The organism is Streptomyces sp. NPDC048496, from assembly GCF_043200055.1.
GTDB lineage: Bacteria > Actinomycetota > Actinomycetes > Streptomycetales > Streptomycetaceae > Streptomyces.
This window is the reverse complement of record NZ_JBICXB010000014.1, coordinates 57672-113144: the sequence shown is the minus strand read 5'-3', so window position 1 is coordinate 113144 and position 55473 is coordinate 57672. Positions and strand designations below refer to the sequence as shown.

51 protein-coding genes and 4 pseudogenes (1 of these 55 cut by a window edge) are annotated in these 55473 nt (G+C 70.7%); 21 read left to right on the top strand and 34 right to left on the bottom strand.

The window, feature by feature from the left end; all coding sequences use genetic code 11:
• Both ACGFSA_RS16520 and ACGFSA_RS16515 read right to left on the bottom strand, forming a co-directional pair.
• Nucleotides 1-267 carry the 5' portion of a YchJ family protein gene (locus ACGFSA_RS16520; RefSeq protein WP_393304721.1) on the bottom strand. 192 nt of this gene lie to the left of the window's left edge, so the window shows 267 of its 459 coding nt (coding positions 1-267); the start codon lies at nt 265-267; its stop codon lies off the left edge, out of view.
• A gap of 36 nt (nt 268-303) precedes the next feature.
• On the bottom strand, nt 304-597 hold the full coding sequence (locus ACGFSA_RS16515) for a DJ-1/PfpI family protein (RefSeq protein ID WP_393304719.1): 294 nt from the start codon (nt 595-597) through the stop codon (nt 304-306).
• Nucleotides 598-680: 83 nt separating this feature from the next.
• Here ACGFSA_RS16515 and ACGFSA_RS16510 point away from each other — a divergent pair, with 83 nt between their 5' ends.
• Complete coding sequence (locus ACGFSA_RS16510; RefSeq protein WP_393304716.1) at nt 681-1097, top strand: cupin domain-containing protein; 417 nt, start codon at nt 681-683, stop codon at nt 1095-1097.
• Between the two features lie 137 nt (nt 1098-1234).
• Nucleotides 1235-2722 (top strand): membrane-associated oxidoreductase, encoded by a 1488-nt coding sequence (locus ACGFSA_RS16505; RefSeq protein WP_393304714.1) that lies wholly within the window; start codon nt 1235-1237, stop codon nt 2720-2722.
• Between the two features lie 21 nt (nt 2723-2743).
• Here the strand turns inward: ACGFSA_RS16505 and ACGFSA_RS16500 are convergent, their stop codons facing one another.
• The 3 genes from ACGFSA_RS16500 to ACGFSA_RS16490 form a co-directional block, all read right to left on the bottom strand.
• Nucleotides 2744-3547 (bottom strand): SAM-dependent methyltransferase, encoded by an 804-nt coding sequence (locus ACGFSA_RS16500; RefSeq protein ID WP_393304712.1) that lies wholly within the window; start codon nt 3545-3547, stop codon nt 2744-2746.
• 68 nt (nt 3548-3615) lie between these two features.
• Nucleotides 3616-3858 carry a DUF397 domain-containing protein gene (locus ACGFSA_RS16495; protein WP_393304710.1) on the bottom strand — a complete coding sequence of 81 codons (243 nt, stop codon included), beginning with the start codon at nt 3856-3858 and terminating at the stop codon, nt 3616-3618.
• A 3-nt stretch (nt 3859-3861) separates the two neighbouring features.
• The gene (locus tag ACGFSA_RS16490; protein WP_393304708.1) at nt 3862-4722 is read right to left on the bottom strand and encodes a helix-turn-helix domain-containing protein; all 861 of its coding nucleotides are present in this window, start codon (nt 4720-4722) and stop codon (nt 3862-3864) included.
• Between the two features lie 206 nt (nt 4723-4928).
• Between ACGFSA_RS16490 and ACGFSA_RS16485 the strand changes: the two genes are divergently transcribed.
• Nucleotides 4929-5387 carry an ATP-binding protein gene (locus tag ACGFSA_RS16485; protein ID WP_393304706.1) on the top strand — a complete coding sequence of 153 codons (459 nt, stop codon included), beginning with the start codon at nt 4929-4931 and terminating at the stop codon, nt 5385-5387.
• A complete protein-coding gene (locus ACGFSA_RS16480; protein ID WP_393304704.1) occupies nt 5381-5824 on the top strand; it encodes a hypothetical protein in 444 nt (147 codons plus the stop codon). Before ACGFSA_RS16485 ends, ACGFSA_RS16480 begins: the two co-directional genes overlap by 7 nt.
• 131 nt (nt 5825-5955) lie before the next feature.
• On the opposite strand, the gene fusA is transcribed toward ACGFSA_RS16480, so the two are convergent.
• The 7 genes from fusA to ACGFSA_RS16445 form a co-directional block, all read right to left on the bottom strand.
• Complete coding sequence (gene fusA / locus ACGFSA_RS16475) at nt 5956-8061, bottom strand: elongation factor G (RefSeq protein ID WP_393304702.1); 2106 nt, start codon at nt 8059-8061, stop codon at nt 5956-5958.
• 569 nt (nt 8062-8630) lie between these two features.
• Nucleotides 8631-9977 (bottom strand): 6-phospho-beta-glucosidase, encoded by a 1347-nt coding sequence (locus tag ACGFSA_RS16470; RefSeq protein WP_393304700.1) that lies wholly within the window; start codon nt 9975-9977, stop codon nt 8631-8633.
• 134 nt (nt 9978-10111) lie between these two features.
• Nucleotides 10112-11653 (bottom strand): cytochrome P450, encoded by a 1542-nt coding sequence (locus ACGFSA_RS16465; protein WP_393304698.1) that lies wholly within the window; start codon nt 11651-11653, stop codon nt 10112-10114.
• Nucleotides 11654-11721: 68 nt separating this feature from the next.
• Nucleotides 11722-12336, bottom strand: coding sequence for an ATP/GTP-binding protein (locus ACGFSA_RS16460; RefSeq protein ID WP_393304696.1), 615 nt, complete (start codon nt 12334-12336; stop codon nt 11722-11724).
• The gene (locus ACGFSA_RS16455; protein ID WP_393304694.1) at nt 12317-12688 is read right to left on the bottom strand and encodes a DUF742 domain-containing protein; all 372 of its coding nucleotides are present in this window, start codon (nt 12686-12688) and stop codon (nt 12317-12319) included. The genes ACGFSA_RS16460 and ACGFSA_RS16455 overlap by 20 nt, the downstream gene beginning before the upstream one ends.
• Nucleotides 12685-13092, bottom strand: a complete 408-nt coding sequence (locus ACGFSA_RS16450; protein WP_393304692.1) for a roadblock/LC7 domain-containing protein — start codon at nt 13090-13092, stop codon at nt 12685-12687. The genes ACGFSA_RS16455 and ACGFSA_RS16450 overlap by 4 nt, the downstream gene beginning before the upstream one ends.
• Nucleotides 13089-14693 carry a sensor histidine kinase gene (locus ACGFSA_RS16445; RefSeq protein ID WP_393304690.1) on the bottom strand — a complete coding sequence of 535 codons (1605 nt, stop codon included), beginning with the start codon at nt 14691-14693 and terminating at the stop codon, nt 13089-13091. The genes ACGFSA_RS16450 and ACGFSA_RS16445 overlap by 4 nt, the downstream gene beginning before the upstream one ends.
• A 291-nt stretch (nt 14694-14984) precedes the next feature.
• Here ACGFSA_RS16445 and ACGFSA_RS16440 point away from each other — a divergent pair, with 291 nt between their 5' ends.
• Nucleotides 14985-15182 carry an SDR family oxidoreductase gene (locus ACGFSA_RS16440; protein ID WP_393304688.1) on the top strand — a complete coding sequence of 66 codons (198 nt, stop codon included), beginning with the start codon at nt 14985-14987 and terminating at the stop codon, nt 15180-15182.
• Between the two features lie 196 nt (nt 15183-15378).
• Here ACGFSA_RS16440 and ACGFSA_RS16435 read toward each other — a convergent pair whose 3' ends face one another.
• Together ACGFSA_RS16435 and ACGFSA_RS16430 are read right to left on the bottom strand one after the other, a co-directional pair.
• Complete coding sequence (locus tag ACGFSA_RS16435; protein WP_366693897.1) at nt 15379-15885, bottom strand: MarR family transcriptional regulator; 507 nt, start codon at nt 15883-15885, stop codon at nt 15379-15381.
• Nucleotides 15882-17561, bottom strand: a complete 1680-nt coding sequence (locus ACGFSA_RS16430) for an FUSC family protein (RefSeq protein ID WP_393304685.1) — start codon at nt 17559-17561, stop codon at nt 15882-15884. The genes ACGFSA_RS16435 and ACGFSA_RS16430 overlap by 4 nt, the downstream gene beginning before the upstream one ends.
• A gap of 48 nt (nt 17562-17609) precedes the next feature.
• On the opposite strand from ACGFSA_RS16430, the pseudogene ACGFSA_RS16425 reads away from it, so the two are divergent.
• From ACGFSA_RS16425 to pcaB, 3 genes and pseudogenes are all read left to right on the top strand, one after another.
• A pseudogene (locus tag ACGFSA_RS16425) lies at nt 17610-17840 on the top strand (protocatechuate 3,4-dioxygenase subunit beta); the annotation flags it as partial.
• Nucleotides 17840-18409 (top strand): protocatechuate 3,4-dioxygenase subunit alpha, encoded by a 570-nt coding sequence (gene pcaG, locus ACGFSA_RS16420; protein WP_393304683.1) that lies wholly within the window; start codon nt 17840-17842, stop codon nt 18407-18409. The pseudogene ACGFSA_RS16425 and the gene pcaG, both read left to right, overlap by 1 nt.
• Nucleotides 18406-19758, top strand: coding sequence for a 3-carboxy-cis,cis-muconate cycloisomerase (pcaB, locus tag ACGFSA_RS16415; protein WP_393304682.1), 1353 nt, complete (start codon nt 18406-18408; stop codon nt 19756-19758). The genes pcaG and pcaB overlap by 4 nt, the downstream gene beginning before the upstream one ends.
• A gap of 266 nt (nt 19759-20024) precedes the next feature.
• Here pcaB and ACGFSA_RS16410 read toward each other — a convergent pair whose 3' ends face one another.
• Nucleotides 20025-20723: a pyridoxamine 5'-phosphate oxidase family protein gene (locus ACGFSA_RS16410; RefSeq protein WP_393304680.1), complete on the bottom strand. Its 699-nt coding sequence runs from the start codon at nt 20721-20723 to the stop codon at nt 20025-20027.
• 465 nt (nt 20724-21188) lie between these two features.
• Here ACGFSA_RS16410 and ACGFSA_RS16405 point away from each other — a divergent pair, with 465 nt between their 5' ends.
• Nucleotides 21189-21638, top strand: a complete 450-nt coding sequence (locus tag ACGFSA_RS16405) for a hypothetical protein (protein WP_393304678.1) — start codon at nt 21189-21191, stop codon at nt 21636-21638.
• 51 nt (nt 21639-21689) lie between these two features.
• Here ACGFSA_RS16405 and ACGFSA_RS16400 read toward each other — a convergent pair whose 3' ends face one another.
• Nucleotides 21690-22526: an alpha/beta fold hydrolase gene (locus tag ACGFSA_RS16400; RefSeq protein WP_393304676.1), complete on the bottom strand. Its 837-nt coding sequence runs from the start codon at nt 22524-22526 to the stop codon at nt 21690-21692.
• Entirely contained in the window at nt 22523-23116 is a 594-nt protein-coding gene (locus ACGFSA_RS16395) for a TetR/AcrR family transcriptional regulator (RefSeq protein WP_393304674.1), read from the bottom strand. Before ACGFSA_RS16395 ends, ACGFSA_RS16400 begins: the two co-directional genes overlap by 4 nt.
• A 424-nt stretch (nt 23117-23540) precedes the next feature.
• On the opposite strand from ACGFSA_RS16395, the gene ACGFSA_RS16390 reads away from it, so the two are divergent.
• A complete protein-coding gene (locus ACGFSA_RS16390; protein WP_393304672.1) occupies nt 23541-23738 on the top strand; it encodes a hypothetical protein in 198 nt (65 codons plus the stop codon).
• Nucleotides 23739-24188: 450 nt separating this feature from the next.
• Here ACGFSA_RS16390 and ACGFSA_RS16385 read toward each other — a convergent pair.
• Nucleotides 24189-24645, bottom strand: a pseudogene (locus tag ACGFSA_RS16385) (phospholipid scramblase-related protein); the annotation flags it as partial.
• Here ACGFSA_RS16385 and ACGFSA_RS16380 point away from each other — a divergent pair.
• The 4 genes from ACGFSA_RS16380 (at nt 24629) to ACGFSA_RS16365 (ending at nt 27756) form a co-directional block, all read left to right on the top strand.
• Nucleotides 24629-24850, top strand: a complete 222-nt coding sequence (locus ACGFSA_RS16380) for a hypothetical protein (protein ID WP_393304765.1) — start codon at nt 24629-24631, stop codon at nt 24848-24850. The pseudogene ACGFSA_RS16385 and the gene ACGFSA_RS16380 overlap by 17 nt on opposite strands.
• 64 nt (nt 24851-24914) lie before the next feature.
• Entirely contained in the window at nt 24915-25565 is a 651-nt protein-coding gene (locus ACGFSA_RS16375; protein WP_393304670.1) for a DUF3105 domain-containing protein, read from the top strand.
• A gap of 26 nt (nt 25566-25591) precedes the next feature.
• A complete protein-coding gene (locus tag ACGFSA_RS16370; protein WP_393304761.1) occupies nt 25592-26212 on the top strand; it encodes a DUF305 domain-containing protein in 621 nt (206 codons plus the stop codon).
• A 299-nt stretch (nt 26213-26511) separates the two neighbouring features.
• Entirely contained in the window at nt 26512-27756 is a 1245-nt protein-coding gene (locus tag ACGFSA_RS16365; protein ID WP_393304668.1) for an ROK family protein, read from the top strand.
• 193 nt (nt 27757-27949) lie between these two features.
• On the opposite strand, the gene xylA is transcribed toward ACGFSA_RS16365, so the two are convergent.
• Nucleotides 27950-29119 (bottom strand): xylose isomerase, encoded by a 1170-nt coding sequence (gene xylA, locus ACGFSA_RS16360; protein WP_393304666.1) that lies wholly within the window; start codon nt 29117-29119, stop codon nt 27950-27952.
• Between the two features lie 247 nt (nt 29120-29366).
• Here xylA and xylB point away from each other — a divergent pair, with 247 nt between their 5' ends.
• The 6 genes from xylB to ACGFSA_RS16330 all read left to right on the top strand — a co-directional run bounded on the left by xylB (nt 29367) and on the right by ACGFSA_RS16330 (nt 36348).
• Entirely contained in the window at nt 29367-30863 is a 1497-nt protein-coding gene (gene xylB, locus ACGFSA_RS16355; RefSeq protein WP_393304664.1) for a xylulokinase, read from the top strand.
• 130 nt (nt 30864-30993) lie between these two features.
• Nucleotides 30994-32271 (top strand): VWA domain-containing protein, encoded by a 1278-nt coding sequence (locus tag ACGFSA_RS16350; protein ID WP_393304661.1) that lies wholly within the window; start codon nt 30994-30996, stop codon nt 32269-32271.
• Nucleotides 32271-33116: a hypothetical protein gene (locus tag ACGFSA_RS16345; protein WP_393304659.1), complete on the top strand. Its 846-nt coding sequence runs from the start codon at nt 32271-32273 to the stop codon at nt 33114-33116. The genes ACGFSA_RS16350 and ACGFSA_RS16345 overlap by 1 nt, the downstream gene beginning before the upstream one ends.
• Before the next feature lie 336 nt (nt 33117-33452).
• Nucleotides 33453-34820 (top strand): cytochrome P450, encoded by a 1368-nt coding sequence (locus ACGFSA_RS16340; protein WP_393304657.1) that lies wholly within the window; start codon nt 33453-33455, stop codon nt 34818-34820.
• 166 nt (nt 34821-34986) lie between these two features.
• On the top strand, nt 34987-35385 hold the full coding sequence (locus ACGFSA_RS16335) for a DUF6221 family protein (protein WP_393304655.1): 399 nt from the start codon (nt 34987-34989) through the stop codon (nt 35383-35385).
• 411 nt (nt 35386-35796) lie between these two features.
• Complete coding sequence (locus ACGFSA_RS16330; protein ID WP_393304653.1) at nt 35797-36348, top strand: DUF4232 domain-containing protein; 552 nt, start codon at nt 35797-35799, stop codon at nt 36346-36348.
• A 167-nt stretch (nt 36349-36515) separates the two neighbouring features.
• Here ACGFSA_RS16330 and ACGFSA_RS16325 read toward each other — a convergent pair whose 3' ends face one another.
• The 10 genes and pseudogenes from ACGFSA_RS16325 to ACGFSA_RS16280 form a co-directional block, all read right to left on the bottom strand.
• A complete protein-coding gene (locus ACGFSA_RS16325) occupies nt 36516-38336 on the bottom strand; it encodes an aKG-HExxH-type peptide beta-hydroxylase (protein ID WP_393304651.1) in 1821 nt (606 codons plus the stop codon).
• 26 nt (nt 38337-38362) lie between these two features.
• On the bottom strand, nt 38363-38545 hold the full coding sequence (locus ACGFSA_RS16320) for an aldo/keto reductase (protein WP_393304649.1): 183 nt from the start codon (nt 38543-38545) through the stop codon (nt 38363-38365).
• A 101-nt stretch (nt 38546-38646) separates the two neighbouring features.
• Complete coding sequence (locus ACGFSA_RS16315; protein WP_393304647.1) at nt 38647-39759, bottom strand: caspase family protein; 1113 nt, start codon at nt 39757-39759, stop codon at nt 38647-38649.
• A complete protein-coding gene (locus ACGFSA_RS16310; protein ID WP_393304645.1) occupies nt 39756-40925 on the bottom strand; it encodes a hypothetical protein in 1170 nt (389 codons plus the stop codon). The genes ACGFSA_RS16315 and ACGFSA_RS16310 overlap by 4 nt, the downstream gene beginning before the upstream one ends.
• Before the next feature lie 103 nt (nt 40926-41028).
• On the bottom strand, nt 41029-45351 hold the full coding sequence (gene fxsT / locus ACGFSA_RS16305; RefSeq protein WP_393304643.1) for an FxSxx-COOH system tetratricopeptide repeat protein: 4323 nt from the start codon (nt 45349-45351) through the stop codon (nt 41029-41031).
• Nucleotides 45351-46412 (bottom strand): AAA family ATPase, encoded by a 1062-nt coding sequence (locus ACGFSA_RS16300; RefSeq protein ID WP_393304641.1) that lies wholly within the window; start codon nt 46410-46412, stop codon nt 45351-45353. The genes fxsT and ACGFSA_RS16300 overlap by 1 nt, the downstream gene beginning before the upstream one ends.
• Nucleotides 46409-47902: a hypothetical protein gene (locus ACGFSA_RS16295; protein ID WP_393304639.1), complete on the bottom strand. Its 1494-nt coding sequence runs from the start codon at nt 47900-47902 to the stop codon at nt 46409-46411. The genes ACGFSA_RS16300 and ACGFSA_RS16295 overlap by 4 nt, the downstream gene beginning before the upstream one ends.
• A 243-nt stretch (nt 47903-48145) precedes the next feature.
• Nucleotides 48146-48253 (bottom strand): annotated as a pseudogene (locus ACGFSA_RS16290) (pectin esterase); the annotation flags it as partial.
• Nucleotides 48254-48342: 89 nt separating this feature from the next.
• Nucleotides 48343-49596, bottom strand: a complete 1254-nt coding sequence (locus tag ACGFSA_RS16285; protein WP_393304637.1) for a cytochrome P450 — start codon at nt 49594-49596, stop codon at nt 48343-48345.
• Nucleotides 49593-50897, bottom strand: coding sequence for a cytochrome P450 (locus tag ACGFSA_RS16280; RefSeq protein ID WP_393304635.1), 1305 nt, complete (start codon nt 50895-50897; stop codon nt 49593-49595). The genes ACGFSA_RS16285 and ACGFSA_RS16280 overlap by 4 nt, the downstream gene beginning before the upstream one ends.
• 328 nt (nt 50898-51225) lie before the next feature.
• Here ACGFSA_RS16280 and ACGFSA_RS16275 point away from each other — a divergent pair, with 328 nt between their 5' ends.
• Nucleotides 51226-51576, top strand: a complete 351-nt coding sequence (locus ACGFSA_RS16275; protein WP_393304633.1) for a hypothetical protein — start codon at nt 51226-51228, stop codon at nt 51574-51576.
• Nucleotides 51577-51621: 45 nt separating this feature from the next.
• Here the strand turns inward: ACGFSA_RS16275 and ACGFSA_RS16270 are convergent, their stop codons facing one another.
• The 5 genes and pseudogenes from ACGFSA_RS16270 to ACGFSA_RS16250 all read right to left on the bottom strand — a co-directional run bounded on the left by ACGFSA_RS16270 (nt 51622) and on the right by ACGFSA_RS16250 (nt 55344).
• A complete protein-coding gene (locus ACGFSA_RS16270; RefSeq protein ID WP_393304631.1) occupies nt 51622-52389 on the bottom strand; it encodes an amino acid ABC transporter ATP-binding protein in 768 nt (255 codons plus the stop codon).
• Between the two features lie 7 nt (nt 52390-52396).
• Entirely contained in the window at nt 52397-53185 is a 789-nt protein-coding gene (locus tag ACGFSA_RS16265) for an amino acid ABC transporter permease (RefSeq protein WP_393304759.1), read from the bottom strand.
• A 50-nt stretch (nt 53186-53235) separates the two neighbouring features.
• Nucleotides 53236-54066 (bottom strand): ABC transporter substrate-binding protein, encoded by an 831-nt coding sequence (locus ACGFSA_RS16260; RefSeq protein WP_393304628.1) that lies wholly within the window; start codon nt 54064-54066, stop codon nt 53236-53238.
• Nucleotides 54067-54251: 185 nt separating this feature from the next.
• Nucleotides 54252-54816, bottom strand: a pseudogene (locus ACGFSA_RS16255) (AAA family ATPase); the annotation flags it as partial.
• Between the two features lie 195 nt (nt 54817-55011).
• Nucleotides 55012-55344, bottom strand: a complete 333-nt coding sequence (locus tag ACGFSA_RS16250; RefSeq protein WP_393304626.1) for a hypothetical protein — start codon at nt 55342-55344, stop codon at nt 55012-55014.
• Nucleotides 55345-55473: the final 129 nt, after the last annotated feature.

Sequence of the window (55473 nt, the reverse complement as noted above, 5' to 3'; positions counted from 1 at the left end):
GAAGTCGACGACGGGCGGCCGGGTGTCGGGATGCCAGGTGCGGATGAGATACGCCGCGTCCTGGACGACGAAGGCGGCGTACCGCGAACGCATCAGCGCCTCGCAGGTCGGCGCGGCGGCGGTCCCGGCGTGCAGTCGTCCGCAGCAGTCCGCGTACGTGGCAGGCAGGCCGCACGGGCACGGCGAAGCCGGAGTGATCGTGGTCACCGGGGCGTTCCGGGTGCTCGCGGCGAAGGGCTGCCGGGGGCGTGAGCTGCGTCGGGACATGCGTCCATTGTGACCTGTGGCGGGCGGGTCAGTGCGTCAGGGTGAACCTGCGTCGGCACTCGGTGGGGGTGAGCCCGGTACGGCGGCGCAGGTGGGCGCGCAGGTTCGTCGCCGTACCGAGTCCGTCGGCGCGGGCGACCGCTCGAAGTCGAGTCGGACCTGCGGGAAGCGGGCGGTGAAGGATTCGGGCCAGCCCCAGTGGGTGGTGACCCGGCACCCGTCCAGCACACCGGCGGCAGCGAGCGTGAACGTGCCCGTACAGAAGCTGACCAGCCGGGCGCCCAGCTCGGCGGCGCGTCGGATCGTGTCGAGGACGGCCGAGACGATCATCACGATCCGGTACGAGGATTCTTGCGCCCTATTCCGTTCATAGCACTCCCCTTTCGTGGGGCCCAGCGCCGAGGATGGGGATCATGAGCGATGACACGACGAAGGCCGGCCTGGAGCCCATCCTGCTGAGCGAGGCCCTCACGACGTTCGAGACCCTGTGGAGCCCGCGGATCGTGACCCGCGTCAACGACTACGACGTACGGGTCGCCAAGGTCCGCGGCGAGCATGTCTGGCACGTCCATGACGACACCGACGAATTCTTCCTCGTCCTCGACGGCACGCTGGCCATCGCTCTGCGCGAGGACGGCGGCGAGCGCACGGTCACGCTCGACCGGGGCGCGGTGTTCGTCGTCCCGTGCTCCACCTGGCACAAGCCGTTCTCGGCGGACGGCGCCTCGCTGCTGCTGTTCGAGCCGTCCGGTACGTCGACGGTGGGCGACCGGCACGACGACGTACCCGGGCATGTCGACGCGACGACCGGGCACGCCCTGGGCGGCTGAACGCGGCGCGGAACAGACCCAGCGCATCCAACACCGTTCGGGATGCGCCCAGTACACAGCAGTGGGTCCAGGACTCACTCATGCGCACTGGATAGGAACGGTTGACACTCTGTCGGACACGGGTCAGAGTCCCGCCGATGGACATCACCGAGTTGACCCCCGCCGAGCGCCGTGTCCGGGACGCCTTCCCGCGCGGTGTCGCCGTCGATTTCCGTACCGGAGTGGAGGCCGAGGACGACCCGGAGACCGGGGAGGGCTGGGGTCCTGAGCGCACCGTGCGCGCCGAGTTGCTGAGGGCGCTGCTGGTCGGCGGCCTGCGGGAGGACGGCCAGGTGTCCGCGCTGCGCATCCTGGGCGCGCGGATCACGGGCACGCTGAATGTGCGGTATGCGATCGCCGAGTGCGCGGTGTTGCTGGCCGGATGTCATTTCGAGCAGGCACCCAACCTGTACGGCTCACAGCTTCGGCAGCTCAATCTGAGCAATTCCGTGCTGCCTGGCCTGATCGCCGCGACCGTCCGGATCGACGGCGTGCTGCGGCTCACCGACTGCCGGATCTCCGGCCCGGTGCGGCTCGGCGGTTCGAAGATCGCCCAGGCCCTGTTCTTCGACCGGACCCGCATCGGAGTGAACGCGGACGGTACGACCGCGCCCAACGGCGAGGCGGTGCTGCAGCTGAATCACGCGGTCGTCGAGGACGACTTGTGGTGGCCCGGTCTCGTCGTGCACGGCGAGACCCGGCTCGGCGGCGCCGCCGTCACCGGGCAGATCCGGCTCGACGACGCCCACCTGCGCAATCCCGGGGCGACCGCACTGCATGCCGAGAATCTCGGCGTCGGCTCCGACCTGCACGGGATGCGGATCCGGGTCCAGGGGCGGGTCGATCTGCGAGGCGCCCGGATACCGGGGCAGCTCAACCTCGCGTACGCCCGGCTGTCCAACCCGGGTGGCGTGGCGCTCCGCGCCAGCAGTAGCACGATCGGCGAACTCTGGCTCCGGGAGGCCGCCCCGATCGACGGCAGAGTGAATCTGCGCCGGGCGAAGGCCGACCTCATCCATGCCACCCCGTCGGTCTGGCCGGAGCTGGTCCGGCTCGACGGGCTGACGTACACCACGCTTCTCCCCCATCTGCCGGCCGAGCGGCGGCTGCCGCTGCTCGAACGGGAGGAGGAGGGCTATGTGCCGCACGCGTACGAGCAGCTGACGGAGGCGTACCGGCGGATCGGCGACGACGACGCCGCGCGCACGGTGCTCCTCGCCAAGCAGCGCAGACACCGCGCCACCCTGCCCGCCTACGCACGGCTGTGGGGGCATCTCCAGGATGTCACCGTCGGGTACGGCTTCCGGCCGGTGCGGGCCGCCGCCTGGCTCTTCTCGCTGCTGCTGGCCGGGTCGCTGGTGTACGCGCTGCATCATCCGAGCCCGCTGAAGGCGGACGAGGCTCCGCCGTTCAGTCCGTTCGTCTACACACTGGACCTGCTTCTGCCGATTGTGGACTTCGGGCAGGAACGGGCGTTCAACCCGCAGGGCTGGTACCAGTGGCTGTCGTACCTCCTCATCGCGACCGGGTGGCTGCTCGCGACGACGATCGCCGCGGGCATCACCCGGTCGGTCAGCAGGCAGTGAGCATGCAGGTGACGACCCGGGTCAGGGCTTGCGGGCCACCCCCGCGTAGCCGGGAATCGGCTCGTCGCCTGGTACGTCGATGACCTCGCCGAGCTCCGGGTGCCAGTCCGCGGAGAGCGAGACGCCCGAGTCCACGAGTTCGAGTCCCGCGAAGAACGCGGTGAGTTCGGCGCGCGAGCGCGGACGCAGCGTCATCCCGCGGGCCTTGTACATGGCCGACGCCTGCGCCGCACCCTCGGGGTTGAAGTCCCCGGTGGTGTGCGAGAGCACCAGATAGCTGCCCGAGGGGAGCTTCTCCACCAGCCGGTCGACGATCTCGGCGGCACCGTCCTCGTCGTCGAGGAAGTGCAGCAGGGCCAGCAGGGACAGCGCGATCGGCTTGCTGAAGTCGAGTACCCTGCCCGCCTGTTCGAGGATGGTCTCCGGCTCGCGGGCATCGACCTGGATGTACTCCGTGGCGCCCTCGGCGGTGGAGCGCAGCAGGGCCGCCGCGTGCGCAAGGACGATCGGGTCGTTGTCGCAGTAGACGATGCGCGCGTCCGGGGCCGTCTGCTGGGCGATCTGGTGGAGGTTCGGCTCGGTGGGAATGCCGGTGCCGATGTCGAGGAACTGGCGTACGCCCTGGTCGGCGAGCCAGCGCGTGGCGCGGTGCATGAACGCCCGGTTGACCCGGGCCATGTCACCGCCGCGGGCGTCGAGGGCCAGGAGCTGCTGCGCCATCTGTTCGTCGACCGGATAGTTGTCCTTGCCACCGAGGAACCAGTCGTACATCCGGGCGGGATGCGGCTTGGTGGTGTCGATCTCAGTGGGCTCGTTCCCGGTCATGGCGCGCTCCCGCGGTCCGTGGATCGGTGAACTGAGACTGAGTGTGGCAAGGACGGACGCCGGACGCGTCAGCTTCCGGTAAGGAGGAAGTCCGCCTGGCCGGCCTTGGCTCCCCGGATGAAGGCGGCGATCTCGCGGTGGGTGTAGATCAGGGCGGGGCCGTCGGGATCCGCGGACTGGCGTACAGCGACTCTGCCGTCGGCCAGCTTCATGGCCTCGACACAGTTGCCGCCGTTTCCACCGCTCCACGGCTTGTACCAGCCTTCGGAGCCGAGCTCGCCGGCGGGCATGCCGTTGTATATGGGGTCCATCGATCACAGCTCCTTGCGGAAGTCCCGGAGGATTTCCTTCGTGCGTTGTGCAGTTGCGGCCTGAGCCGCCATGCGGTCCATGACTTCGAGGTAGGAGGCCACCTCGGGGCGCGCGTCGAAGTAGACGGCGCCGGTCAGGTACTCGCTGTACACCATGTCGGGCAGTTCGGGGACGGCGAAGCGGAAGAGAACGAACGGGCCGTAGGTGCCCGGGTGGTGGCCGGTCGCGAACTCCGCGATCTGCAGTGTCACATGGGGCATCTCGGTGGCGTCCAGCAGCCGGTCGATCTGCGCGCGCATGGCGTCGACGCTGCCGACGGGACGGCGCAGGACCGTCTCGTCCATCACCACCCACAACTTCGGGGCATCCGGCCGCGTCAGCAGGGACTGCCGCTCCATCCGCAGCGCCACATGGCGCTCGATGTCCTCGGGCCGGGTCTGGCCGACGGCGCCGGTACGCATCACCGATCGGGCGTAGTCCTCGGTCTGCAGGAGTCCGGGGACGAAGTGCGGTTCGTACATGCGCAGGAGGTTCGCCGCGCCCTCCAGGCTGACGTACACGCTGAACCAGTCGGGCAGGACATCGTGGAACCGCTGCCACCAGCCGGGCTTGTTGGCCTCCTCGGCCAGCTCGACGAAGGATTCGGTCTCCTCGTCGGCGATCCCGTAGGCCTTCAGGAGCAGTTGCACATAAGGGATCTTGAGCGCGACCTCGGCGGTCTCCATCCTGCGTATCGTCGCGGGAGCGACCCGGAGCACCTTGGCAGCCTGGTCACGGCTCAGGCCGACGCGCTCCCGCAGATCCTGCAGGCGCTTGCCGAGAACGACCTGACCCACGGTCGGGGCGGACCGCGGTTCGCTCACTTCAGACCTCCCGATGCGCTGTTTGCGAGCAGTGTGCCATGCATATGCCACCAAAGACACGGCCACTCTGAAATTTTCAGAGTGGCCCTTGCCAAGTGTTCACGACAGGGGGAGAGTTGGTGAGTGAACCAGTTCACTTAGTCATGCCCGCCCTCATGCCCTGGGATGCGAGTCGTGACGAAGCCCCCCACTGTGAGGAATCGGTCGTGGCACCTGGCAGTGCGCTCATCCCCCGGCTCATCGACCTCAGCCCCGGGACCGAAGCGCTCCGATACTGCTTCGCGCTCCCTGCGCACCCGGAGTCGGTGGCCGGTGCGCGGCGGCTGACACGGACCCGGCTGGACGAGTGGCAGCTGGACACGGAGACGAGCGACGCGGCGATCCTGATCGTGTCGGAACTGGTCACCAACGCGGTGGTGCACACCGCGAGCGAGCGCATCGTGTGCGAGCTGCGCTGTCTCGAGAGACGGCTGCGCATAGCCGTGCAGGACCAGGGGCACCAGCCGGGCGGCCCGAAGCTGTGCCGCACTGCCGACGACGAACACGGTCGCGGCCTGCTGCTCGTCGACGCGCTGAGCAGCGCCTGGGGATCCCGTGACGCGGGCGACGGATCGGGCCGGATCGTCTGGGCAGAACTTCCGCACGGCACGGAGCGGTCATGTTGAGGAACGCGATGTCCCATCTGCTCGGATCGCCTCTCTCCCGCGAGTCCCGGCTGTCGGGCTCCGGGGGTTGCCTCGTGCAGCTGCCGCTGCCTCCCGCGCTGTCGGCGAGCCTGGGCTGCGACGCGGTGGGGGTGCCTGCCGGGTACGGCTTCCGGCTCATGTCCCATCTGCCGCGCACCGGCTGCGTCTTCGCGGACGCCGACCGCTGGTGGTGGATCGTACCGGCGGGCTCGGACCTCGATCTGGACTGGCCGGCGCAGGTCGCGTACGCCAAGGGCGCGTACGTCCCCGCCGTGCGGCCGCGCCTGATCCACGCACCCGACAGCCGCACGCCGTACACCCCGCCCATTCCGCTCTTTCTGATGGTGTGCCAGGTCACGGGTGTGACGCCGTCCTGGGCGGCGGCCGGTGGTTCGCACGCGGTACCCGCCGGCTGATCCGGCCGGTACGGCCGAGGGGGCCGAGGCGTCGCCACCGTCGCCGCGGCCCCGTTACGGCCTGGGAGCCGCACCATGACCACGACGGCCGGGCCGGCCCCGCCCTCGTTCGGGCGGGGCCGGCCGTTGCGTCACCGGGACGGAATCCCGTCGGGCGCCTCGCTGGGCGCCGGGGCGAAGCCGGTGGGACGGGTGGTGAAAGTCCCCCGGCCCTGGGTCCGGCTGCGCAACCGGGTCGCGTAGCCGAACAATTCGGCCAGCGGCACGGTCGCGGTGATCACCGCCGTACCCGCCCGTGCGACCGAACCCGAGACCCGGCCGCGCCGTGCCGCCAGGTCGCCGAGCACCCCGCCCACGGCGGCGTCGGGCACGGTGACTGTGACCTCGACCACCGGTTCCAGCAGCACCATGACGCCGGCGCGCAGGGCCTCCCGAAGTGCGAGCCGGCCGGCCGTCCGGAACGCCATCTCCGAGGAGTCCTTCGCATGGGTCGCTCCGTCGGTCAGCGTGACCCGCAGCCCGGTCACCGGGTGTCCGCCGAGAGGCCCCTCGGCAAGAGCATCCCGGCAGCCGGCCTCCACCGCCCGGACGAACTCCTGCGGCACCCTGCCACCGACGACAGCCGACCGGAACACGAAGTCCGCTGCACTGCCACTGCCGTCCTCACCGGACGTGTCCGGAGCGGACTCCAGCGGCTCCGTGTCGAGGACGACATGGGCGAACTGGCCGGCGCCTCCGTCCTGCTTGACATGCCGGTACACCAGCCCCGACACACCGCGCGCGACGGTCTCCCGGTAGGCCACCCTCGGCCGACCGATGCCGACATCCAGTCCATGGGCGCGCCGGATCTTCTCCACCGCTACCTCCAGATGCAATTCGCCCATCCCCGACAGAACCGTCTGGCCGGTCTCGCGGTCGGTCCTGACCACAAGCGAGGGATCCTCCTCGACCAGCCGCGCCAGCGCCGAGACCAACCGGTCCGTATCGGTGCGGCTTCGGGCCTCGACCGCCACGGAGACCACCGGGTCGGCGACGGCCGGCGGTTCGAGGAGCAGAGGAGCCGCGGGCACACACAGCGTGGCCCCGGCACGGGCCGACTTCAGCCCGACCACCGCGACGATGTCCCCGGCCACCGCCCGGTCCGTCTCCGAGTGATGGTCGGCCTGGACCCGCAGAATCCGGCCGATCCGCTCGGTGCGCCGCGCGCCGACGTCCAGCACCGCATCTCCCCTCTCGATCGTTCCGGAATACACCCGCAGGTACGTCAGCCGCCCCGTGGCGGTCGAATTCACCTTGAACACCAGCGCCGCGAAGGGCGCCGCCGGGTCGGCGGCCCGCTCCTGCACCGCGCCGCCCTGGGTGCCGCGTACCGCCGGCACGTCCAGCGGCGAGGGCAGATAGGCCACGGCGGCCTCCAGCAGCGGCTCGATCCCGCAGTTGCGGTACGCCGAACCGCACAACACCACCACGCCCTCACCGGTACGGGTCAGGTCGCGCAACGCGGAGGCCAGAGTCTGCGCGGAGACCGTCGACTCCGCACAGAACTCCTCCAGCGCGACCGGGTGGAGTTCCGCCACCGCTTCCTCCAGCAGCCGACGACGCCGGTTCGCCTCGTCGCGAAGCGGTTCCGGCACCGGGCCCTCCTCGAACGTGTCGCGGGCCCAGACCAGCGACCGCATACGCAGCAGATCCACCACCCCTCTGAACCCGTCCTCCGCTCCGATCGGCAACTGGACCACCAGCGGGGCCGGATGCAACCGTGCCCGGATCGACTCGACCGCCGTGTCGAGGTCGGCACCGGCCCGGTCCAGCTTGTTGACGAAGGCGATTCGCGGCACCCCGTGGCGATCGGCCTGCCGCCACACCGACTCGCTCTGCGGCTCGACTCCCGCGACAGCGTCGAACACCGCGATCGCGCCGTCCAGCACCCGCAGCGAGCGCTCCACCTCGTCGGAGAAGTCGACGTGGCCCGGGGTATCGATCAGATTGATCCGGTGGCCGTCCCAGGCACAGCTCACCGCAGCGGCGAAGATGGTGATCCCACGATCGCGTTCCTGGGAATCGAAGTCGGTGACGGTGGTCCCGTCATGGACCTCGCCACGCTTGTACGTGGACCCGGTGACGTAGAGGATCCGTTCGGTGATGGTGGTCTTGCCGGCATCGACGTGAGCGAGGATGCCGAGGTTACGCACGCCGGTCAGCCGGCTTGCGAGACGACGGTTCAGGTTGGTGCGCACGGCCCATGGCCTTTCGGGGTGATCCGGAGCGGGCAGCGCGATTCCCGGGACGAATGGGCCCGGTCAGGCCACGTGGGAACCCCTGATGCGGCGCAACCTCATCGGGATGTTCCCGACCGGTTGACTCGACACCGGGCTGACAGGGGTCAGGTGTTCGTCACGGACATCCGGTTCCGGCCGCGCAGCCGGCACCGGGCGCACGAAGACACCAGGATCACCTCATACCGTGACCGGGGAACAACAACAGCGGTGCGATAGCGCACGGCCGGGCTCCCCTCACTCGTCACGGCGCGCGCTGCGTCGGTGTGGCAGCGCGCGATTCCTGGTCAGTGTAGGGAACCGGGCTCGGGCGGGAAACCGACTTTTCCGCAAGGAGTTCGACGCCGTGTGCAGGCTCGTCGCCGTACGCAGCGCGAAGATCGGCGGGGTACGCGGAATCTTCCGGTCCACCGATGCCGGAGCGAGCCGGCCGAGGATCAGCGACGACGCACACCGGCTCCGCCTTCGGGCTCGTACGTACGTACGTACGTACGAGCCCGAAGGCGGGTACCAGGAGGCGGGGCCGGGCCTCAAGGCCGGTTCAGGTACGCGAGTCCGGGATGGGCCTTCGTGTACCCGTCGACCAGCCGACGGGCGACCGAGACCGAGTCGACGAGGGGGTGCAGTGCGAAGGCCTGCACGGCGGTCGCGCGTGAGCCGCTCGCGGCCGCGTCCAGGACGGCGCGTTCGACGGCCTTGACCGCGGTGACCAGTCCGACGGCGTGGTACGGGAGGGGGTCGACGCTGACGGGACGGGCACCGTTCGCGTCGACGAGGCACGGCACTTCGATGACCGCGTCGGCGTCGAGCACGGAGAGCGTGGTGCGGTTACGGACATTGAGGATGAGCGAGGTCCGTTCGTCACGCGCGACGGCCCGCATGAGTGCGAGGGCGACCTGCTCGTACCCACCGGACTCCAGATCGCTCTCGTCGCGCTCGCCGACCCCGGCGACCTCTCTGTTCTCCGACATATAGGTGGCCTCGCGCTCGGCGCGGGTCCGGTCCCAGGCCGGGAAGGCAGGAGCGGCCGGGTCCTTCATCCGGGCGTAGAAGCCCTCCTGCTGGTCGCGGAGGAAGGCGCCACGGGTCTGTTCCGCATCCTGGTAGGCGCGGACGGCTTCCCGGTTGAAGTAGTAGTAGTGCAGGTACTCGTTGGGGATCGCACCGAGTGACTGCAGCCAGTCGGTGCCGAAGAGCCTTCCCTCCTCGAACGAGCCGAGCAGCTGCGGGTCGGCGAGCAGGCGCGGCAGTTCGTCGCGGCCGTCGACGTGCAGCCCGCGGACCCAGCCCAGGTGGTTGAGGCCGGCATAGTCGATCCGGGCCCGCTCGGGGTCGACGCCGAGGGTCCGGGCGATCCGGCGGCCCAGGCCCACCGGGGAGTCGCAGATGCCGATGACCCGGTCGCCGAGGTGCCGGGACATCGCCTCCGTGACCAGACCCGCCGGGTTGGTGAAGTTGATGACCCAGGCGTGCGGGGCGAGCCGGGCGATGCGCCGGGCAAGGTCGACGGCGACGGGGACGGTGCGCAGTCCGTACGCGATGCCGCCCGCGCCCACCGTCTCCTGCCCGAGCACGCCTTCGTCGAGGGCCACCCTTTCGTCGGCGGCACGTCCTTCGAGACCGCCGACCCGGATGGCGGAGAAGATGAAGTCGGCGCCGCGCAGTGCCTCGTCGAGCTCGGTCGTGGCAAGGACGGCGGGTGCGTCCGGCACCCCTTCGGCCTGATCGGCGAGGACGCGGGCAATGGCGGTGAGCCGGCCGGCGTCCGTGTCGTACAGGGTGACGGCGGTGACACGGCCCTCTGCATGGTCGGCGAGCAGCGCCCCGTACACGAGTGGGACCCGGAATCCGCCGCCGCCCAGAATTGTCAGCTTCACGCTTCCGCATGGTACGGGGGACCTTGTGCCCGCGCCGTGCCAGCCACCACGGCGGCATCGCGCAGACCGGTGGCCCGGAGCCAGAGGCCCCGGGCCACCGGACCGTCACGCGTGCCGTCCCGCGGACGGCACGGTCAGTAGCCGCTCCACCACCGTGTCACCGCACGCCACAGCCGTGCCGGTGCGGCCGGCCCGCGCTGCTGCGGGATCCGGCCGACGGACGCGCCATGGGGCGATGCATCGGTCCGCTCCCCGTCGGCGTGGCTCTGCCCGGTCTGCGCAGCCACCCCCGCCGGAACGGACACGGGCGTCGTGTGCGGGACCGGTGACTGCACCTCCCAGTCCTCGCGCGGCGGTGTGCGCCGCCCCGTCGGCGGCGGCTCGTCGTCCTTCGGCGAGCGTGGCGCGAAGTCGGCCGGCAACTCCAGCAGATGCCGGGACAGGATGTTCCCGATCCGATTCAATTCGCTTTCCTCGACGGCGAGTTCGAGGTCGGGAAGACGCATCAGCAGGGCGTCGACGCCGGCATCCGCGATCGCCCGTCCGATGTCCTGCCCGGGGCACTCGTGCGGTCCGCCACTGAACGCCAGGTGTGCACGGTTGCCCTCCATGTCGGCGGCCAGATCGGGACGGACCACCGGGTCCGTATTGGCGGGTGCGATGCCGACGATCAGCGCGTCGCCCGCCTTGATCCGCTGCCCGCCCAGCTCCGTGTCGCCGACCGCCCAGCGGCCGAAGACCGAGGTGAACGGCGGCTCGTCCCACAGCGTCTGTTCGACCGCCTCCGGCACCGTCATGTGGCCGCCGCTGAGCCTGGCCCGGAACCGCGGGTCGGTGAGGACCATCCGCAGCACATTGGCGATGAGGTTGGCGGTCGCCTCGTACGCGGCGATGAGGATCAGTCGCAGATGCTCGGTGACCTCGGTGTCGGTCATGCCCGCGGGATGCTCGACGAGCCAGGTGGCGAAGTCGGCGGCGGGTGCGGTCCGGCGACGCCGGACGAGCCGGTTCAGTGCGGCGACCACGTACGCGTTGCTCGCGACGGCGGTCGCCGTGCCCCGGGTCATGTCGCGGGCGGCCTGCACCATCCGGTCGTTGCACTCCTCGGGCATGCCGAGAATCTCGCACATCACCATCATCGGCAGCCACTCGGCGAACTGACCGACCAGGTCGACACGGCCGTCCTGGCAGAACTCGTTGACGAGCCGGTTGCTGTAGCGGTTGATGTGTCGGCGGACGCCGCGGTGGTCGATGCGCGCGATGCTGTCGGTGACCGCGCCGCGCTGGCGCTCGTGGGTGGCGCCGTCGGCGAAGACGCAGACCGGCTGCCAGGTGAAGATCGGGGCCAGCGGGTGGTCGGGGGCGACGCTGCCGTCCTGCAGGGCCCGCCAGTGCCGGGAGTCGCGGGAGAACTGTGAGGGGGTGCGGGTCATGTGCAGGTTCTCGCTGTGCCCGAGCACCAGCCAGGCGGGTACGTCTCCGTGCAGCAGGATCGGCGCCACCGTGCCGTGTTCGGCGCGCAGCTTGTCGTACAGCCCTGCCGGGTCCCGCTCGGCCTCGGGGCCGTAGAACCGGCGCAGCCCGCCGGGTCCGACGCCGAGTCCATGCGCCGGGCATTCGGGGGGCGGAACCGGCCCCGTGGCCGCTCCGGGCTCGTGAGGGAAAGGGGTTGTCACGATCGCTCCAGGGATCAGGCTTCCAAGGATCAGTGCGAATGATCAGACGGCGTTCGAGCGGGGGGTGGTCAGGCGAGCGGGACGGCCAGGCTGTGCAGATAGCGCATCAGGGTCATCAGCACATCGCGGCTGGAGCCGCGCATTCTGGCGTCGCAGTCGATCACCGGCACCTCGTCCGGCAGGTCCAGTGCGCTGCGCAACACCTCGACGGGGTGCTTCGGGGCGTCCGGGAAGGTGTTGATGGCGACGACGAACGGCACACCGCGTTCTTCCAGGCGTCCGATCACGTCGAAGCTGACCTCGAGACGCCGGGTGTCGATGAGGACGACGGCGCCGAGGGCGCCCTCGAAGAGACCGTTCCACAGGAACCAGAAGCGCTCCTGGCCCGGGGTGCCGAAGAGGTAGAGGATCAGTTGCTCGCTGATGCTGATCCGGCCGAAGTCCATGGCGACCGTGGTGGCGGTCTTGCTCTCCACCCCGAAGTTGTCGTCCACGCCGACCCCGGCCTGGGTCATGGTCTCTTCGGTGGTGAGGGGCCGGATCTCGCTGACGGAACCGACCATGGTCGTCTTGCCGACCCCGAACCCGCCGACGATGACCACCTTCACGGCGGCCGTGGCCGTGGACGGAAGGATGTCCTCGGTCCTGGGGCCGGTGATCGTGTCAGAGTTTCTGAAGTCCATGCATCACCGCTTCGAGAAGGGACCTGTCCGGGAGAGTGGCGCGGACGATGGGCGCGCGCGATTCGATCAGTTCGCTCGCGAGAAGTTCGGTGAGGAGCGAGGTCACCACGCTGAACGGCAGGCCGAGGTAGGCCGAGATCTCGGCGACGGATAACGGTGCCTGGCAGAGCCGCAGGATCACGGCCTGCTCGGGCTGGACCGTCGGCGTCGGCTGCTCCTTCGCAACGACCATCGTGACCAGGTCGAGCGCCGCCCGCTCGCCGCCGTCGGGATCGCCGGTGATGACGTACAGCCGCTCCGGATCGCTCAGCACCGGATCAGCCTCCCGGCGTTCTCGTCGGAGAGAACTCATCCGGTTTGCCCGTCATGGCGCGGCGGGCTCGTGAGATGGGCACCGATCCGGACGACCATGTCGCGCATCCGTGCTCCGACGAGTCCCGCGTCCACCGTCTCTCCGGCGAGGACGGCGAGATACGCACCGGTCCCCGCGGCCATCAAGTAGAAGAATCCGCCGGTGACTTCGATGACGACGAGCCTCATCAGACCGTCGCTGTAAGGGATTTCGGAGGCGACGGCGGCCGCCAGGCTCTGCAGTCCGGCGCAGGCGGCCGCCAGGCGGTCGGCGACATCGGGGTCGCCACCGTGCTGGGCGATGCGCAGGCCGTCCGCGGAGAGCACCACGATCTGATGGATGTCCGGAACGTCGTCGGCCAGTTCCTTGAGCATCCAGTCCATATTTCCCCGCTGCTGGATCACTTCAGGTCTCCCTTGTCCCACGCGTCATCGGTGTCTTCGCCGGTCTTGGGCTCCCGCGGCACGCCGTTGACGGCGTTGGTGAAGGCCTCGAGCCAGAGCCCGGGGGGCTGCTCCTTGCCGCTGTCGCTCCCGTTGGCGTGACCGGTGCGCTGTCCCGAGGGTGGGGCGGCGGGCTGCGCGGGGAGATTGTGCGAGCCCAGCGGCGCGCGGCCGCGGCTGCGGCGCTGCGGGAGTCCGCCCGCGGTCCACTCCGTCACCACGGGGGCGTCGTCGCCCAGGGCCGACGACGCGGCCACCGGCCGGGAGTCGGAGGCGACCGGTCCGGTGGCCGGGCGGGATTCCAGTGCGAGAGGCTTGCGGTGCTTGCTGCGCGGCGGGACGACGTGCTTCATGCCTGCCAGGTCGATGTCGCTGGTGGGCCTCGACGTGGCGCCGATGCCGTGGGCGATACCCGGGGCGGGACCGGTGGTGATCATGGCACGGGGCACGATGAGTACGACGCGGACGCCGCCGTACGCGGACTGTCGCAGCGAGACCTGGAGGTCGTACATCCGGGAGAGCCGGCCGACGACGGCCATGCCGAGCCGGGGGGACTCGCCGAGGTCGTTCATGTTGGACCCGGCCTGGGCCCGGGCGAGCATGTTCTCGGCCCGCGCACGGGCCTCATCGCTGAGGCTGACGCCGCCGTCCTCGATCTCGATGGCGATGCCGGTCTGGACCTCGACCGCGGTGACGTGCACACGGGTCTGTGGCGGCGAGTAGCGGGTGGCGTTGTCGAGGAGCTCGGCGCAGGCGTGGATGAGCGGTTCGACGGCGGTGCCGACGACGGCGACCTTGGCGATCGAGTGCAGGTCGACGCGCGGGTATTCGAGGATCCGGGACATGGCACCGCGCAACACGCTGAACAGCGGTACGGGCTTGGGCCATTGACGGCTGGGGCGGGCGCCCCCGAGTACCGCGATGGAGTCGGCGAGCCGGCCGATCAGCGCGGTGCCGTGGTCGATGCGGAGCAGGTCGTCGAAGACATCGGGGTTTCGCCCGTGGTACTCCTCCATCTCCCGCAGCTCGCTGGCCTGCCGGTGGACGATCGCCTGGACGCGCCGGGCGACGTTGACGAAGGCGCGCTGCGCGGAGTCGCGCAGCGCCTCTTCGTTGTCGATGATGCTCAGCACCGAGTGGACGAGGGCGCGTTGGGCGTCGGGAAGGTCGCGGTAGACCTCGTCGGCGTCGACGATGTCGCGCAGCACCTCGTCGGGCGAGTTGCCCACGCGGAGCCGGTGGATCGCGGCCGGCAGGAGCTCCTTGTTGATCCGGACGGTCTCTTCGTCCTGGGTGGCGAGGCGGCGTTCCAGGAAGGCGAGGCGGTGTTCGTACTCCGCGCGCTGCCTGCGCATCGCGCGGGCGCGACGGGCCAGCGCGACGGCGAGCGAGGCGATCACGACGGTGGCGACCGCACCGCACCAGACGACTGGTATCCGGGCTGCCCCGGAAACCAGCGCCGCGGCTGCGGCGGTCGCGCCGGCCGCCAGGAGCACGGGGAGCAACGCGGCTCGGGCAAGGGGGATTTCTCGGTGGATCGGCGGTGATTCAACACGAGCCATCTAAGACCTCTGGCGGTTGATTCGGGATGCATACGCACGTGTAGGGCATGGCGGAACAAGCGCTCGAATTCATATCAACTCGACTTCACTGCGCGTGAGCTTAGTCAGATCGAAACAGCGCTTCGGCACATTCACCCAACCCTCTGCACGAGGGTCCCCGCGGTAATACACTCACCAGTTTTTGCACGCACCGCATCCAGTCGCGCACAAGGAGTGACGAGCACCGAAAGTGTCACGAAAAACGCCTCGGCCGTCCCGCCCTGTAGGGCGAATTGGACGCCTTCTTCGGCAGTGGACTCACCGTCGCTCTCCGCCGACCCGTCCCCGGAGGCCGCCGCCTGCGCCCGAAGGATGCCGGACTCCACGCCGATGGGACACTGCGGCGCCCCGCAGGACATCGCGTACGGCGTGCTCTGCCTCGCCTCCGAAGAGGCCCGCTTGGTGACCGGCACCGAACTCGTCGTGGACGGCGGCTGTACGGCGGTCTGAGCCGTCACCCCCCGATCATGTCTTCGGGCGCCCACCACGGGACGTACCGCCGGCAGGACCGTCAGCCGAGGGAGTACGGGCACCGCTCGCCCTGATGGCGTCGGCGCCCGCCGACCGCAGCGACGAAGCGGCGCTCGTCCGCGGGCCGTCCGACGGCCGTCGTCCACCCGCGCGGAGCGGGGTCCGGTGCCGTGGTTCAGCGCCGGGCCCCGCCGAGGCGTCCCTCCAGCTGGACCAGCAACTCGCTGAGCTGGGAGCTGAGTTCGCCACGGGTCCGCTCGTCGAGACCGGACAGCACGGTGCGTTCGTACGCCAGTTGCCGGGGCAGCAGCTGGTCGACCAGTGCGCGCCCCTCGTCGGTGAGACGGACGTGCGCGACGCGGCGGTCCCGGGCGTCGCTGCGGCGGTCGACCAGGCCGCGCTCCTGGAGGCCCCGGAGGCGTTTGGTGACGGCGGCGCCGGAGGAGAACGTCTCCCTGGCCAGTTCACCGGGGGTGAGTTCACGGTTGGTACGGCGCACCGCGCCGAGCAGGTCGAACTCGGCGCGACTCAGTCCGGCGGAGCGCAGCGGGGCGTCCTCCGCCTGCTGGAGCAGGGCGGCGCAGCGGTTGATGCGCCCGATGAGTTCCATCGGTCCGGTGTCCAGCTCCGGGTTGACGGCCTGCCACTGCCGTACCACCGAGGCGACGATGTCGTCGGTCACACCGCTCCGTTCTCCTGGGCGGGGACGATCAGCCCCTGCCGTGTTGCTGTCGCCGCGAGCGTACGGTGTCCGGCCTGCTCCGCCGCGAGGACCCGCTCCTCGGGCAGAGCGCGCTGCCACCATTCGCCCGCCGCGGTGTCGCCCGCCTCGCGCAGCTCGACGAGCGATCCCGTCAGCGCGCGGCGCGCGGCGTCGAGTGCGGCGGGTGCGGGTGCCGGGGCGGCCAGGGTCCGTGCGGCGTGGGCGCGGGCCCGGTCGGTGGCGGCAAGGGCCCGTTCCAGGCGCCCGGCGGCCCGGCGGTTGGTGACGGCCATGGCGGCGAGCAGTCCGACGGCGGCGCCGATGACGGTGTCCAGGACCCGGTCGCCGATGAGTTCACCGGCCGGATGGGTGCCGCCGAACTCGACGACAAGGAGGGCCATCGGGGTCACGGCGATGGAGCCGAGCCAGTAGTTGCGGGTGATCAGTGCCTCGGCGGCGAAGTTGAAGAAGAGGCAGCAGCCGATGAGCGCCAGCGGCCCCGTCCGGGTGACGGGGAGGACGGCGGCGAAGACGAGCACGCCGATGAGGTTGCCGAGGGTGCGCTGCAGGGCTCGGTTCCAGGAGAGCGTGACATTGGCCTGGTAGAGGGAGGCCGCGGTGACGATCGCCCAGTAGGGGCGGCCGACACCGAGAGCCATGGAGACGTATCCGGCGAGGGCGCAGCCGATGAGGGTACGGGCGGCGATGGGCAGCAGCGGGGAGCCGGGGGCGAGCGCGCGCAGCAGTGTCCGGCGGGCGTCGCGGCGGCTGCCGGTCCCCCGGGCGGCGCGTTCGGCGTCGACCCCGAAGAGCTCCTCGGCGGTGCCGGGGGCGGGCGGCGGGGTGGGGACGGGTCCGCGGGCCCGGGTCTGATCCGCCCAGGCACGCAGTCGGTCGGGGTCGGCGGTGCGGGACCCGAGGACAGCTTCTGCGAGGGCGGCTTCGGCGTGCACGAGGAGCCGTTCCAGCGCCCGGCGTACGGGGGTGGGGCGCCCGGAGGCGAGCAGTGTCTGCCAGCCGGCGTGCACGGCGGCGGCCGCGGCGTGCCGGGTGCGGTGTCCCGGGTCGGTGGCGTACGCGGCGGCGGCGTTCAGCGCGCGGGCCGTGGCGCGGCGCTCCGGGCCCTCCCGGCGCATCAGGGCGGGACCGACGGTGACCAGCCAGGCGACCGCGCCCGCCGCCACGGTGAGCGCGAGGTGCCCGGGCACCTGGCCGAGGCGCTGCGGGGCGAAGAGGGCGGCCGAGGTGACGAACGTGAAGATCACATGCCCGGGAGGCCCGATGCGGGTGGCGTCGCAGAGCGCCTTCTGCCCGGCCGCGAGGAGTGCGCCGACGGCGATCAGTACGGCCGTCGAGTCGGTGAGCGAGGCCGTGACCAGGGAAATCGCAATGCCGACGAGCATGCCGAGGACGACTCCGGCGACGGTACGGGCGCGGCGGGCGTACGGGAGGCTGTGGCCGTACAGCGCACAGAGCGAACCGGCCATCGTGTACATGACGAGGTCGAGCCGGTCGAAGGCGAAGAGCACCAGGTTCGGCACGGCGGAGGCGACCACCACGCTCAGCGCCGGCTTGAACCACATGTCCGAGGGGCGGGCCAGGCGCAGGGCGGGAGCCAGCGGAAGTTTACGGACGGAGGGCTGCCGGGTGCGCATGGTCATATCACTCACCCAAACACCTTAGCGGGTATTACACCCATAAAACACTTCGGGACGGCGTTCACCCAGCGCCTGGTCACCCAGATGTACTTCCCGGGCGACCCGATCTTCCCGTACGACCCGATTCTCCAGTCCGTCACCGACCCGGCCGCCCGGGAGCGGCTCGTCGCGACGTACGACCACGACCGTTCGGTCGCCGAGTGGTCGCTCGGTTTCCGCTGGGACATCGTTCTCGACGGACCGTCCGCCACCTGGATCGAGGAAGGCCACCACTGATGACCCACGCCCCGACCCCGTCCCAGACGGTCGGCCCGTTCTACGGGTACGCGCTGCCGTTCGCCGGTGGCGGCGACATCGCCCCGCTCGGCCATCCGGACACGATCACCGTGCACGGACTGGTGCTCGACGGCAACGGTGACCCCGTCCCCGACGCGCTGATCGAGATCTGGCAGCCCGCCCCCGACGGCTCGCGCACCGGCCGCCCCGGCTCGCTGCGGCACGACCCGGTCACCGGCCGGGTCATCGGCCGCGACGGCGTCGGATTCACCGGCTTCGGCCGCGTCCCGACGGACGCCGACGGCCAGTGGACGGTACGTACCCTGCCGCCGGGCGGTGTCCCGTATCTCTCGGTCGCCGTCTTCGCCCGCGGGCTGCTCCACCACCTGTACACCCGGATCTACCTGCGGGCCGCGGACGGCGCCGTACCGGCCGGTGACCCGCTGCTGGAGTCGCTGGACGCCGAACGCCGGGCCACACTGATCGCGACGCCCACGGACCGGCGCACCCACCGGTTCGACATCCGCCTGCAGGGTGCCGGCGAAACGGTCTTCCTGGAGTTCACGTGACGTACGAGAGCGATGCCGGCCTGCTCGCCCCCGGGCGGGCCGGCTCCCCCGCCGAGACCAGCACCGGCGACCGCGCCGTCCTGCAGGCGATGCTCGACGCCGAGGCGGCGCTGACCCGCGCCCAGTCCGCATGCGGGCTCGCCCCGGCGGAGGCCGGGCGGGTGGTGACGCAGGCGGCGGACGCCGACCGCTTCGACGTACGGGACCTGGCGCTCCGGGCGCGCTCCGGCGGCAACCCGGTCATCCCCCTGGTCGCCGACCTCACGGCAGCGGTGCCCGAGGAGGTGCGGCCGTATGTGCACCGGGGTGCGACCAGCCAGGACATCCTGGACACCGCGGCGATGCTCGTCGCCTCACGCACCCTGGCCGGGGTGCTCGACGATCTGGTGCGGGCGGCGGACGAGCTGGCGCGGCATGCCGCCGCGCACCGCGACACACCGATGGCGGGCCGTACGCTCACGCAACACGCCGTGCCGACCACATTCGGGCTCAAGGCCGCCGGGTGGCGTGCGCTGATCCTCGACGCGCGGGACCGGCTGGCCGCCGTACGGGACTCCCTCCCCGCCCAACTCGGGGGTGCGGCGGGAACCCTGGCCGCCTTCTCCGCCTTCTCCTTCGAGGAGAAGAGCGCGGACGGACTCGCCCTCGTCACCGCGTACGCACGCGAACTCGGCCTGGTGGAACCGGTGTTGCCCTGGCACACCCTGCGCACCCCGGTCGCCGATCTCGCCGGGGCGCTCGCCTTCACCGCGGGCGCGCTCGGCAAGACAGCGGCCGATGTGCTCACGCTGTCCCGTACCGAGATCGGCGAGGTCGAGGAGGGCCAGGTCGGCGGTTCGTCCGCCATGCCGCACAAGGCGAATCCCGTGCGCGCCACGCTGATCGCGGCCGCCGCCCGCCGGGCGCCCGGCCTGGCGGCCACGCTGTACGGCTCGCTGGCCGCCGAGGACGAGCGGCCCGCCGGGGCGTGGCACGCCGAGTGGGAGCCGCTGCGCGATCTTCTGCGGCTCGTCGGCGGCGCCGCGCGGGACGGCGCCGAACTCGCGGCGGGGCTGCGGATCGTCCCGTACGCCATGCTGGAGAACCTCCACCTCACCGACGGTCTGATCGTCTCGGAGCGGCTGGCCGCCGCCTTCGCCGAACGCATCGGCCGGGCCCGCGCCAAGGACGTCCTGGCGGGCGCGGCGGACCGGGCCCGGTCCGAGACGACCGACCTCTCCGATGTGCTCTTCGACGTCCTGGACGAGGAGCCGGAGCTCGCCGGTCTCGATCTGGCCGAACTGACCGACCCCGCCCGGTACACCGGATCCGCGGGCCCCCTCACCGACCGCGCACTGGACCGCCGATGACTTTCCCTCCTGACTGCCTGCTGCACCACCGTACGGAGGGCCCGGCCGCCGCTCCCCCGCTGCTGCTCCGCCGCGCGGCACGCTTCCTTCCGAACCGGAGCCGGCACCGAACCGTGCCTGACGGGCCGCCATCGGCGGCATCACCGACACCCCCGACCTGACCGCCGTGGAACCGCAGCTGCTCACCCGCGACTGTGCGACATGCCGTGAGTTCTCCTGAGCCCCGTTGAGACGCCGTCCCCGTGGCCAGGGGCTTCTCTCTCTGGTCAGGTGCGGCGGCTGACGAGCGGGACGGCTTGAGTGCCGAGATGGACGATGTGGGGCGGTACGGGGACGTGCTCCGAGAGCGCCGGGTCCGGTTCCGGTTCGCCCCATTCCGTACGCATGGGGAGAACGCCCGCCCATAGGCCCAGTTCGGCGTCGGGTCCGTCGCCGTCGTCCGGCGGACCGGTGCGCACCTTGACGGAGGCCTCGTCGAGAGGGAGTGCCAGCAGTGCGGTCGCCGCGAGTTCCTTGCGGTTGGGGAGGCGTGCGTAGCCCCACTGGCCCGCGGCGACGTGCTCGGTGAGGCAGCGCAAGCCGTAGAGCTTCTCCTCGGGGTCGGTCACGGCTCGCGGTATGCCGTAGATCATCGCGCTGCGGTAGTTGACCCCGTGCTCGAACACCGAGCGCGCCAGGACGAGGCCGTCGACGTGCGTGACGGTCAGGCACACCGACGCGTTCGGCGCGGCGAGCAGGCTCCGGCTTGCCACCGAGCCATGAAAATAGACCGTGCTCTCATCCGCTCCGTACACGGTCGGGACCACCATCGGGGCGCCGTCGACGACCACGCCGAGATGGCACAGGAACCCCGTGTCCAGGATGGCGTCGAGATCCGCCCGGCTCCGGCTGCCCTGCTCCCGCAGGCGTCGATGGCGGGTGCGCTCCGTGACGGGCAGGAGGGTGCCTCGTGTCTCCTCAGTCATGCTGGCAGACGCTATCGATGTTGGCGATTTCAAGCCACTGATCTGACGATATTCGTTGGGGGTGACGTGTTTCACAACGGATACCGTTGTTCGGGTTAAAGCCTGGCGCCCAACCCCTGGCCGCGGCCAGGGGTTGAGGAACGCGCGAAGCCTTCGCGCGGGCCCGTACTCCTGTTCGTAGGACGCCACCGGCTGCTCGCTGTTCACCTGGGCCGAGCGGGCAGGTCTCATCTTCCGCAACCCGACACACGACCAGCCGGAATCAAGGTCGGCCAGTACGAGTACGGCGTACTGCAGCCACTCGACCGCGTCGTCGCCGCCCAGCCGTCCGCGATCACCCACGTCCAGGCCCTTTACGAGCCGTACAGTACGTGCACCCGCCTCACCGGCCTCCTCCCCAACTACTCGACCGACGAAGTCGCTCTCCTGAACGACTGGTTCACCCGCGCGGCGAACGGATGGCAGGTGAACAGGGCCTGCGGCCCGCTGGCCGGCGGCACCTTCAGGCTGCGGGCGGACGGCTTGTTCAGCGCCGAGTCGGCTCCGCCACGGTTTCAGTCCTGCCCGAGGCTCACCACGCCCGGCCCCGATCTCCTGCACGTGGTCGCACGCGCCGCTTACGTCACCGTGGGGCAGCCGGACGGCTCGGCCACCCGGACGCTGCGGTTCCTGGACAGCCGCAAACGGCTTGTCGCGCTGTGGCGCGAGGACACCACGACCAGGTCGACCGCGCAACGTGCCGCCTGGTGCGAGAAGGCGCTCGGCGGCGGTGCCACCTCCGACGGCACCTTCACCACCGTCGAGCGGGTCAGGGAGCAGCACATGTCCGCGACGAACGCCAAGGCCGAGGACGTTCTGCCCGATGTTCCGGACGGCACCGTCGCCGGCCTCAGGGACGGCTCGTTGCAGATGTGACGTTCAGTGACCAGCTTCGGTGGGGTTGACCAGGGCGAGCGGGATTCAGGTCTAGGCGCGGAAGGCCTTCCAAAGGCGTTCGCCGAACTCGGCGGGGTGCGTGGTCAAGCCGGTGTGCCCGCCTGGAAAGTGCTGGAGTTCCGTGCCGAGACGCTCGGCCAGGAAAACGGCCGGACGGTAGGGTAGCTCGCCGCGTGAGTCCTGGCCGCAGGCGAGCACGAGCCGGTCCGATAGCGCCTCCAGCCGTTGGAGGTCTGGGGCGTAGGACATGAAGCTGGGCACGATGCGCTCGACGAAGTAGGGCAGGTCGGCCATCGTCTGCTCGGCCCGTGCCGCCGCTTGCGGCGGAAGCTTGATCTCAGCCTTCGGCTCGGTGGTGTCGACGTCCTTCTTCAGACCCGCAGCGAATACGGCCATCGCCGGCATGAGCCCCTGAGTGTGGAACGTTGCCTGCACGCGCACGATGAGCGCGCGGTGTTCGGCGGCGTCCGGCAGGACCTCCACTACCGGCGGCTCGTGCGCCACGACACGTTCGAGGCGTTGGGGATGGGTGGTGAGCAGATGCAGGGCGGCGATCGCGCCCGAGCTGGCGCCGAACACCCGGGCGGGCTCATCGGGCGACAGCAGTTCCAGCATCCGGAAAGCGTCATCGGCGTGCTCGGCCACTCGCTGCTCGGCCTCGGGATCGTCCAGTGTGCTGCGGGACATGCCGCGCGGGTCGTAGGTCGCGACGGTGTATTCGGTGGCCAGGTCGTCGGCGATGCTGCCGAAGGAGGCCGCGCCGCCCGTCCCGCCGGGGATCAGCAGTAGGAGCGGGCCCTGGCCGCGCACTTCGTAGTGCAGGGTCGCGCCGTTCACGCGCAGGCTGCCGATGGTCGGGTCGGTCATGCGGAGTCTCCTTCTCGGGACGGGGGCCAGTGCTCCAGGAGGGTGTGCAGGGCGTCGAGGGCGCGAACCCAGGAGTGCTGTGGCGAACGCTCGTGCGCGAACCCGCCCGCGGCTTCCAGGGCGACGAACCCGTGGAACGTGCTGCGCAGCAACCGGACCGCGTCGGTCAGGTCGGGCTCGGCCAGTCCGTAGCCGCGGAGCATGCCGTAGGTCAGCTCGACCGCACGCCGTAGTCCGGGCGCATTTGCGGCCAGCTCAGGGTCGATCTGGATCGGGGTCTGCGTCGCCATGTAGCGGCCCGGATGCGTGTGGGCGTACTCCCGCCAGGCGTTGGCAAACGCGACCAGCGCGTCCTTGCCCGCTCGCCCGGCGGTTGCCTCCGCGATACGGATGGTCTTCTCGTCCGCCGCCAGAAGCGCGATCCGTCCGCGCAGGTCCTCCAGGCTTCGGACGTGCGTGTAGAGGCTCGCGTCCTTCACTCCGAGCCGCCGCGCCACCTGTGACATGGTCACGTGGTCGAGCCCGACCTCATCCGCCAGTTCAGCGCCCGCGATCGTCACTCGCTCCGCTGTCAGCCCGGCCCGCACCATACGCCCTCCTCAAGATCCTAGGGAGTCTAGGTATAGCCTAGGCCCCATAGGAATATTAAGCGTGGGGCGCGTTCGCACAGGTACCGCTGTTGCGGATGACGGGGAATCAGGGCTGGCCACCGTCACCTGTGCGTGCGAATGCCCGCTGGTCACCGAGCGCGTGAACGAGCTGCCGACGCAGACGCTGATTCTCTTCTGTGAGTTGCCGATTCCGGTCCGGGGCTGCCTCCAGGCGCGCGTGCAGCGAGGCATCGGAGGAGCGCTCAGCCGCAGGAGCCTGCAGCAAGCGGGAACGGCGGCTCCTTGAACGGAGCCGCCGCCCATCGCGGCGTGACGATCAGCCAAGTAGCGTTCGAGCCGGGCGCGGTCGATCTGGGCCGGTCCGGTCACCTCTGCCGGAAGCAAGGCGGAGAAGCGAGCGATCATGCGCACTCCCGTGCGTACGATGCTGGCGTTGATGCCGCTGGACAGGCGCCAGCGTGACCAGCGCTTGGTCAGGTCTCGCAGCGAGGGCTGGGTGATCTTCTCGAAGGTGATCGTCGACGTGTGCGAGTGGACGATGCCGAAATGGCGCAGCCGCCAGGCGGTGCGGGGGTATTCCGCTTCCCAGCCGCGGCCGTAAGCCCGTTCCTCGACGCGCCGGCGGGCGCCGAGGGGGAAAGTGCCCCAGCCCGTGGCCCAGCTGCCGGTCGGGCCGCGGAAAGTCTTACGCGACTACTGACATGCGCCCACCAGTCCCGAGGGCCTGCCCGATCCGGTCACGGGCCTTCTCCTCGGAGTCCGCCCGCCGCAGGTGCCGACGCCCGACCGCCGGAGAAGGCCGCGAGGACGGCGGGGCGCCGGTGTACCGCCGCGGCCCCCGGAGCGGATCGTCCGCGACCGGCGGAGTTCAGGCCGCGCGGCGCCCGAGAGGCGTCCGGGCAGCATGTGGGGCTGCGTCAGGTACGGCCTGCCCGTCACCCTCCCACCGGGACATTGACGAGGGGCAGCGCCGTCCGACGGCGTGCGTACATGCCTGCCCCCCGTACGCGAACATACGGGGCCGCAGGCTGCCGCGTGCGGCGGGATCCCGTCAGCCGAGGCCGCGGGCGTCCTGCTTCAGGGCCGTGTCCACGGTCAGGGCCGTCGCCACGACGAGGCTGAGCAGCGGTTCGGGCAGCTGGTAGTGGATCTGCAGCACGTAGTTGTCCGCCGTCGTGAACATCGTCTTCGCGAGGCCTTCCCAGGTCTTGGTGATCCGGGCGATCTCGGCGTCGTTGTGGTCGACGATCGCGAAGTTCCAGGCGCGCCAGTTCTCCGCCTTGATGGCACCGATCTGCTGACCGTCCACCATGATGGCGAAGTTGATCCTGCCCATGAAGTTCTGCTGCATGATCTCGCCGACCGACCGGCCGCCCGTCCGGGCGCTGCACGATGACCCGGGACTTGATGAACTTCGCCGGCCGGGTCAGCAGCAGCTGCGGCCGCCCGCACGCGTCACGGATCTCCAGCTTGTGGGTCAGGTACTGATCGATGCTGGAGACGAACCGCCGGGGCGTCAGCAGTTCCTGCCATGGTGTCTCGGAGCACGCGACACCCGTCGTGCTGCCCGCCCAGGCCGCACCTGTCGCGCTCCTCGGCTCGGCAGTCACCGCTCCGGTCGGCCGGCTCGCCGGCGCCGCCGGTATCCGCGGCCCCTCCAACGACGCCGTGGGCGCCGTCGACCATCTCCGCCTTCAGGTTCAACGGATCTAGAAGCAGGGCCTGTTCTCCCGCGCTGCCCTCTTTCCGTACATCGTGTTGAACCCGAGGACTCTCCATGGCTTCCACCAACAAGCAGAACACCCCTGCCGCCGAGCGCCGCGCCAAGCTCGAGGAGGCCCGCCGCAAGGAGCGGGCCCGCGAGCGCCGGACCCGCATCATCACCATCTCCGCCTCCGTCGCCGTCGTCGCCGCGCTCGTCGCGGGCGGCGGCTATCTGATGTCCGCAGCCGACAAGCAGGACCGGGCCGAGGAGAAGGCCAAGTCCTCCCCGGTCACGGGCGAGCGGAGCTGGGACAAGCTCACCCGGGACCATGTCGAGAAGCCGGTCGACTACCCGATGAACCCGCCGGTCGGCGGCGACCACAACCCGGTCTGGATGAACTGCGACGCCGACGTCTACACCGAAGCGATCCCGAACGAGAACGCCGTCCACTCGCTGGAGCACGGCGCGGTCTGGGTCACGTACAACGACAAGGCGCAGCCCGCCGACATCAAGAAGCTCGCGGACCGCGTCGCCAAGACCCCGTACTCGCTCATGAGCCCTGTGAAGGACCAGGACGCCCCGCTGATCCTCAGCGCCTGGGGCAAGCAGGTCACGGTGAAGAGCGCGACCGACGCACGCGTGGCGCAGTTCTTCACCAAGCACGTCCAGGGTCCGCAGACACCGGAGCCGGGCGCCGCCTGCACCGGCGGGATCGCCAAGTGACGTCCTCGGTCCGCGCGCCGCGGCCGATGGTGCTGGCGGGTGCTGCGCTGCTGCTGCTGGCCTTGGGGCTGGTGGCACTCATGCTCGTACGGCCGTCCTCGTCGTCCCTCCCGCAGGGAGCGGCCCGGTCGGCCGTGCCCGCGGAGACGTCGGTCGATGTGGGTTTCGCCCGTGACATGTCGATCCACCATCAGCAGGCGGTCGAGATGTCGTTCATCGTCCGGGACCGGACGTCCGACGGGGACGTGCGGCGGCTCGCGTACGACATCATCAACACGCAGGCCAATCAGCGCGGCATGATGCTCGGCTGGCTGGAGATGTGGGGCCGCGCCAAGAGCTCCGGCCGCCCGCCGATGGAGTGGATGGGCCACACCGTCGCCCCCAGGGGCGACGGTTCGCTGATGCCGGGCATGGCGACCGACACCGAACTGGACGCGCTGCGGGCGGCGAAGGGCAAGGACGCCGAGGTGCGGTTTCTCCGCCTGATGACCGTGCATCACCGGGCCGGTGCGGAGATGGCGCAGGCGGCGGCCGACGCGGCGGGTACGGACGAGATCAGGAACCTGGCCGCGGGCATGGTCCTGGGCCAGCAGTCGGAGATCAGGCTGATGGCCGACATGCTGAAGGAGCGCGGCGCCACGGCATGAGCCGGTGGGCCGGGGCGTGGCGGTCCCGTACACGCGTACGCGGCCACCACGCCCCGGTTGATGCGGTCCGGCGGACGACGACCGGCTGTGGACGCGCCGGGGCAACGTTTCCGTCTGCGGGGCTGCCATCGAGCGTGAACGCGTCGCTGCGGCGAACGGCACGTCGGCGACCACACCCGGTCACCACGGGGTCGCGGACCACACCTCGCACACGGCAGGTTCCGCCGCATGCCGCGCGGGGAACCGGTGCCCACTCCGGACCGTACTGACGTGCGGAATCGCATAGGCTCAGCAGCGATATGAAGAGCAACCTCACGACGCTGGGGCCCAAGGCCGACAAGGACACCGTGCGACGGAGCAACCTCAGTCTGGTGCTGCGGGCCGTCCGCGACGAGGGCGAGCGCGAGGCGACCAGGGCCGGGGTGGCCGCACGCGTGGGGCTGACCCGCGCCGCCGTGTCCTCGCTGGTCGAACAGCTGCTCAACAGTGGGTTCCTCACCGAGTCCGGCAAGACATTCAGCGGGCAGGCCGGGCGCCCCGGCACCGCACTCAAGGTGGCGCGCACCGGCCCCGCCGGGCTCGGCGTCGAGGTCAACATCGACTACGTGTCGGTCTGTGTCGTGGACCTGGCGGGTACCGGCCGGGTCCGGCTGACGGAACACCTCGACAACCGGGGCGCTCCGCCCGCCGAAGTGCTGGCACGGGCGGCCCGGATCGCGGCCCGCACCCTGGATTCGGCGGCCGAACAGGAGCTGTTCCCGGTCGGGGCGGCCCTGGCGCTGCCCGGACTGGTGTCCGGCGGCGCGGTGCGCCAGGCGCCCAACCTGGGCTGGAATCAGGTCCCGGCGGAGGAACTCTTCGCCGCGTCGCTCACCGCGCTGCGCCCCGGCCACCCGGAACTTCCGGTGAGTTCGGAGAACGAGGCCAATCTGGCGGCGCTGGCCGAGCTCTGGTTCGGCGGGCTCGACGAGATCCGCAGCTTTCTGTATCTGACGGGCGAGATCGGCGTCGGTGGCGCCCTGGTCATCGACGGTGAACTGCTGCGCGGTGCGCACGGGTTCGCCGGTGAGATCGGGCATGTGGTGGTGGACGCGGAGGGGCCGGAGTGCCGGTGCGGTTCGCGCGGCTGTCTGGAGCAGTACGCGGGACAGGCGGCACTGCTGCGGGCGGCCGGGATCGAGGAGACCGGCAGCGGCATCGGGGTGGCCGAGCTGGAGCGGCGCGCCCTGGCCGGGGACGAGCGGGCCGTGGCCGCCGTGGTGGAGGCGGGCCGGATGCTGGGGCGGGTGCTGTCCGGGGCCGTGAATCTGCTCGACCCGGACGCGGTGGTGCTCGGCGGGATATACCGGGGCCTGATGCCGTGGCTGTCGCCGCCCGTCGACGAGGAGCTGACGGGCCGGGTGGTGTCCGGGCTGTGGTCCCCGCGCGGCGGCCGGCTGCGTGCCTCGTCGGTCGCGGGCGACGCGGCACGGGGTGCGGCGGCGCTGGTGACGCAGGACGTACTGACCGACCCGGTGGCGTACGCGGCGCGGGTGGCGGGCTGAAACCGGAGCCGGGCCGCACCCGCCTGACACAGGTACGACCCGGACTCGAACGCCGGGCCGCACCCGCCTGGCACAGGTACGACCCGGACTCGAACGCGGGGGCGGACCTGCCTGACACAGGCACGACCCGGACCCGAACGCAGAGACGCACCCGCCTGGCACAGGCACGGCCCCGCAGCATCAGCCCGTGCTGTCAGCGGACCCCGAGCAGGTGGTCCATCGCCAGCTGGTCCAGCACCTCGAACGCCATGCCGCGCTCGGCCGCCGCGTTCACGTCGAAGTCCTCGAACGCCGAGCGGTCGGCCAGCAGCCCCGCCACGCCGTCCTCCGCCGTCGGCCGGGCCAGCTCGTCGAGCCGGGACGCGCGCAGCGCCTCCTGGACCGCCGGGTCGGCGCGGAAGGCGGCGGCGCGCTCCTTGAGGATGAGGTAGTTGCGCATGCAGCCCGCGGCCGACGCCCAGACACCGTCGTAGTCCTCGGTCCGCGGCGGCTTGAAGTCGAAGTGGCGCGGGCCCTGGTATCCGGCGGTCTCCAGCAGGTCGACGAGCCAGAAAGCCTGGCGCAGGTCACCGGCGCCGAAGCGCAGGTCCTGGTCGTACTTGATGCCGGACTGGCCGTTGAGGTCGATGTGGAAGAGCTTGCCCGCCCAGATGGCCTGCGCGATGCCGTGCGGGAAATTCAGCCCGGCCATCTGCTCGTGGCCGGTCTCCGGGTTGACGCCGACGAGTTCCGGGCGCTCCAGGCGCTCGATGAAGGCGAGGGCGTGGCCGATGGTCGGCAGCAGGATGTCGCCGCGCGGCTCGTTCGGCTTGGGCTCGATGGCGAACTTCAGGTCATAGCCCTGCTCTACGACATAGTCACCGAGCAGGTCGAAGGCCTCCTTCATCCGGTCGAGAGCGACCCGGATGTCCTTCGCTCCGCCCGACTCGGCGCCTTCGCGGCCGCCCCACGCCACATAGGTGGTGGCGCCCAGCTCGACGGCGAGGTCGATGTTGCGGATGGTCTTGCGCAGCGCGTACCGGCGTACGTCCCGGTCGTTGGCGGTGAACCCACCGTCCTTGAAGACGGGGTGGGTGAAGAGGTTCGTCGTCGCCATGGGCACGACGAGCCCGGCCGCGTCCAGCGTCTGCCGGAACCGCTTCACGATGCTCTCGCGCTCGGTGTCCGACGAGCCGTACGGGATCAGGTCGTCGTCGTGGAAGGTCACCCCGTACGCACCCAGCTCGGCGAGGCGCTGCACGGTCTCGACGGGGTCGATCGCCGCGCGGGTCGCGTCGCCGAACGGGTCGCGCCCCTGCCAGCCCACGGTCCACAGGCCGAAGGTGAACTTGTCCCCCGGGGTGGGCTTGAAGCGTTCCGTCATGGTCCGACCACCTTCGATGCCGTCGGGTCCACAGCCGGTGGAGGCCGCCGAACCCCTATTTGTTCAGTGTCATGACTAATCATGCACGGCACCTGACGGAGACGTAAACCCCCCACCACCGGGAATCGAGGGTGCCCCCTGTTCCGGGCGGGCTCGATCGCGTAATTTGTCATCCGCGCGACCAAATAAATCGCACCAGCCCTCCCGTCCTCCGTGGCCCCCCGCACCGCGAGAATGAGGTAACCCCATGCCGCCGCGTACCGTCGTCATCGGCGTGGACAGCTCTACTCAGTCCACCAAGGCGGCCTTCGTCGACGCCGCAACCGGCCGGCTGCTCGCCGTCGGACGCGCCCCGCATGTCGTCACGGGCGAGGCGGGGGCCCGCGAGACCGACCCCGGGGTGTGGTGGCAGGCGCTGCGCACCGCCGTCGCCGCCGGCCTGAAGGAGTCCGGCGTGCCCGCCGCGGCCGTCACCGGCATCGCGGTCGCCGGTCAGCAGCACGGCCTGGTCGTCCTCGACCGTGCGGGCCGCCCGCTGCGCCCGGCCCTGCTGTGGAACGACACCCGCTCCGCCCCGCAGGCCGCCGCCCTCACCGCCGCGCTGGGCGGTGCGGACGCCTGGACCGCCCGCACCGGATCGGTTCCGGTGGCTGCGATGACCGCGTCGAAGTGGCAGTGGCTGCGTGAGAACGAGCCGGAGGCCGCCGCCTCGACCGCCGCGATCCGTCTCCCCCACGACTTCCTCACCGAACGGCTGACGGGTGCGGCCGTCACCGACCCCGGCGACGCGTCGGGCACCTGCTGGTACTCCACCGCCACCGGCGCGTACGACCCCGAGCTGCTCGAACTGCTCGGCCTGGATGCCGCGTTGCTGCCCGGGGTGGCCGAGACGGGTGCGTCCCGCGCCGGTTCGCTGACCGACGAGGCGGCGCAGGCGCTCGGCCTGCCGGCCGGGATCGCCGTGGCGGCGGGCACGGGCGACAACATGAGTGCCGCCGTCGGCCTCGGTCTCGGCGGCGCCGGACTGCTGGACCACCCCGTTCTCAGCCTCGGCACCTCGGGTACGGTCTTCGCCGCCTCCCGGACCCGGCCCGCGTCGGCGGCGCTCTCCGGTTTCGCCGCGGCCGACGGCACGTACCTCCCGCTGGCCTGCACGCTCAACTGCACCCTCGCCGTGGACAAGGTCGCCGCCCTGCTCGGCCTGGACCGCAACGACGCGGCACCCGGCGGCGAGGCGGTGCTCCTCCCCTATCTCGACGGCGAGCGGACCCCCGATCTGCCCACCGCCTCCGGCCTGCTCACCGGACTCCGGCACGACACCACCCCGCAGCAACTGCTCGGCGCCGCCTACGAAGGCGCGGTCGTCACCGTGCTGCGCGCCCTGGACGAGCTGCTGCGGGCCTGCGGGCTCGACCCGGCCGACCCCGAGGTCGCCGCCCGCCCACTGCGCCTGATCGGCGGCGGCACGCAGGGGCGCACCTGGGTGGAGACGGTACGACGGCTGTCGGGGCGGCCTGTGATCGTGCCCGGCAGCGGCGAACTGGTGGCCCTGGGAGCGGCCGCGCTCGCCGCGGCGGCGGCCTGCGGCGAGGACCCCGTCACGATCGCCACCGGCTGGAATGCCGACGGGGAATCCGAGGCGGACACCGAACTGCCGCCCATGGCACGGGACATGGACACCTGGAACGGGGTCAACTCGGTGCTGGAGCGGGCCGCCGGACCGCTGCTCGGCGGAGACCGGTAGCCAACCCGCCGCCACATCCTGCAACGACCGCTGACCGACTGTCACTCGCCCCCGCCGGCCCGGGACAACGGCATCCCGGCAGCCCCGGTCCGGTTTGGGGGTGGCATGTGATCTTCACTAGTATCCGGCGATGATCATAAGAAAAAGGCTGACGGTCGGGGTGGGCATCCTGCTCGCCACCCTGACCGCCGGGCTCGGCACGGCCCTCCCCGCCGCCGCCGATGAACCCCCCACCAAAGCCTCCCCCAAGGTCGAGCTGGTGCTCGACGTCAGCGGTTCCATGCGGACCCGTGACATCGACGGCCAGTCCCGGATGGCCGCGGCGAAGCAGGCGTTCAACGAGGTCCTGGACGCGGTTCCGGAGCAGGTGCAGCTCGGCATCCGGACCCTCGGCGCCGACTACCCGGGCGACGACCGGAAGGTCGGCTGCAAGGACACCAAGCAGCTCTACCCGGTCGGCCCGCTCGACCGGGTGGAGGCGAAGACCGCGGTCGCGACGCTGGCCCCCACCGGCTGGACCCCGATCGGGCCCGCCCTGCTGGGCGCCGCCGACGATCTCGAAGGCGGCGACTCCACCCGCCGGATCGTGCTGATCAGCGACGGCGAGGACACCTGCGGCCCGCTCGACCCGTGCGAGGTGGCGCGCGACATCGCCGCCCGCGGCATCCACCTGGTCATCGACACGCTGGGCCTGGTGCCGAACGCCAAGATCCGCGAGCAGCTGACCTGCATCGCCGAGGCTACCGGCGGCACCTACACCGCCGTCCAGCACACCGATGAACTCTCCGGTCGGGTCAAGCAGTTGGTGGACCGGGCTGCCGAGCCCGTCGTCACCCCCGTGGCCACCGAGGGCGCGGACAGCTGCTCCGCCGCGCCTCAGCTCAAGGCGGGTCTCTACACCGACCGCGAGAAGTTCGGCGAGCACCGCTGGTACCGGGTGGATGTACTGCCCGGCCAGGAGCTGCGCGCCTCGGTGAGCGTGTCCGCGGACCGCGCCGTCAACAACGACTACGGCGTGCTGCTGCGCGCGGTGACCGTGCACGGTCGCGAGATCGTCAGGGGTTCGGAGTCCGGCACCGGTCGCACCGATGCGATCTCGTCCGGGCTGCGCTATCCCAAGCCCGCGCAGGACGGCACGGACAGCGGGGACGAGCCGGTCGCGGAGACCGTCTGCCTGCAGCTCAGCAACTCCTTCTCGGCCCCGGCATCGGTGAAGACCTCGCCGGGCATGCCGGTCGAGCTGACCATCGACGTGGTGGACGCGCCGGACGACGCCGCCGATGCCGCCGCGTTCGGTCTCGGCCGCGGCTGGTGGCTCCTGGGCGTACTCGTCCTGACCGGACTGATCGCGGGTCTGCTCTTCGGCTGGATCTCGCGCTGGCGCATCGCCGTATGGAGGACCAACTGATGGTGCGTACACGACGGGTACTCGCGGGTGCCCTGCTGGCCGGGACGGCCCTGTTGACGGCGGCGGGGTCGGCCGCGGCCGACGACCCGTCGGCGAGCCCGAGCCCGAGCGCGTCCGACGGCGGTGCGGGTCCCACGGAGGCGGGCACCACCTTCCGTACCGCGACGGCGATCCAGCCGAGCCAGCGCGCCACCGCCGGGGCGTCCACGGGTGACTACCTGTACTGGGTGTTCCCGGCCGACGCGGGACAGCGCGCCACCGTCAAGGCGACGGTCACCCTGCCCGAGAGCACCACCCGGCACGGCGTGTCGACGTGGCAGGTCGATGTGTACGACGGGCTGCGGCGCCGACAGGCCTGCATGTACGGCCACCAGACCAGGAAGGCGGCCGCCGACGCGTCGACCGTCGAACTCTCCTGCGTCCTGCGGACCGTCCGCGCCTGGTCCGAGCCGTGGGCGAACGACCCACTGCCGGGCAGCTACTACGTGCGCCTGACGGTCGTCGACCTGCCGTCGGCCGACCTCGGACAGCCGGTGCAGACCGCCGTCGAGGTGACGGCGGCCGACCGGGGCGGCGCCCATGACGTCGACGGCATGCTGAGCGAGCCCCTGGTTCCCGGTGCGTCCTCGGTGCAGCAGACGACGGACGGCACCTCGTCCGACGACGGCTCCACGACCCGGGTCTCGCTCGGCAGTGAGCCGGACGACGGCTGGGCCTCCGGCTGGTGGACGGACCGCTGGATCTGGACCGTCGGCGGCGGCGTACTCGGCGCGCTCGCGGCCGTGTTCGGCTACTCCCTCACCCGCGGCAACGGCCGCCCGTCCCGGGTCCCGCCGGGCGCCTGACCCGCCCCGGCCGCGAACCGGCCCTCATGCGCGGCGCCTTCGCCCCACACCGATGGGGCGGGGGCGCCGCGGCGTTTCCCCCGGCCGAGCCGTCCGGTGGGCGCCGATGTCCCGACGGTCGCCCCTCATCTCCTCACGTGGGGACGGCACAGCACGCGGGATCCCGGTCCGCAGCACCGCCCTGCCGACCGCACTTCCGTAACGAGGCCCGGATACCCTCGACAACTCACTTACCCCACAAGGACGATGGGGTCATCGACCCTGCCGGCACCCCGGAGTCCAGCCACGTCGCCGCGTACCGGATGCCGGTGCGCCACCAGGGAGCGGAGACCTTTCATGTCCACGGAGACCGGCCCGGCCGCCGATGCCGAGCCGCGCGGCCACGTGCCCGTACCGGGCCCGAAGGGGCTGCCGTTCCTCGGGAATCTGCCGCAGTTCGGGAAGGACCCGCTGAAGTTCTTCGAGCGGCTGCGCGGGTACGGGGACATGGTGCGGTGGCGCTTCGGCCCCAGCCCCTGTGTGTTCATAGCCGATCCGGAGTGCATAGGCGAACTGCTCACCGAGACGGAACGCACCTTCGACCCGCCGGCGCTGGGCATCGCCTTCCGTACCGTGATGGGCAACGGCGTGGTGGTCGCGCGTGGTCCGGACTGGCGGCGGAAGCGGTCGCTGGTGCAGCCGTCGGTACGGCCGAAGCAGGTGCGGTCGTACGCGGCGACGATGGCGGGCAGCACGGTGGAGCTCGCGGACACCTGGTCCGGCGGTGAACGCATCGACATCAAGCGGGAGATGGCCGCGCTCACGCAGAAGATCGCGGTCCGTACCATCTTCGGGGTGGACACCCCGGCGGACGCCGAGGCGATGGGCCGGGCGATGGACGTCGCCCAGCAGGAGATCGGCAAGGAGTTCAGCGGCATCGGCGCCCTGCTCCCCGACTGGGTGCCGACGCCCGGCCGGGCCCGGATCAAGAAGGCGGCCGCGCTCATCGACGCCGAGGTGGGCCGGGTCGTGGCCCGGCACCGGGACGGCGACGGCGAGCGTCCCGACCTGCTGAGCCGGCTGCTGACCGCGGTGGACGAGACCGGCGCACAGCTCACGGACAAGGAGATCCGCGACGAGACCGTCACCCTGTACATCGGCGGGCACGAGACGACCAGTTCCACACTGGTGTGGGCGTGGTACCTGCTGTCGCGCAATCCGCAGACACGCGCGGCGCTCACCGAGGAGCTGGACCGTGTCCTCGGCGACCGGGAGCCGGAGTTCGACGACTACGCGCGGCTGACATACACCCAGGCGGTGGTGAAGGAGACGCTGCGGCTGTACCCGACGATCTGGCTGGTGACCGGAGTCGCCAAGGACGGGGCGCGCATCGGTGGCGTGGACATGCCGAAGGGCACGAAGGTGTGGACCAGCCAGTGGGCGACACACCGCGACGAGCGGTGGTTCCCGGAGCCTGAGGCGTTCCGCCCGGAGCGCTGGGACGCCGACCGCGGCGACGACATCGCGGAGTACGCCTGGTTCCCTTTCGGCGGCGGGCCCCGGGTCTGCCTCGGTACGCGGTTCGCGATGGTCGAGGCGGTGCTGATCCTGGCGGTACTCGCGCGCCGGTTCGAACTGGACGTGGACCCGGGTGACGTCAACCCCGTACCGACGCTGACCCTCCAGCCCGACCGGGACGTGCTGGCCACCGTGCGGGCGCGGTAACCCGGCGGGGAGCGTGTCCGTATGGCGGAACACGTGCGGACGCGATGTGCCCGCGGCTTCCGCCGTACGGCATCCTCGTGCTGAACGAGCAGCGCGGCCCCGGAGCGGCGAGTGATCTTGCCGGTTCGGGGCAGGCGGTACCCGACGGTGGAGGATGCGGAACCCGATGACTGACAACTCCGACATGGTGGCCTTTGTCCGGGCCCGCCTGGCCGAGGAGGAACAAGTCGCGCGAGCGGCCGGCGGCGAGCGTTGGCGGTGCCCCGCCGAGACGCCGGGCGAGGTCCACGACCGGACCGGCGCCATCGCGTTCAGCCTGCGGACGCATGGCTACGACGACCACATCGCGCTGCAGGACCCCGCGCGCACGCTCCGCCGCATCGAGACGAGCAGGGTGCTCCTGGACGAGTACGAGGAGGTCGCCGCCCTGGACACCGACCGCCCCCACCACGACTTCCCCTCGGGTCGCGCGGTCGGGCTCGGATTCGTCGTCCGGCAGATGGCGGCGGAGGATGCCGGCCACCCCGACTATCAGGCCAAGTGGCTGCCCCGGTTCACCCAGTGACGAGCCCCTCGCAGGGGACGGTGACCGAGTTGCGGGACCGCGAGCCGTACCCGGCCGGCGTCGGCGTCCTGCCGGGCCGGGGAGGGCCGACACCATGAGCGGATCGGTCGGGCCGCGCCGCCGCAGGGCCGCGGCCGGTTCGCTGCCGTACCCGGCTCGCACGCCGCGTGCGGCCGCGGCCCCGTCCGGTCGCTGCCGGGACACCGCCTCGGCCGACCGGGCGCGGGGCGCGTCCCCGCGCCCAGGCTCCCCGCTTTCCCGCCTCACCGGCAGAAGGTTCACAGCCGTCACAGCGGGCAGGTCGCAACCGGACGGCAGATACTGATCCGGTCCGTCCGCGCCGGCCCTGCGCGGGGACACACCGGCCACCCTGCCGCGATCACCGGCCGTCGAGATTCCGGGAGAAACACCATGCGTCTGCGCCCCACCATCGTCTCCGGCTTCACCGTCCCGGCCGCCGCCACCGCCGTGGTCCTGGCGGCCACGGGCGCCACGGCCGCGGTCGGTACCGCGCCCGCCGCCCCTGCGGCAGCCTCCCGGCTCGGCGTGTGCCAGGAGCAGGCCCTCAGTGTGAAGGCCGCGCCCGGCGGTCAGCAGAACGTGGTGCGCATCAGTGTGACCAACCGTGGCAGTCGCAGCTGTGTCGTCGACCGGATCCCGACCATCACCTTCGCGGGGCTGGACGGCTCCGCCCAGGCCGTGCCGCCTGCCGAGAGCGCCCCCTACGTGCTCTCACGAGGTGAGCGGGCGTATGCCGCCCTCCGTACCGCCGATCCGGCGGGTACCGAGGGGCATGTGGTCGGAAGTGTGAGCGTGGCGGCGGATCCGGCCCACTACGGCGTCACGTTCAAAGCGGCCGGCGTGGGCATGCCCCGGGGGATCCGGGTCTGGGAGCCGGTCACCACGCTCTGGCAGGTGTCGGCGGCCGCCGCATCCAAGGCCCTGGCCGACGGTCTGGGCTGATCCGCCGACGGTGTACGTCTCACGGAAGGCCCGGCGGCAACCCCATGCACCGGGTCACGTCGTCGTCCGGCGGCCTGGACATCCAGACGAACGGATTCAGCGTCTCCGCAGGCTGACCCGCACGCATACCCGTACGGCTGCGGAGCCGGCTCCCTCGCGGGGCCGGCTCATCCGTGCCGTACGACTGCGGGGCCGTCCTGGACCGGAGCGCGTCCCGCCAGCCACCGGGCGATCTCCGCCCGGTTCCGGGCTCCGCCCTCCTCCAGTACCGCCGCGAACCGCTCGGGCCGGGCCAGCACGCTCCGGTCCTCGGGGTACAGCGCCGCATGGGCGAGCAGCCAGCCGGCCAGCGCGTGCCGGTCGAGGGGGCCGATGCCGCCCAGCTGTGCCTCGTACGCCTCGAGCGCCGTGCCCGCGTCCCCTGAGACCAACAGCTCGTCCGCCGTCGACGGGGGGCCGGGCTTCTTGCGCAGGTACAGCTGTCCGCGCTCGTCCTGCCAGTGCCCGCGGTCGCCCGCGGGTACGACCACTGGCTCACCGCCCCGCACCGGCTCCGAACCGGAGCGCAACGCCTTGACGAGTGCCTCCTGTTCGTCCTTGCCGCAGCGCAGATTGCGCAGTCGCCACTCCACGCGGTGGCTGACCGCCGCTGCCCTGGCCCGGCCCTCCGCCTCCTGGTCCACCTGTTCCCGCAGCCAGCTGTCGACGGTCTCGGACAGGCGTGTGACGAGCCGTCGCCCAGGCACGGTGAGCTCCGCCCGGGTGGCCAGCGTTCGGAGCACCATGCGCGTCTGGAGCCGGCGCAGCGCGAAGAGGAACGGTGCGCGTCCTTCGGGGTCGGCCACGGTGTCACCGATCCGGTCGAGCCAGAATCCGGTCACGCCGACGAAGGCGTAGGCACCGTGGAGGAGTCCCGGCAGGTGGCGTGGGTCGGAGCGCCAAGGCGCGTAGTGGAGTTCGGTCCGGTCGTCGTCGAGCAGGGGGAACAGATGGAGCAGTGCGCCCAGTTTGCTGTGCTGGAATTCGTGTACGAGGGTTTCCGCCAGGGCGAGCCCGTTCCGGGGGCGGGCCACCACCATGGAGGCGAAGGCGTCGCCGGTGGAGGCGCTGAGCCCGGCGGCCGGAACGGGAAGCGTGTGCGCTCCGTCCTTGGCGCGCCAGGGGACGATCCGGCTGATCTCCTCGGGGCGCAGCCCTCCGGGCCCCGCAGCACCGCGTCGCAGAGTCGAGACGGCGTCCCGGAACAGCGCCTGCCAGGAGCGCAGTTCGCCGGGATCCAGCCGGCCCGGGGCGATCGGTTCGTCCAGGTCGCGGTACGGATCGAGGTCGTCGAGCTGCACGCCACGGGCCCCGGGCCCGACGAGCAGCGTGTGCACCGGCCACCAGGACGCGGATTCCGGGTCGGTGAGCGGCCGCACGACGACGTCGGCACCGTGCGGCCCGTCCCGGCCCTCACTGCGAAGGGTGACCGTCCCGGCGGACACCACGGCACGGACCGCGCGGAAGTCGTCCTGGACGGGTTCCGGGAGCCGGACCAGCCCGAGCGTCGGCAGACTCACCGCCGCGCCCCGGGCAGGCAGCAGCAGCTCGGTGTGCGTACCGGCGTGTACGGCGGCCGTCGCGGCCACGGCGGCGATGTGTCCCGCGTCCGCCCACAGGGGCGGCCCGGACGTGGTTCCGTGCAGCCGGCGCAGGGTGTGGGCAAGCCAGCTGCCGACCTGGGGGCTGAGCAACAGCTCCTCGACGGCCTCCGGTGCCTGCGCGGCGGCAGCCTCCAGCGCGGGCCATATCGCCGCCGCGTCCAGCGGGCCGAGGATGCCGGGGCGTTCGTCGAACCGGTCGAGGAGCTCGCGCAGCAGCAGCAGGCGGCGGGTCCGCTCGCCCTTCACCAGGAACGCGACGGCCTCGGGCGAGCCGCCGCCTGCGGCGATCTCGTCGAACAACGGGCCGGGCATGCGGATCGGGGCGTACGCATCGCTTGCTGTCATGGACTGTGCCTCCTGGACCGTCTGCGCTATTCGGCCCGTCCGGGTTCGGGGTTACCCATGGCGTTGGTGCGCGCACGCCGCAGCTCTTCCAGCAGCCGCGGGCCCGGGCCCGGAAGGCTCCGCAGGTCGGCGACGCCCACTGCGGCCAGATCCATGACGTCGGATTCGAGGTGATCAGCTGTGCGGTCGGCGGGTACCGGCTGGTACAAGGCGCGCTCCCCCTTCGCGAGCGGTGGCACAGGATGCCACCGTTTACTCCATGATGACGAACGGGACCCCTTCCCGAAACCCATGTGATCACGCCAGCGGATCACATTCCCGTCCCCGTGTCCCCGAGTAAGTCCTGTATGGCCGACTCGAGTTCAGCCGCTCGCGCGGGTTCGTCGTCGAGTAGCGTCACCGCGCCGTACAGCTCCCACAGCCTGTCCAGCCGCGCTCTGAGGGTACGTACGATGCCGATCACGTCGGTGCGAGGCGTCGGGTGCCGTGGCATGCGCGCGACCACGGCGGGCGGCAACTCGTTCACCAGCGCCTGCCGTTCGTCACGGTCGTTCATGAGCGGGTACGCAAGCAGGGCCTCGATGAGCCGGGCCAGCTGCCTGCCCGCCAAAGTGCCACCGGGGCCGGCCGGTGGCGGGAGCGGTGACACCGCCGGACTGCTCTCAGTACGTCCGGGTCTGTGCAGGAGGAGGCTGGGCAACTGGTCGGTGCGGCCTGCCGCCCGCAGTGCGGCCAGCCGGGCCCGCACGGACTCGAACAGGACGTCGGGATCCGGCAGCAGATCGGCTGGGAGTTCGTCCAGCACGATGTCCGAGAACACACCAAGCCGCCGCTCGGGATCGTTGGCGGCACGCTGCCCCCGGCCGGCCGCGAACATCAGGATCTGGTCGTGGGCCTCGATCCGGTGCCCGGCCGGAAACTGCTCACCGGGCAAAGAGCGCGGAAAGTTGTGCCGTTCGTCGAACGTCTGACAGGCGTCGACCATCCAGATCTGCCTGCCGAAGCCCGTCACCGCGTCACTTCTCAGCGTGCTGCGGGCCGATTCGACGTCGATGTTGCGCCGGTCCGGCTCGGTGGCGTCGGTGCAGTAGAGCCGCAGGTGCTCGTCTCGGTCCAGCACACCGTGGCCGCCCCACCACACCCACAGCACGTCTCCGGCGCGGGCCGGGATGTCGGTCACGAAGGCACGCCGCAGGGTGTCGTGGTCGGCCGGCCGGTACGGGACACCCGGATCGGTGCCGCCCGAAGGCGCGAGATGCAGCAGGACGTTTTCCTCGGGGACGCCGAGTTCCAGCAGCCAGTCGCGGAAGCGCAGTGCGTCCCGGACCGGCCCGGGAAGGTTCCAGCTGTCGCCGGCCGCGTACTGCTCGATGCCGACCACCAGTGCCAGGACGCGGCCGGGCTCGACACGTTGGTGGGTCACGGGAGCAGGTCTCCGATCGCCCGGTAGACGGCCCGGTCACTCCAATAGGCGCTGTGTGCGACGGGGAAAGGCTGTCGGCTGTCGGTGGGGATGTCGGTGGCCCGTCCGGGAAAGAGCGGCTCTGCCGCGTAACCGAGCAGGTCGCGCCGGTCGTAGAGATTCAGCCACGGCGGGACGTGGCCGGGCAGGGCGTCGGGGTGGGCGAGTGAGGGCAGCGCTCCGGTCTCGTACAGAAAGGGGCCCTGCGAGCCGACCGTCACCAGTAGTTCCACGCCGGCCGGCGGGCCCGATATCAGGGTGTCGAGGGCGATGATGCCGCCGAGACTGTGGCCGAGCAGCACGACGGGGGGTTCCAGGGAGGCGACCAGGTCCCGCAGTCCCTGCCGCATGGGCTCGCCCCGGGCCAGATACTTGAGGATGTCACCGGCGGCCGGATGGGCGGCGTCGGTGAGGGCCCGGCGGCGGCGCACCGCGTAACGGGAGCCGAGGCGTACGACAGGCTTCGCGGCCATGCGGAGTACCGGGCCACGGCCGGTCCCCGCCGGGGCGGCACCGAGCCGTGCGGCGAGGGCGGCCACGGCGGCGTCCCGGGCATCGCCGGCGCCCTGCACCGGTGCGTCGGCCTCGATGGCCGCCGCGACGACCGCGGCCGTCAGCGCACGCGCCAGCGTCCACGACAGTGTCTCGGCGTCCAGTGCCTCGGCTGCCGGGGCGAGCAGCGGACTGCGCGCGAGCTGTGCCGCCGCCTGCGCGAGCCCGGGCCCCATCCGGTCTGCCCGTTCCTCGCCCTTGGCCGCGAGCTCGAGGAGCAGAGCCCTGGGGCGCTCGTCCGGGAAGGCGGCGCCCGGCGGGGTGGCCGCTGCGGTGGCTCCGGCCGCCGCCAGGGCCAGTTCGGCCGTGGGGTCGTCGTAGAGGCGCGCCCACTCCTCCGCCTCGTCACCCGGATCTCCCGGGCCCTCGGCACCCCGGCCGGCTCCGGCGCCAGGACCGTCCGGGATGCTGGCCCCCGCTGCCGCGAGGCTCGCCCCGTACTGCTCGCCCCAGCGATAGGCGACCAGGTGGACGTCGGGCGCCGCTTCCGCGAGGCCCTCGGTGACCTGTGCGAGCAGGCCCGTGAGGTGTGGTTCACGCACACCTGTGCCGTGAGTGAAGACCACCGTGGTCATGTTGCCGCCCCCATTGCTGTGTTGCTGCCGGGCCGGCCCACTGGCGTCACATGGACGGCGGGACCGGTCCGGCAGTTCTTCCTGCGGATGCGCCGCGCACCGGTCAGACCGGCAGCGGTGCGATGTCGCATTCGATGCGCTGGTGCAGGCGTGCAGCTGCCTGCCAGGGATGGTTGTCCCCCAGCACCCGTGAAAGACCTTCGATCGCTACCGCGTTGAGCCGGTCGGCCTCCGCCGACCGGCCCAGGCCCCGGTGATCGAGGGCGAGGTTGGCCGTGCAGACGAGTGTCAGCGGGTGATCGGGGCCCGCGGTCTCGGTGAGCCGGGGAAGAATGGCGGCATCGGCTTCCTGGGCGCGGGCGAAGTCCAGCCGTGCGTAGTGATTGTTGGCCCCGCTCATGGCGGCGGTGAGGGTGTTGATGTGGTGCTCGCCCAGCCCACTCTTCAGAAGCTGCCACGCCTGGATGTCCAGGGTTTCGGCCTGGTCGATCTCCCCGAGCGCCCGCATCGTGGCCGCCAGGTTCACCTTGGCGGACTGCGTGTTCGGATGACGGTCGCCGAATACCGCCCGATAGGCGGCCAGTGTCCGCTCCCCCAGCTCCCGGGAGCCCGCGAGATCGCCGTTCATCCTGCGCTCGACCATGGTGTGGACCGCGGCGGCAAGGGCGTCCATGTTGTTCAGGCCGTACCGGGTGGTGAACCGGTCGAACGTCTGCTCCGCGAGGGCCGCTCCTCCCTCGACCACACCGGCCCTGCGCCGGCACACGGCGAGGTTCAGGGCCGCGCGAATGGTGGCAGCGTTGGTCTCCCCGAAGTGGGTGACGAACGCCTGGTAGTTGGACTCCTGGAGGGCGCGCGCGCCGAGGTAGTCACCAGCCTCACGAATGTCGATGGCGAGGCCGTTCAGCGTGTTGAGAGTGAGGCCGCTCGCCGGCCCGTAGAGAAGCTCGCGCTGGCGCACCGTCTCTTCGTCGAGCTCCCTCGCGGTCTCGAAGCGGCCGCTCGCCCGTAGTGAGACGCAGTAGTCGTGCGCGGCGCTCAGGGTCGTCGGATCCTCGGGACCGAACAGATCACTGGCCCTGGTGAAGGCCTCCTCGTCGAGATCGCACGCCGCCTGGATCTCGCCCCGGTGACGCAGGGCCCCGGCCATCTGCCACATGGAGTCGATGAGTTCCTCGTCCGGGATCTGCGCGCCGCGCGAGATCGCCAGGGCGCGTTCGTTGTGGGCGACCGCCTCCTCCGGACGACCGAGAAGCCGGAGATAGAAACCGAGCAGCTTGGTGACCCTGATGACGTGCAGGTCCTCGTCGCCGGACTGGGCGCGCCAGGCGGTCCACGCCTGCCGGGCCTGCGCCGCGCCCGACTCGTGCGCGCCCCAGTAGTAGAGGAAGAACACCATGTCGTAGACGAGGTCGCGGACCCATGGATCGGAGCTCTCCACCGCTCCGGAGGCGATTACATGCGGCAGGATCGCCTGGTAGGCGGGCCACTGGTCCGGGGACGCGGGGGCGCCGGGCTTCGCCGTGGTGAGCAGCAGGTGGGCCGCTCGTGTCATCTTGGCCCGCTCCTCGGGATCCAGCCTGGCCACGATGACGTTCTGCATCAGCCGGTGCATCTGCAGCGTGCCAGTCTTGTGGTCCAGCCTCACCAGGGACAGCTTGCTGAGGTCGCGGGTGGCGCGGGCGAGCAGCAGCGGGTCGCGCAGGACCGGGTCGAGCTCCGGTGTGATCTCGACGTTCCGGCCGCCCCTGAGCATGTTCAGCGGGATGGGCTCCGGCGCCATGCACGCGCAGATCTCGAGGAGTTGACGGGCCGCCGGGTTGTCCTGCGACAGGCGTCCGAGCGAGATGTCCCAGACTGCGGCGACCGGCAGCGGGTAGTCGGGGGACGGGTCGAGTTCGAGGATCTCGGGCCGGCGCTGTTCCAGCAGTTCGAGGTACTCGTCCACGGGCATGCCGGTGGCGGCGTGCCATGCGCCCGCCTGTTCGACAGCGAGCGGCAGGTCGCCCAGGGCGGCGGCGAGCCGGCCCGCGTCCGTGCTGCTCAGGCCCCGGGCGCGGCGCTGCAGGAGGGTGATGCTCTCCTCCCGGTCGAAGACGTCGACGCTGAGCGGAGTCGCCACCCGTTCCCACTCGCGGTTGCGCGAGGTGACGATGATCTTTCCAGGGCCGCCGTTGGGGAAGTAGGCCCGCACGGCCTCGATGTCCTCGGCGTTGTCGAAGACCAGCAGCCAGTTGTCGAACGGTTTGCCGGTACGGAGCGCCTCGCGCACGGCCGGGACCGCGGCGTTGGCCTGGGGGCCCACCTCCAGGCCCAGGCTGCGGGCAAGGTCGGCAAGGGCGCCGAGAATCAGGTTCTCCTGTTCCGCCGGAATCCACCAGATGACGTTGAACTCGCCGCTGTGGCGGTACACGTACTCGACGGCGATCTGGGACTTGCCGACACCGCCCATGCCGTGCAGCGCGTGCGGGAGAACGGCTGTCGTCTCGTCCTCCTGCAACTGCCGTTCGACAGCGGCCAGAAGGCTCTCGCGCCCAGTGAAGTTGGGGTTCTTCGGCGGTACATTCCCCATGATCTTCGGCTGGCCGGTCCGGACGAACCGCGTCTCCGGTGTCGTGACTTCCACTCTCGGGTCATCCCTCCGGGCATCCTGGTCATCTGTTACGGGTGTCGTGCGCGACACGGATCCTCCTGGTGAAACGGCCGGATGCGACCGGGGCGCGTGGGCATTCACATCAAATGCCTCTTTATCATCTTTGGTCGCCTCCGTTGTCTGCCCCGCACCGCGCAGCCGGTCGGTCAGGCGTGCCGCCCGGTTCCGGTACGGCAGCCCTCCCAGGGCGCGCAGTACGGCCAGCTCGATGCGGAGCCACGTGTGGCCGCCCGTGGTGTCCGGGAGAGCCGCTTGCGCCGGGTCCCGCAGCGCCGCCCGGAGCCTGATGCCCTGCGCCTGGCCGGCCCGCGACTCCGCGACAAGGCCGACGGCCCGGGCCAACTGGGTGCGGTTGCTGGTCGCCAGCAGCGCCTCCCGGACGCCTTCGGCGAAGTCGGGGCGGCCCTCGCCGTCGCGCTCCCAGTCGATGAGGCCGCCCATGAGGATCTCGGCCAGATGGTCGGGCCCTGACTCGGGAAAGACCCGGTCGCGCAGCTCCTCGATGACATCGAATCGCAGCGGGGCGACGGCCAGCAGCACGGCCAGCTGCCGCGCGAGCGGACTGGCCAGCGAGACGAACTTGCGTACGGCGGCTGCCGCCGCGCGCGGCCCGTCGATCCTCGGTGCCCGCAGACCCGGCGCCGGCACGCCCTTGGCCATCGCTCCGGCCAGGACCACCGGGAGCGTACGCCGGACACCCCGTTCACCGGTGACGAGATCGACCCAGGCCCGGAACGAGCCGGGGCGAAGGCTGAGCACCGGAACCGGTACGGAGCCGTCGTCCTGGTCGGGCAGCAGGTGCGCCTGGTCGGGCACGCCGTGGGGAGGACGACAGAGGAAATGCCGGTTGAGCGCCCCGAATCCGGCCGCGTCCAGCTGGGCACGGAAGGGGTAGAGCGAGGACCTGTGGCGCAGATACGGGGGAAGCAGATGAACGAGGGCCGTGGGACCGCCGGCCGAGAGCCGCCCCAGCAGTTCGTCGGCTTCCCGCCCGGCCCAGCCCGCCGCCAGCCCGTCGGTGACGACGAGGAACAGCCGTGACCCGCGTCCGTCGAGCAGCTCCGCCGGGTCGGCGCGCCGGTCGCCCGGCCAGCGCAGGACCGGCATGCCCCGCCCGGTGAGCTCCACCTCGACCGTACGGACGTCGCGGAACGCGCCGCTGCGCACCGCCTCATCGGCCAGTCGGCGCACGGTGCTGCTCCACACGGGCATGCTGGGCGCATTGTCGACGAGCAGCATCAGGTCGAAGGCGCGCTCCTGAACGGGCTCGAGGTAGGGAATCCACAGCCCGTCGCTCAGACCGCACTCGGCGGTGCGCGGCTCGTCGAGACGGTTCAGGTAGCGCGAAGGCACACGTCGGCCGAGCCCCCTCAGCGCCTTCGCCAGTGGCAGCGACACCACGCGTCGCACCGGTCGCGGCGCCGCCGGAAGCACCGCCTTCGGCAGGCCGCTCCGGGTCTCTTCGACGGCTTTCAGCGCCAGCTCTCGCGGGTCGATTCCGATCATGCTCCCGGCGGCCACCACGTCCGGCGAAACTTCACCCGAAGGAGGGGCGGCGACATCGGAGGGTACGCCCGGCTCCGGCTCACCGGATAACTGTTCAGGGGTGTCCGGCTCCTGGCCCGAGGTCCGTCCGGACACGTGCCATGCCGCGGCCAGCCAGGCGGCGTCGGCGATGTCCTGCCAGCTCGGGCCGCCGTCCGCGTCATGGGTGGCGGTGTGGCTCGACGAGGCCGGCACGTCCGGAGCACGCTCCCGTGGCGAGCCGTTCATCAGCGGCCTTTCGAGAGGTCGCGGAGCAGCATCTCAATGAGCTTACGCCCGTCCGCATCGGCCTGGAATCCGTTGGCCGTGGTGAGTTGCACGGCGTTCAGGAGCTGATCCACCGACTGGGTGCCCCCGCCGTGCAGCCGCCTCTCGAACTCGTCCACCAGCACTTCGACTCCCTCCGGTCGTTGACGCAGATGGCTGACCACGATGGCAATCAGCTGCTCCCGGCTGGGCGGGCGCATCTCCAGTGGCAGGCAGCGGCGCCGGAAAGCGGCCGGGAATTCACGTTCGCCGTTGCTGGTGATCACGACGACGGGGAATTCCACACACTCGACGCGGCCTCCTCGGACGACGGCCCGGCGTTCGGGATCGTCGGTGAAGACCGACACTTCCGCCGCGTTGGTGCGCACCAGTTCCGGAATGTCGAAGCTGCCGTTCTCGAGGACGTGCAGCAGGTCGTTGGGCAGATCGATGTCGCTCTTGTCCAGTTCGTCGACCAGCAGGACGCGCGGTCGCTCGTATGCGAGCAGCGCCGTGCCCAGAGGGCCGAGGGTCAGGAAGTCCCCGAGGTCGGGCGCGCTGCCGCGGTCGCCATCCGGCACATCGGCCCGTGTCTCGCCGCCTGCCCGCCAGGCCGCGATGGCCTGCGCCCGCCCGATGGCGTCGTACTCGTAGAGCCCGCCGCGCAGCGTCGTCCGGCTGACAATGCTCCACGGCAGCACCCGCCCGAGCCCCAGTTCACGGGCGATCAGATACGCGAGGGTCGACTTGCCCACCCCGGGCGGTCCGGTGATCAGCAACGGACGGCGCAGCAGGAGCGCCGCGTTGACGGCGTCGATCTCCTCCTCGCGCAGCTGCGGACCGTCCTGTACGACCCCGAGGCGGCGCAGGGCGGCCTGCGCGTCGTCGGGCGGCGCCGGCTGCAGGGGGCTCCCCGAGAAGACTCTCCAGGGCGGCGGGGACGGAAGCCCCGGAGGCTCTCCGGCAGGAGCCTGTCCCGTTGCGTGGAACACCCTCCAGGAAGGCGGTATCACAGACAGGGCGGTCGAGTCCTGCTCGGTCATGCTGTCAACTCCTCACAGTCGACAAGGCGGTTGGGATCGTCCCAGAAGAACGCAATGTGTCTTCCCAAGAGCAGGCTGCCGCCATCCAGTTCCTCAGCGCTTTTACGTAACTGACCTACTTTGGAGGCCAGTTGGGCCGGATTGTGCCCGAGCAACAGCGTCAGCACCTCACCCGACTGCGCGGGACTGTCCGGCCTGCGGTCCCACGCGGCGAGGCCCACCCCCTCGGCGATGGCGGCGGCGAGCGCCTCCAGACCGTGGCCGGGCAGGGCGGGCACGTCGAGTATGACCGCGGTCAGCTGTGGCTCCGATGCCAGCGTGGCACGCCAGCGGTCGAGTTGCCCGGCCTCCGAGCTGCGCCAGCGGAACGCCTCGGCGGCACCGGTCGTTTTGAGCCGCTTCCATCGGGCCCGCCACCGCCTCAGCTGCCCGGGGTCACGGGTTCGCATACGCTCCAGACTCCGCAGGTGAATATGGTAACGAAGGCCTATCGGCAGCGCGTCATGAGAGCGCGTACCCAGTTCGAGTCGAGCCATGTCGTGATTGAGCAACTGGAACGGAAGTACGAACTCGACCTGTACGGGAGGTTCGCTTTCCGTGTCCGGCACATCGGCCCATCGGGCCTCACCACGGTGGATGGCACGTTCGACCGCCACCGCCAGGGTGTCGAGAGTCGCGCGCTCCACAGCACCCGCCACCGGCTCCCAGTAGCCCGGTGCCGCATTGACCCAATGACGTACGTAAATATCGGCCGAACCGTCATCGGCGGGCTCCACCATCACGACGAGAGAGCGTGGCACTTCCGGGTCGGTCCTCGGCAGAGCCGCGATCGCGCGCCGGCGTTCCTGAAGCGCGCCCACCGCATCGGCACCGGCCTCAGCGGCCCATCGGTCCGACCAGTCCCTGAGCCTCTCGCCGAGAATCGCCCCCTGGTCGATGGCGATCACCTCCACCAGAACCACAGCCGGGGGCAGTCCGTCAGCCTGGGCGTTGACGTCCCGCAGATAGTCGAAGCGCCGGAGGGGGCTCAGCCCGTAGGGAATGTCGACGCCGAGCTCATGACCGAGGATCGCGTGCACGCGGCCGTCGTCGAAGTCCCGGACTTCGGCGAGTAACCCTTCGATCTCCTGAACAGCGGTGTCAGCGAACACCAGGGGCAGCTCGGCGACCGTCTCGTCGGGCCAGGCGGTTTCGGCGAGCCTGGCCAGCCGCGCCGAGTCCTCGGGGCCGGAGGCGACACTCACACCGAAGACCAGCGCGTCGAGTCCGCCTTCACGCAGCAGGACATCCATGACCAGGGACAGCATGTCGACGCGCGGGTTCTTGCGCAGGTAGTTGATCTCCATCCGGAGCTGCATCGCGACCAGCGCCACGAAGTGGATGCACTGATCCGGATCGCGCACACAGTCGAGCGCGCATAATTCGTCGACCAGCGCCCCGACCAGATACGGATCGGTCTCGCGCGGCCCTTGCGGCACGTGTGCCACCACCGACCATCCCCCGCTGAGCCGGTACTTCCTCCACCACAACTGATCGCGAAGCTATCACGTCATATCTTCAGCAACCAGGCTCATTGCAGGGCCCGTTGACCCCTTCCTCGCCCTCGTCACCCGCTGTGTCGAAGCGCTTCGACACGGGTTATGCCGTACGGCCGCCGGGTCGGGGCGGCCCGCTCCCACGATGGGCCGACCGTGCCCGCGAGCACACGGGTCGGTGCACCGGATGGACACTCCTTGATCGGCCGCCGCGCTGGGGGCTGTGCCGCATCCGGCGGAGCTGCCGTCCCACCGCTTCTTCAGCGTGATCACCGACGTGCTGATCACCGCGCCGACCCGGCCGAAGGTGCCGCCGCGGTCGGGCCCTGTTCCGCGCCGGCCGCCCCCGTCGCCCCGAGATGCGGGACGACGGCGGGCAGCCTGTGCTCTCCCGTTCAGCTGCCCAGCAGCACAGGGAAGGACTCCATGTCGTTCTGCGTCATCACCGGCAGCTTACGGAGCTCCCCGTCCGGCACGGCGAGCTTCAGCCCGGGAAAGCGGCCGAACAGCGCGGGCAGGGCGATCCCCGCCTCGACCCGGGAGAGCGCCGCGCCGGGGCAGATGTGCGGGCCGTGACCGAAGGTCATGTGGCGGATCGGCGTGGGCCGGGTGATGTCGAAGGCGTCGGCGTCCGCCCCATGCTGCTCGACGTCGCGGCCGATGACCCGGTAGGAGATGACGACGCCCTCCCCCTTGGCGATCACCTGGTCGCCGACCTGGATGTCCTCCGTCGCGAACCGCATCAGCAGATGGGTGGTGGGGGTGTCCCAGCGCAGCGTCTCCTCGATCACCGTCTCCCACGGGATCTCGCCGTCGAGCACCATGCGCAGCTGGTCGGGGTGGGCGAGCAGGGCCCGTACCGCATTGAGGATCAGCCCGATGGTGGTCTCGTGGCCTGCCGCCACCATGGCCTTGAGGTTGCCGACCACTTCCTCCTCGGTGAGCGGCTCTCCGCCCTCGTCGGCCAGGATGAGCGCACTGGTAAGGTCATCCGTCGGCTGCGCGGTCTTCTTGCGGACGAGCGCCGTGTAGAAGACGTCCAGTTCGGCGAGCAGGGCCAGCCGCTCCTCCTGCGGGGTGAGCATGGAGAAGAAGGCCTTGTACCTCTGCGTCAGCATGGGGTACTCGGCTTCGTCCACACCCATCAGCATGCCGACCACCCGCATGGGCAGCGGCTGGGCGAACACGGACTTGAGGTCGACGACACCGCCCTTGCCCTGCTCGGCCAGGGCGTCCAGCAGCTCCTCGGTGAACTTCTCGATGTCCGGGCGGATGTCCTCCAGCCGGCGTGGTGTGATCGCCTGGGAGGTCTTGGCGCGCAGCCGCCGGTGCTCCGCACCGTCCACGGTGAACATGGACCGCCCGGCATCGATCATGCCGATCAGCGGCCAGGCGTGCGTCACCGCACCGCTCTGCCAGAGTCCCCAGGCGTCGAGGTCCTTCACCAGGCGCGGGTCGACGAGCAGTTGACGCGCCTCGGCATGCCGGGTGACGGTCCAGGCAGGAACCCCGAGGAGCTCGATCCTGGCGAGCGGCCCGGCGTCGCGCAGGCGCGCCGTCTCTCCGTCCAGGTCCTGGACCATGGGGTCGATGACCACGGCCCCGTCCCCCGGAGTGGCCTCGTGAGCGGCGGCGTGAGGACAGTTCAAGAGAAGTCTCCTGTCATGCGTACGGGCGTGAACTGGACGGGCAGCGAGGTCATCCCTCGCAGGAAGGCGGACTGCCGCCGGACGAGCGTCTGCGCGGGCACAGCGAGGGCGAGGTCGGGCAACCGGTCGAGGAGCACCTCGATACCGGTACGGGCGATGGTCTCGGCGATCTCCTGCGCGGGGAACGGGCAGCGGTACTCGCCGTGGCTGAAGGCCAGGTGGGCGCTGTTGCCGCCCTGTCCGGACATTCCCTCGGTGGCGATGCGCTGCCGTACGTGCGGGTCGGAGTTGGCCGCCCCGAGGCCGAGGAGCAGCATGTCCCCGGCGCGGATGTCCCGGCCGGCGAGCCGGGTGTCGCGGGCGGCCCAGCGACCGGCGAGGATCTGGGTCGGACTCTCCTCCCAGAGAACCTCGTTCATCGCCTCGGCCACACTGTGCCGGCCCCCGGCCAGGGAGTCGGCGAACAGGTCGTCGGTGAGCATCAGCCGCAGGGAGTTGCTGATCCAGTCGGCGGTGGTCAGATGTCCGGCGGCCGTGATGGCCATCAGGTCGAGGACGTATTCCTCGTCGGTGAACGGTTCGTGGTAGGCCAGCATCCTGGAGGTCACGTCGTCTCCGGGCACGGCACGCTTGGCCGCGACCAGCCGCTGCATGTGCTCCCCGAACCGCACATGCGCACTCTGCGCCTCGGGACCGCCGTCGGCGAGGTCCTTCAGCACCCGTGCGATGTCCGCTCCCTCCGCGTCCGGGAAGCCGACGAGCCTGGCGAGGACCAGGACGGGCAGCGGCTCTGCGAATTCGGCCACCAGATCGGCCGTTCCGCGCGTACAGACGTCGTCGACGAGCCGGTCTGCCAACTCCTCGCAGTGGCGCCGGATCTCGAAGGGATCGGTGCGCTCCAGGGCCGGCCCCACCATGTCGGCGTGGCGGCGGTGCTCGGCGCCCGCGGTGAAGTAGATCGACGGCATGGGGCGACCGACCATCGGGAGCAGTGGCCAGTCCTCGGGAATGTTCTCCCACTGGTTCCACAGCCCGACGTCCCGGGGGAACAACTCGCCGTCACTGGTGACCTGGTGGAGTTCCCGGTATCCGATGACCAGCCAGGCGGGGAACCCGCCGGGCAGTTCGACGGGGACGACGGGCCCGTGATCACGTCGCATGGTGCGGTAGAGGGCCTGGGGCTCGGTGTGGAATTCGGGACCGCTGAGCGGCACCGCGGCCGAGCCGTGCCGTACCGGACAGCCGCCGCCGGTGGGGGTCCCGGGGTCGGGCGCGGGTACGGCGGAAGAGAGGCGCGTCATCGAACTGACTCCTGTGGCGGCGGCTTCGCGTTGCGGAACCATGATCAACGCGGCACCACTATAGGGATGTCGAATGAAGATTCAGGCATCAATCACGAACGATCTCGACACTTTGGCGATCACAAAAGGAAGACAGCGAAGCACGTTTGATCACAACTGGGGTGAACTCCCCCAGTGCACCGCTCCTTCGGCACCGTCGGCCATCCCGCCCCTGGACCGTTGACATGCACCTGCATGAGGGTGAATTCTCGCGCGAGATGTTGCGCGATCTCACGCATGTTCAAGCATTTGCAAACATCCAGTGCTTGGTTCGAAAGGGATGCATCCCGTGCGAAGACTTCAACACCGGTCCCGCTGGACCGCCCTGACCATGACGGGGCTCGTCGCCGCCCTGGCCGCCGCCCTGCTCGGCGCCCCGGCCGAGCCCGCCCACGCGGCGACCCCCGCGAGCGCCGTACTCGACGAGGCCCACAAGAGCGTCACCTGGCAGAGCCCCGTCTACCCCAAGGGGACGGTCGGCGGCCCGGGAGTTCACCGACCCGGCCGGCACGGCGATCATCCGCAGGCAACCCGCCCTGCAGGCCCGCTGTCCGCCGCGATGCCACCCGCGATCAATGCCGCTCGTCGTTGTCCGACGCGGCTGCAGCCCCGCCTGCCGCGGCTCACCCCCTGCCCCTGACCAGGCGGTGTGCCTCGGCTCGAGCGGCGGACCCGTACGGATGTGTCAGGCCTCGGGCCGCACGGCGTCCGGGTGCAGGACCCGGGCGAGGAAGGCCTTGGTCCGGGGGTGCTCCGGCCGGGTCAGTACATCCTCCGGGGCGCCCTCCTCCACCACTCGGCCGTCGTCCATGAAGACCACGCGGTCGGCGACGTCGCGGGCGAAGCCCATCTCGTGGGTGACGACCATCATCGTCATGCCTTCGTCGGCCAGGGTGCGCATGACCCCCAGTACGTCGCCCACCAGTTCGGGGTCGAGCGCGCTGGTCGGCTCGTCGAAGAGCATCAGCCCGGGCCCCATCGACAGGGCCCGCGCGATGGCCACACGCTGCTGCTGGCCGCCGGAGAGCTGGGAGGGGAAGCTGTCCTCGCGGTCGGCCAGGCCGACTTTGGCGAGGTTCTCCCGGGCGACGCGGCCGGCTTCCTCCCTGCCGCGTCCGAGAACCCGGCGCTGAGCGATCGTCAGGTTGTCCAGGACGTTCAGATGAGGAAAGAGGTTGAACTGCTGGAAGACCATGCCGATCCGCCGGCGCATCGCGTCCAGATCGATGTCCGGATCGGTCATGTCGACACCGCCGACGGTGACCGTGCCGCTGGTCGGCTCCTCCAGCAGATTCACACAGCGAAGCAGGGTCGACTTTCCCGACCCCGAGGGGCCGACGACGCATACGACCTCGCCGGAGGCGACCGTGAAGTCGATGCCGCGCAGCACTTCGACGTCGCCGAACGACTTGTGCAGCCCCTGAATCTCGATTGCCGCAGTCATGTCCGCCATCCCGTGATCACCTCGCCTGTGCATGACGGGCCTCGAGGCGCCGTACGAGATAGCCGAGCGGGACAGTGACCAGGAGGTAGCACAGGCCCGCGACGAAAATGGGGGTGGTGTTGGCCGTCGTACTGGCCAAGTCTCGCCCGAACTTGGTGAGTTCACGCTGCTGTAGCGTGACGCCCAGGAACAGCACCAGCGAGGAGTCCTTGAAGAGCAGGACCAGTTCATTGGTGAGCGGCGGCACGATGATCCGGAAGGCCTGAGGGATCACGATCGACCGCATCGCAGTGGCGTGCGACATGCCCAGCGTGCGCGCCGCCTCCAGCTGGCCGCGCGGTACGGCCTGGATGCCCGCTCGGATGGTCTCCGCCATGTACGCGGCGGAGACCAGACCGAGGGCGCAGGCGACCTGCCCGTACGTCTCCCCGGGGAAAACGATCCCCGGGAAGGCGAGCGGAACACCCACCCCGACGAAGATGAAGATCAGCAGGGCAGGCAGGCCGCGGAAGAACTCGATGTACGCCATCGCGAGCCAGCGGTACGGCGCGACGGACGACAGCCGCATCAGAGCCACGACGACGCCCAGGACGAGTCCGACACCGAAGCCGGTCAGCGTGTACACCACGGTGTTCAGCAACGCGACCGTGATGAGTTCGGGGAAGAGCCGCCGGGCGACCGACAGGTCCAGAAACTGCTCCTGGAGCTGCTGCCAGTCGGCCAGCGCGCCCACGACCACCACGGCGACCACGAAGACGGCGTACTGCACCCCGCGGGAGATTCGACGACGGCGGCGCGGCGACATCCGGGGCCGCGCAGCCGTCTCCTCCTGGTCCTTACCGGTGATCAGGGTGGTCACTGGGCGTCGACACCCTTCGGCATGGGCCCGATCCACTGCTCATACAGCTTCTTGTACGTGCCGTCGGACTTCGCGTCCTTGATGGCCTGGTCGATCGCTGCGAGCAGCTTGGGGTTGCCATCCTTGCGGACCGCGAAGCCGTACTGCTCACCGGTGTCGAGATTGCCCACGATCTCGAACTTGGCCGAGTTGGCGGGATCCTTGAGCCAGTTCTGCACGACCGGGTAGTCCTGCACGATGAGATCGACCTGGCCGGTACGCAGTCCGTTGAGCTCGGCATCGGAGCTCTCGAAGGACTGCGGGTCGGCGCCGTGCTCATGGGCGAAGTCCTCGCCGGTGGTGGAGGACTGTGAACCGAGCTTGAGCTTCTGCTGGGTGATGTCCTCGACAGTCGCCGCCTTGACGCCCTTGCGGGCCAACAGGGCCTGGGTGGCGTCGAAGTACGGTACGGAGAAGTCCAGGTTCTGCTTGCGCTCGTCAGTGATCGTCATGCCGGCGGCGGCCACGTCACAGACACTGGCATTGAGGTCGGCACCGGTCTTGATCGTCTCGAACGACTTGTCCACGACGACCTGCTTGACACCCAGGTCCTCGGCGACCAGATCGATCATCGAGACATCGAAACCGACCACCTTTCCGTCCTTCTCGGACTGGAAGGGTGGGTACGGCAAGTGCGTACAGGTGGTTATCTGGCCGGACTTGATCAGCTTTGCACCTTTGACGGTCGCGCCATCACCGCTGCTGCTACAGGCACTGAGCGGGAGAGCAAGCGCGACGGCCGCGCATATCGCGGCGATCCGGCGGGAGGGCAGGCGGGACGAGCTCATGAGAGTTCCCCTTGTGCACGAAGGACGGACTCGCGGACGGAGGTGAGGACGGACTCGCGGATCGACGCCGAACCGCGATCAAGGTCCGCACAGAATGTCGGAGCACCGGCCGAAAGTCCACCCTGCCCGGGTGGTACGGGACTTCGTCCCGCTTCACTCCGGGGGCTCACCCCCGGGGCTGCTGGGATCAGGAAGTGCGGGATGTGCCGGTTGCCCTCGCGACGCCCGATCGGCGAGCTCACGCAACGGCCCCGCGGTCAACCGGAAGGCTACCTCCCGGGTTTCGGGGTCCTCCTGCGGTCTGAAGCCCTCGAAGAAGTCCTCGTAGGAATACGAGGGATGGAACTGCACGAGCTTCACCTGCTCCGGCCCGCCCCCGAGGAACTCCGCGAGCTTCAGGGCCAGGAACGTCTTGCCCGTGCCCGGCGGCCCGTACAGCACCAACTGCCGGTCGTCCCAGAGCAGATCACGGATCTCCCGCAGCCATTCCACACCGTGCACCAACAGATCAGCCGCGAGCTCCTCCCCCGGCTCGGGCAGCTCCAGCTCGCGCCGGGCGTTGATCGCCGGAGTCTCGACGCTCGGGTCGCGCTCTATGGCCTCCACCTCGTCGGCCGGCTCCTGATCGGTCAGCCCGAGTCCGGCGATGAGCGGCTGAACAACCGTCAGATCCACCACGTCATGCTGGACGGACAGCTTCTGCTGGAGTTCCTCGGGCAGCTCGTCGTACGCGTATCCGGTGCTCTGCCAGTGGGCGAAGCTGGAGCCGCTGCTCCCGGTCGGGAAGAAGTCTGGACGGCCGCCGGTGCACTGAACCTGGGGCAGGAGTTGTTTCGTTGCGGAGCCATTCAGCAGCGGGGAAGCGCGCGCCGGGGCACCGGCCTGGTCTTGCCGAACGTCAAGTCCGGCCGGAACGCCGGACGCCGTCTTCCCACAGCTGTCCAGTCAGTCCCCCGTCGGCGCCGTGGGCCGCTTCCGGTCATGGGCCTCCAGTGCTGCGCGGGCCCCGTGGACCACCTCGCCGTGACGACCTTGGGCCTGCCCCAGCGCCAGGTCGATCGCCAGCCGCACCTGGGGTGCCTCCCCGTGGGCATAAGCAATGCCGGAGCTCTTCTGCCGGTTGCTCACCGTGATCAGCGTCCGGGCCATGCCCTCATGATGTTCATGGTGGAGCCACTTGCCGTAGGCCCACTCCCGTCGGCCGGCCACACCCGCGAAGAGGACACGCTTGTCGGTGACGGCGATCTCGCCCACCCACGTGTTCTCCATGTGGCTCACGCCCTGTCGCGTGCGGACCTCCACCAGCGACGCAGACGCGACCAGGAGCACGCGCTCGTCCCGCTTGCGCGCACCCCAGCGGAAGTCCGCCGCGCTGTACTCCGTACCCCGTAGTCGACGTACGAAGTC

What these genes read in the sequence shown, in the direction of transcription:
- ACGFSA_RS16330 (WP_393304653.1), top strand. Translation starts at nt 35,797, where the DNA reads ATGCGTCTGCGCCCCACCATCGTCTCCGGCTTCACCGTCCCGGCCGCC.
- ACGFSA_RS16455 (WP_393304694.1), bottom strand. Translation starts at nt 12,688, where the DNA reads ATGAGTTCTCTCCGACGAGAACGCCGGGAGGCTGATCCGGTGCTGAGC.
- ACGFSA_RS16365 (WP_393304668.1), top strand. Translation starts at nt 26,512, where the DNA reads ATGAAGAGCAACCTCACGACGCTGGGGCCCAAGGCCGACAAGGACACC.
- ACGFSA_RS16270 (WP_393304631.1), bottom strand. Translation starts at nt 52,389, where the DNA reads ATGGCGGACATGACTGCGGCAATCGAGATTCAGGGGCTGCACAAGTCG.
- ACGFSA_RS16280 (WP_393304635.1), bottom strand. Translation starts at nt 50,897, where the DNA reads ATGACGCGCCTCTCTTCCGCCGTACCCGCGCCCGACCCCGGGACCCCC.
- ACGFSA_RS16400 (WP_393304676.1), bottom strand. Translation starts at nt 22,526, where the DNA reads ATGACCGACCCGACCATCGGCAGCCTGCGCGTGAACGGCGCGACCCTG.
- ACGFSA_RS16380 (WP_393304765.1), top strand. Translation starts at nt 24,629, where the DNA reads ATGCTGGAGACGAACCGCCGGGGCGTCAGCAGTTCCTGCCATGGTGTC.
- ACGFSA_RS16500 (WP_393304712.1), bottom strand. Translation starts at nt 3,547, where the DNA reads ATGACCGGGAACGAGCCCACTGAGATCGACACCACCAAGCCGCATCCC.
- ACGFSA_RS16395 (WP_393304674.1), bottom strand. Translation starts at nt 23,116, where the DNA reads ATGGTGCGGGCCGGGCTGACAGCGGAGCGAGTGACGATCGCGGGCGCT.
- ACGFSA_RS16410 (WP_393304680.1), bottom strand. Translation starts at nt 20,723, where the DNA reads ATGACTGAGGAGACACGAGGCACCCTCCTGCCCGTCACGGAGCGCACC.
- xylB (WP_393304664.1), top strand. Translation starts at nt 29,367, where the DNA reads ATGCCGCCGCGTACCGTCGTCATCGGCGTGGACAGCTCTACTCAGTCC.
- pcaG (WP_393304683.1), top strand. Translation starts at nt 17,840, where the DNA reads ATGACCCACGCCCCGACCCCGTCCCAGACGGTCGGCCCGTTCTACGGG.
- ACGFSA_RS16460 (WP_393304696.1), bottom strand. Translation starts at nt 12,336, where the DNA reads ATGGACTTCAGAAACTCTGACACGATCACCGGCCCCAGGACCGAGGAC.
- ACGFSA_RS16430 (WP_393304685.1), bottom strand. Translation starts at nt 17,561, where the DNA reads ATGCGCACCCGGCAGCCCTCCGTCCGTAAACTTCCGCTGGCTCCCGCC.
- ACGFSA_RS16340 (WP_393304657.1), top strand. Translation starts at nt 33,453, where the DNA reads ATGTCCACGGAGACCGGCCCGGCCGCCGATGCCGAGCCGCGCGGCCAC.
- ACGFSA_RS16515 (WP_393304719.1), bottom strand. Translation starts at nt 597, where the DNA reads ATGATCGTCTCGGCCGTCCTCGACACGATCCGACGCGCCGCCGAGCTG.
- ACGFSA_RS16370 (WP_393304761.1), top strand. Translation starts at nt 25,592, where the DNA reads ATGGTGCTGGCGGGTGCTGCGCTGCTGCTGCTGGCCTTGGGGCTGGTG.
- ACGFSA_RS16510 (WP_393304716.1), top strand. Translation starts at nt 681, where the DNA reads ATGAGCGATGACACGACGAAGGCCGGCCTGGAGCCCATCCTGCTGAGC.
- ACGFSA_RS16350 (WP_393304661.1), top strand. Translation starts at nt 30,994, where the DNA reads ATGATCATAAGAAAAAGGCTGACGGTCGGGGTGGGCATCCTGCTCGCC.
- ACGFSA_RS16310 (WP_393304645.1), bottom strand. Translation starts at nt 40,925, where the DNA reads ATGACCACGGTGGTCTTCACTCACGGCACAGGTGTGCGTGAACCACAC.
- ACGFSA_RS16445 (WP_393304690.1), bottom strand. Translation starts at nt 14,693, where the DNA reads ATGGCTCGTGTTGAATCACCGCCGATCCACCGAGAAATCCCCCTTGCC.
- ACGFSA_RS16260 (WP_393304628.1), bottom strand. Translation starts at nt 54,066, where the DNA reads ATGAGCTCGTCCCGCCTGCCCTCCCGCCGGATCGCCGCGATATGCGCG.
- ACGFSA_RS16345 (WP_393304659.1), top strand. Translation starts at nt 32,271, where the DNA reads ATGGTGCGTACACGACGGGTACTCGCGGGTGCCCTGCTGGCCGGGACG.
- ACGFSA_RS16375 (WP_393304670.1), top strand. Translation starts at nt 24,915, where the DNA reads ATGGCTTCCACCAACAAGCAGAACACCCCTGCCGCCGAGCGCCGCGCC.
- xylA (WP_393304666.1), bottom strand. Translation starts at nt 29,119, where the DNA reads ATGACGGAACGCTTCAAGCCCACCCCGGGGGACAAGTTCACCTTCGGC.
- ACGFSA_RS16505 (WP_393304714.1), top strand. Translation starts at nt 1,235, where the DNA reads ATGGACATCACCGAGTTGACCCCCGCCGAGCGCCGTGTCCGGGACGCC.
- ACGFSA_RS16495 (WP_393304710.1), bottom strand. Translation starts at nt 3,858, where the DNA reads ATGGACCCCATATACAACGGCATGCCCGCCGGCGAGCTCGGCTCCGAA.
- ACGFSA_RS16325 (WP_393304651.1), bottom strand. Translation starts at nt 38,336, where the DNA reads ATGACAGCAAGCGATGCGTACGCCCCGATCCGCATGCCCGGCCCGTTG.
- ACGFSA_RS16390 (WP_393304672.1), top strand. Translation starts at nt 23,541, where the DNA reads ATGCGCACTCCCGTGCGTACGATGCTGGCGTTGATGCCGCTGGACAGG.
- fxsT (WP_393304643.1), bottom strand. Translation starts at nt 45,351, where the DNA reads ATGAACGGCTCGCCACGGGAGCGTGCTCCGGACGTGCCGGCCTCGTCG.
- ACGFSA_RS16300 (WP_393304641.1), bottom strand. Translation starts at nt 46,412, where the DNA reads ATGACCGAGCAGGACTCGACCGCCCTGTCTGTGATACCGCCTTCCTGG.
- ACGFSA_RS16480 (WP_393304704.1), top strand. Translation starts at nt 5,381, where the DNA reads ATGTTGAGGAACGCGATGTCCCATCTGCTCGGATCGCCTCTCTCCCGC.
- ACGFSA_RS16335 (WP_393304655.1), top strand. Translation starts at nt 34,987, where the DNA reads ATGACTGACAACTCCGACATGGTGGCCTTTGTCCGGGCCCGCCTGGCC.
- ACGFSA_RS16265 (WP_393304759.1), bottom strand. Translation starts at nt 53,185, where the DNA reads ATGTCGCCGCGCCGCCGTCGTCGAATCTCCCGCGGGGTGCAGTACGCC.